We start from the raw sequence: 55,455 nt of genomic DNA, 5'->3' as shown, positions 1-55,455 counted from the left end.
GTCGTCGATCGTCAGCTTGCCCTCGACCCGGGCACCGGGGAGGACCTCGTGCAACCGATTGATGGCGCGCAGGAACGTCGACTTGCCGCAGCCCGACGGGCCGATGATGGCGGTGACCGTCTTCGGATCGACTATGAGGTTGATGTCGTCGATCGCTTTGAACGCCCCGTAGTAGGCGGTGACACCGGACGCTTCGACGCGCTTGGCCATATCTGTCAGTCCCCTGCCGGATCAACGGCGAATGCGGTTGCGCCCGGCTATGAGCTTGGCGGCAATGGTGAGGATGAGCACTAGCGCCACCAGAGTGAGCGCCGCCGTCCAGGCTCGCGCCGGTGAGAATCGGGATGCGTCGCTCGCTTGCTGGAACACGAAAAGGGACAGCGACGACTGGTTGTTGTTGAATGGGTTGATATTTACGGCGGCGGTGCCGCCTGCTACTAAAAGTACCGGCGCGGTCTCCCCCGCCGCACGCGCGATGGCCAACATGATCCCGGTGACGATGCCGGGCAGGGCGGTCGGAATGACCACCTTCAGGATGGTCTTCCATTTGGGTACGCCCAGCGCATAGGCGCCCTCGCGCAGCGGTGCCGGCACCAACCGCAGCATTTCCTCGGTCGATCGCACAATTGTCGGCAGCATCAACACGCTCAACGCCAGTGCCGCGGCGAAACCCGAGAAGGCGGGCTGGCCGTTGTTGTACCAGGGCGACACGATCAGCACCCAGAACGACAGGATGAACAGGCCGGCGACGATCGACGGGATGCCGGTCATCACGTCGACGAAGAACCGGATCGTCAGGGCCAGTCGGCCGCGGCCGTACTCGACGATGTAGATAGCGGCCAGCACACCGAGCGGGATCGTGAGGAACGCCGCCAGGGCGACCTGCTGCAGCGTGCCGATGATCGCGTGCACGGCGCCGCCGTCGGGGTCGCGGGCGCCGGTGTTGTTCAACGACGTGGTGAAGAAGTTGAGGTCGAAGCGCTCGGTGCCCTTGGAGATCAAGGTCCAGATCACCGAGACGAGCGGGAGCAGCGCGAGTACGAACGCCAACTGGATCAGCGTGCTCCAGATGCGGTTGCGGGCGGCCCGGCGACCTTCGACGCGATTGACGGCGACGAACACGCCCGCCAGGTAGAGGATCAGGCCGATGACGATCGTGAGGACCCAGCCGCCGATCCCGGCGCCGTAACAGAGCGCGGCCGAGACCCCGAACGCGATGACGGCGATGACGGCAAACACCACCAGCGGCGTACGCCGGCCGCGAAGTGCTTGGTTCTGGCCTGTCGGGGCCTGTGCGGGAGCGGTCATGCCGCGGACTCCGTGAAATCGCGCCGGCGGTAGATGACCGCGCGGGCCGCGATGTTGACGACGAGCGTGATGGCGAACAGCACGAGACCCGACGCGATCAGTGCGCCGCGGCCGACCTCGCCGGCCTCGCCGAATCCGTTGGCGATGTTGGCCGCGATCGAGTTGCCGCCGTTCTTGATGATGTTGAGCGTGACCTCGTTGATGAAGCCGAGGGTCAGCGCGAGCGCGATGGTCTCGCCGAGCGCGCGGCCGAGGCCGAGCATCACCGCGGCGATGACACCGGGCCGGCCGTAGGGCAGCACCGCGGTGCGGAGCATCTCCCACCTGGTCGCGCCCAGCGACAGCGCCGCCTCCTCGTTGGCGGTGGGTGTCTGGATGAAGACCTCGCGGGAGAGCGCGGTGACGATCGGCAGCACCATGATGGCGAGCACGAGGCCGCCCAGCAGGAACGAGCGACCGAACGGGCCGATGCCGTCGAAGAATGGCAGCCACCCGAAGTATTTGTTGAGCCAGACCGAGAACGTCCGCACCGGCTCGATGAAGACGGTGAAGCCCCACAGTCCGAACACAACACTCGGCACGGCCGCCAGCAGGTCGATGAGGAAACCGAACGTGGTCGCGATCCGCCGGTGCGCGTAGTGCGAGAGGTAGAGCGCGATCCCGAGGGCGATCGGCACGGCGACGACGAGCGCGATGACCGAGGTGACCAGCGTGCCCCAGGCGAGCGCGGCGATGCCGAACTCGGGCGGGGTCTGGTTGGGGAACCAGTCGGTCTCGGTGATGAAGTTGGCGGTGTCGGCTTGCAGGGCGGGGATCGCTTTCGCGATCAGGAAGACGGTGATCGCAACGATGATCACCAGGACCATCAGGCCCGCGAGCAAGGTAAGGGTGCCGAACGCGCGTTCGGCACCGAAACCCTTGCGGCGTGGCAGCCATCCACTGACCTGACCACCGTCGGGCGTCAGGTCAGGCTTGACCATCTGCTCGCTCCGCTGCTGGTCGGATCAGGCGATGTTGTTGACGGAGGTCTGGACCCGGCTCTGGACGTTGCCCGGCAGCGGCGCGTAGCCCAGTCCATTGAGGATGCCCTGGCCCTCGGAGCTCGCGGTGTAGCCGAGGAAGCCCTTGATCAGCGCGGTCTTGCCGGACGGGCCGCCCTTGCTGCACACGATCTCGTAGGTGACCAGCACGATCGGGTAGGCACCCGGCGCCGCCGTGGCGTAGTTGATGTTCAGCGTGACGTCGTTGCCGGCGCCGGTGATCTGGGCGCCCTCGATCGTCTTGCTGGCCGCCTCGGGCGTCAACTCCTGGAACTGACCGGCGCCGTTCTTGATCTTTGCCATGTTGAGCCCGGCGTTCTCGGCGAACGACAACTCCATGTAGCCGATCGAACCGTCGGTCGACTTCACCGACTGCGCGACACCGTCGGAACCCTTGGAACCCGTGCCGCCCGGTGCCTTCCACGCCTGGCCCTGGCCGAAGGTCCAGTCAGCGCCGGCGGCGGCCGTCAGATAGCCGGTGAAGTTGCCGGTCGTGCCCGACTCGTCGGAGCGGTGCACGCTCTGGATGGTGGTCGACGGCAGCGACGCACCGGGGTTGTCGGCCTTGATCGCGTCGTCGTCCCATTGCGTGATGCCACCGGCGAAGATCTTGGCAAGCGTGCCGGGCGAGAGCTGAAGATTATCGACACCCGAGAGGTTGTACGCGACCGCGATCGGACCGACGACCATCGGCAGGTTGACCGCGGGGTTGCCACCACAGCGGGCGTTGGCCTGCGGCTGCTGCGCCGAGGTGAGCGCCGTGTCCGAGCCCGCGAAGTCGGCGGTGCCCGAGATGAACGCCTGCACGCCGGCGCCCGACCCCGTCGGCTCGTAGTTGATCGTCGACCCCGAGCACTGCTGCTGGTAGTTCTTACGCCACTCGTCCATGGCGTTCTTCTGCGCGGAGGAGCCCTGCGCGTTGAGCGTGCCGGTGGCGCAGTTGATCGCCGCCGCGGGCGGGCCCGCCACGGTCGCGGCGGTGTCGTTGCTGTCGGTTCCGCACGCGCTCAGCGTGAGCGCGGCCGTCAGTGCGAGACAGGCGATCGAGCCGTTCCGCTGGAGCTTCACCTGACGAGATCCCTTCGAGTCGCTTCCTGAGGGGACGTGAAGCCGCCTCCCCGGGCGCCAGGACGAAGTCCAGCCACCAGCACGAGTTAAAACCACAACGTCCGGCTTCGTGACTGTTCAGGCGAAATAGGCGGTAGACCACAAAACGGGCGATACTCTGGACTGCACCGCGGCGTGGGTCTCCGGCGTCCCGGAGACCCACGGTCTGGATCAGCGAACGAACGTGATCTCGCGGGACGCGCTGTCGCTCTGCGGGTAGAAGTCGACCCGAGCGGTCGCGAACGCGACGCCCGGCTTGAACGGCTTCGGGCCCGGAACCACCGAGGCCTTCACCTTGTTGGTGCCGTCGGCCTCGCAACGAATGTTGTAGAGGTAGGTCACGCCGCTGGTCACCTGCCCGCCCACGCGCTGGCTGACGGTGACCTGCGAGTCGAACGACCGCTGCGGCACGCAGTTGACCTGGATGGTCACCACGCCGGCGGCACCGTTGGCCTTGATCTGCGCGGTCTTGTTGATTTTGGCGATGCCACGGGCCGGCGACTCCGACTGCAGTTGCACGGCGGCGCCGGCCGGCACCGCGATCGCGAGGGCCCCGCCCACGGCGATCGCCCCGGCGACCAGCAGACGTGCTCTCTTGTGTTTGGTCACTCTTCTTCCTCCCCTGTGATGGATGGTGCTACCTCTTCACTGCGGACGGTCTGACCAGCCAGTCCGATGAGCAGGCCGGCCAGCAGCGGCAGTGCCGCCGGCTGCCACAGGAAGTCAAAGGCGCTGTGCACGGCGAAGCCGACCAGCGCGGCGGTGCTCCCGGCCCACGTCAGGCTCGAGCCGCCGCGTGCGCGGAGGACGATCGCCCCGGCGGCGGCGATCAGCACGCCGAGCAGCGCGGTGCCGACCAGGCCAAGTTCGACGGTCAGCTGTAGGTATTCGTTGTGCACGAAGCGCGCGATGACCGCGTCACCGGCGTCGTCGAGCCAGACGAAACGCGCCAGCCCGGGTCCGGTGCCCACCCAGGGATGCGCGGCCACCAGGTCGAGCGCGGCAGAGGTCGCGTGGCTCCGGCCCCACGAAGCGAGGGTGCCTCGGTTGGCGACGACCGCGCTCCAGTGCGCGTGCGCCAGCGCCGTCACCGTCACCAGCGCGGCAAGGACGGCGACGAGCGCACCGCGGTGGCGGACCAGCGCGATGAGCGCACCGACCACCAGTCCTGCGGCCGCGACCCACGGCCTGGGCTCGGCATCGACAGCCGTCGTCGGCAGGAGCGCACCGACCGCGACGGCGGCACCGAGCAACGGCCCGGCGAAGAACCGGCGGAGCAGCCCGCAGAGCACGGCCAGGCCGGCGGCGAACGCGATCAGGCCGGCCCGGCTCTGCGTCGCGCCGAGGCCGGTGACGAGCACGAACGCGGTCAGCGCGCGGGGTGTCGAGGCTGGCCGGGCCGCGAGCGAGGCGAGCGCCAGCAGGGCCAGCCCGCCCAACACCGCGGCCGCGGCGTTGGGGTAGGTCAGCGTCGACGACGCTCGCCACAGCCGGCCTTCGACAGCGACCGCCCAGATCGGCACCCGGAACGCCGCGCCGATCCACCCGGTCACGGCGACCAGCGCGCCCACACCGGTGAGCCACCGCACCAGCGTCTCGCGCTCCCCGGCGTCGGCCCGCACCGTCAGCGCGGCCGCGCTGACGAAGACGGCCAGGGTGCCGACCGTGCCGAGCACCGTCGGCCAGTGACCACCCGCGGTCAACCCTCGCGCGACCGTCCACACCGCGAGCCCGGCGGCGGCCGCCGCCAATGGCACGAGCTGGCGGTCGATCCGGCTCCCAGTGGTCGCGGCGATCACCACGGCAACGGCGACCAGGCCGCAAACGACCAGCCGGCCACCGAGGTAGAACCCGCCCTGGGCGAGCACGCCGGCCGCCACCGCCGCGAGCAACACGGCTGACGACGCCGACAGGCCAGTGACTCGCTCGTCCAGAGTGGACGGCTGTGCATCGATCATCGCGGTTTCCCCCCGGCCCGCCGGCGCGCTCATCAGATCGAGCGGCTTTACACACGTCAGACGTGGGAGAGCTTGATCGGGTTGCACTGCCGCAGGGATAACCGTGGGTATGACGAGCTTCCGACCGAGACGGGTAATTCATCGTCGCTTGGTATATGAGGCACCCGCACCATGGCACCGGAACGCTAGGTCGACGTCCTCGTCGGCGGCGCGATGAGCGCGCGTCGTCTCGCCCCCGCGGCACGAACGTGAGCCGGTCGACGAGGCGGCTGCGGCCGCGTCGTCGACCGGCTCACGGACTACTTCTTGCCGGCGGCCGAGGCGGCGAGGTCGACCTGGCGGATCGCCTCGGCGACGCCGCCGTTCCAGGGCGTGCCGTGGCCGGGCAGCACCCAGGTCGCGTTGATCTTTTCGAGCCGGCGGAGCGAAGCGATCGCCTCCTGCGGCTCGTCGGTGAACGGGGCCGGCTGCGGGCCGCCCTTGCCGGTCAGCACGTGGCGGGTGGTCAGGCCGTCGCCCACGAAGACCGCGTCGGCGATCGGCGAGTAGACGGCGATGCTGCCCGGCGAGTGGCCCGGGAGGCCGATGATCTCCGGCGCGCCGGGGAGGTCGAGCACCTGGCCCTCGTGGATCTCGACCACGTCGGTGAGGTAGGTGGTGCGCATGCCGCCGTGCGTGGTCGCGTACCAGAGGAATTGGCTCAGCGCGCCGATCTTGACCTTGCCCCAGCTCGGCTTGGTCTTCTCCTCGCCGCGGGCGCGGGCGGCGTCGGCGGCGTGGACGTAGATCGGGACGCCCTGCTCGCGCCGGAGTCGCTCGGCGAAGCCGATGTGGTCGGTGTCGCCGTGGGTGAGGATCACGCCACGGATGTCGCCCAGCGACTTGCCCATGCCGGCGAGTTCCGTGGTGAGCTCGCCCCAGTGACCGGCCAGCCCAGCATCGACGAGGGTCACGCCCTCGTCGGTGTCGATCAGGTAGACCGCCACGATGTCGTTGCCGATGCGGTGCAGGTGCGGTCCGAGCTTCATGATGTTGCCCTCTCCACGGGAAAGCCGTCGTCGTCTACGATGGCTACGGTACATAGCCATCATGGCTATTGGCAATAGCTATCGTGACGTGAGCCGCGTCTCGATGGATGGAGGATGGGATGCCGACGCCCGATCGGACCTCGCTCGCACAGATCGTCGAGGCCGCCCGCGAGATTCTGGAGTCGGCCGGCATGGCCGGGCTGACGATGCAGGCGGTCGCCGACCGGGTCGGTGTGCGGGCGCCGTCGCTCTACAAGCGGGTGCGCAGCCGCGGCGACCTGATCGGGCTGGTCGCCGAGGCCACCGTTGCCGACCTGGCTGCGCGGCTCGAGGCGATCTTGACCGGCACCGATCCCCGCAAGGACCTGACCGAGCTGGCCCGGGCGTTCCGCGCGTTCGCGCACGCGCATCCGGTCGGCTACCGGTTGATCTTCGACTGGGGTCCCGACACGGCCAAGCCCGATCAGGCCTCGTTCGCGCTCGCCGCCGCTCCCCTGCTGCGGATCGCCGCCGACCTCGCCGGGCCGGAACACGCGCTGGAGGCCGCCCGCACGATCACCGCCTGGGCCAACGGGTTCCTCAGCATGGAGTTGGCCGGTGCCTTCAACCTCGGCGGCGACCTCGACGTGGCCTTCGAATACGGCGTAGCCCGGCTCGCCGACGCCTTCATCGGCACCAGGCCGGCGGCGATCGGTTGACCGTCAGGCGCTCGCGCGTACCCCATTGATCGTGGTGTTGCCCTGCTGTGCCGGGAAACCGATGGTCTTCAGGAACGTGGCCGGGAAGTTGAGGTCCGGCGCGGTCAAGCGGTCGAGTTCGGCCAGGTGTTCCGGCGCCAGGTCGACGTCGAGCGAGGCCAGGTTGGCCTCGAGCTGGCGCAGGCTGCGGGCGCCGAGGATCGTGGCGCTGACCAGCGGCTGCTGGCGGACCCAGGCCAGCGCCGCGGCCGCCCGGGTCGTGCCGAGGCTGTCGGCGATCCGGCCGAGCGCGTCGAGCACCTGGAAGGTGCGCTCGTGGAGGTGGCGGCCGACGAACATCCCGCGGCCGGCGCCATCGGGGCTCTGGTTGTCGCGGGTGTATTTCCCGGTCAGCATGCCGTTGGCCAGCGGGCTCCAGGGCATGACGCCGAGGCCGAGCTCGCGGGCGACACCGAAGAGCTCACCCTCGGACGTACGCTCCAGCAGGTTGTATTCGACCTGGATCGCGGCGACCGGGCTCCAGCCGCGCCATTGCGCGAGGGTGGCCATCCGGGCCACGGCCCACGCGGGCGTGTCGGACAGGCCGATGTAGCGCACCTTGCCTTCACGGACCAGATCGTCCAATGTGGAGATTGTTTCCTCGAGCGGCGTGTGCGGGTCCCAGTTGTGCTGCCAGTAGAGGTCGAGATAGTCGGTGCCGAGGCGACCCAGCGACTCTTCGACGCGCCGGCGGATCGCCTTGCGGCCGGTGCCGCCGTTGTTGGGGTCGGCCGGGTCCATGCTCAGCGCGAACTTGGTGGAGATGACCAACCGGTCGCGCAGGCCCGGGCGCTTGCCGAGGTAGTTGCCGAGCACTTCCTCGGCGCGGCCGCCCATGTAGGCGTTGGCGGTGTCGACCAGGTTGCCGCCCGCGTCCAGGTAGCGCGACAGGATCTCGTTGGACGTGTCGTCATCGGCGCCCCAGGACGCGTCGCCGAAGGTCATCGTGCCCAGGGCCAGGGGGCTGACCCGCAGGCCGGTGCGGCCGAGCGTACGAAAATCGGTCAGGTTCATGGTTCTCACGCTAAGCAGGCCCGGCGGCGAATGCAACCATCTAGTTGGTTTCATTCGGTGACCTGCGCCTCAGCATGGAAACCAAACGGTTGAATTGTTAGCCTCGGTCCATGTCCTACGACTCGGCCGCCACCCGGGCCCGCCTGCTCGAGGCGGCCTACCGGGAGTTCTCGGAACGCGGCCTGGCCGGCGCCCGGGTCGACCGCATCGCGGCCGCCGCGCGGGCCAACAAGCAGGCGATCTACGCCTACTACGGCTCGAAGGAGAACCTCTTCGACGCGGTGCTGACCGAGCGGCTCAGCGTGCTGTCGGACACGGTCCCCTTCGACCCCGATGACCTGCCCGGGTATGCCGGTGCGATGTTCGACGCCCTCAACGCCACCCCCGAGTTGCTGCGCCTGACCAACTGGCGGGCCCTGGAGCGCAACGACACCGGGCCCGGCTGGGTCGAGTCCCACCTGTCCAAGGCCCAGGAGTTGCGGGCCGCGACCGGCCTGCCCGACGACGCCACCGCGATCGATGTGCTGGAGATCGTGATCGCCATCGCCAGCACCTGGGTCAGCGTGCCCGCGGAACTGCGCGCGGTCGGCGGCGAAGACACCGACAAGCGCCAGCAGGCCCACCGCGCCGTCGTGGTCGCGGCGGTCACCGCGATCCGGGACGCCGTGCTCTGATGGCGGCGCTGGCCATCTCCACGGTGGCCGCGTTCCTGCTGGCGTTGCTGTCGGCCGTGGCCGGGTTCGGCGGCGGTGCGCTGCTGCTGCCGGTGTTCACCGCCATCTTCGGCCTGCGGGTGGCGGTGCCGGTGCTCACCCTCACCCAGATCGCCAGCAACGGCGGCCGGGTCTGGTTCAACCGCGAGCACCTGCGCTGGCACCTCATCGCCCGGTTCAGCGTCGGCGCCGTCCCGTTGGCGATCGTCGGCGGGCTGCTGCTCGCCCACGCCCCGCTGGAGCCGCTCAAACGGTTGCTCGGGGTCTTCCTGATCGCCGTCGTGCTCTGGCGGCACCTGCGCCGGCAGCCCAAACCTCCGTCGGACAACGCGTTCATCGCCGTGGGCGCCGCCTCCGGGCTCGGCTCGGCCCTGCTGGGCTCGGTCGGCCCGCTGACCGCACCCTTCTTCCTGGCCAAGGGCCTCACCCGCGCGGTGTTCATCGGCACCGAGGCGGCGTGCGCGCTGCTCATGCACGCGGCGAAGATCGGCGCGTACGGCACGGCGAACCTGCTCACCGGCCGGGTGCTGCTGTTGGGCGCGGCGCTGACCCCGGCAACGCTGGCCGGCGCGTGGGCGGGCAAGAAGGTGGTCGCCCGGATCAGCGACCGGGTCTTCGTCATCCTCGTCGAGGCCGGCCTGATCGCCGCCGCCCTGCTGTTCCTGACCGGGATCGCCTGATCCGGTTATTTCCCGACGACGGCCCGGTCGGGTTGCTGGGCCCGGATCGTCGCGGCGCCGCGCGGTGGCAGCATCTCGACGGTCTGCACCATCCAGAAGACGATGAAGATGGCGGCCACGAAGATCTCGAGCCAGAAGAGGCTCATCTGGTCGGTCAGCCACAGCACCGCCAGGACGGGCGTGACGACCAGCATCGCCAGCGCGATGACGTTGTAGCGGTGTCGCTTCGCGTTGGCGGTCACGTTCTGGAGGGCTGCCGATGCCGACGACGGCCGCTTTCCCTGGGTGGGCGGCTCGTCGCGGAATCGGCGCGCGTTGACGAGCACGACGCCGAGGATGCAGGCGAACAGGCCGAGGGCGGCCAGATAGTGCGCGTTGTCGATGAGCGCGGTGAGGCTGGTCAGCATTGCGATCAGGCCGGCCACCCAGAGGAGCACCGCCGCGCCGAAGCCCCACCAGAAGGGCTTGTCGGTCGACCCGTCCCGGGCCGCGAAGAACAGCGTGGCGACGAGCGCCAAGGCTCCCACGACCAGCAGGGCGGCGATGCCGTTCTCGACGCTCGCCCGAGCGGCGTCGGCCAGCGGCCAGACCGCGTCGCAGTCTGGGTTCGCGGTCTGTTCGTTGAGGACCGCGACGTCGGCCTGACGGCAGACGACCAGCGCCCGGCGATAGTCTTCGCTGCGCGCCGTGGGAACGACCGCGACCACGGCCGCGAACACGCCGCCGAGGTTGAGCAGGATCTCCTCGCTCCGTCGGGTCCCTTTGAGAGCGATCATGCAAGCGCCCAGACCGATGAGCGCGCCGACGAAGATGGTCTGCGCCGCGGTGTAGTAGTAGGCGCTCACCGAGCCGAGCAGGTGCCAGTGTTGACGCGCCGTCTGCCAGAACACCGCGACCGCCAGGCCGACCAGCAGAGCGACCATCGCGGTGCGCAGATAGGTGTAGGACTTGACCAGGCGATCGTCCTCACTGGACACTTCGACCCCTCACGCTAAGCCCCGCAACTCCAGACCATAAGAGACGCTGGACCGGCCGTACACCGCATGAAGTGGCGGATCTTGGTCACATGAAGTTGCGGGTGTGCAGTGCGGACAGCTCCGCCGCCTCGTCGGCCGGGAAGCCGAGCCGCTCGAGGCGCTGCCGGCGGCCGTCGTCCATCGCCGCCTGGAGTCGTTGCACGGCGCGGTAACCGCGGGCGACCCGGCCGCGGTCCACTCCCCTGCCGCGAGCACGACGAGGGCGTCGAAGACGTCGGCGTTGAGGCCGGCGGTGTCGACCAGGGCGTCGTGGCGGCGTTCGACCGCGGCCCGCAGCCGACCGCGCAGCGTCGGGTCCAGCGCCGCCTGGTGCTCGAGGTGGGCGACCCCGAAGGCGACGTGGCGGGCCTCGTCGACCCGGGCCAACCGGGTGACCTGGCGGGTGACCGGGTCCGGCGCGTGCTCGTCGAGAAAGCCGAGCAGCGCCAGGAAGCTGCCCTCGCCGAGGACCGAGAGCAGGAACGACGCCAACGAGAAGTCGGTCTCGGCGAGCAGGCTGGTCAGCGATGCCCGCCCACCCGCCGACGAAGTGCCCAGCTCGGTGCCGGACAGCAACGCCCGCCGGGTGAAGACCTCGATGTGCCGGGCCTCGTCGGCCGCCTGCACGGCGAGCAACTGCTGCACCTCGCGGAAGTGCGGGTGGATCCGGGCCAGCAGCCTGGCCGGGATGACCAGGGCGGCCTGCTCGTTCTCGACGAGATAGGTCATCACCTGCACGACCGCCGCGTCGATGTCAGCGGGCAGGTCGGTGCCGGCCGACCAGTCGACCGCGACGGCCGGGTCCCACTGTGCCGCCGCGGCGTGCGCGTAGAGCCGGGGCGCGAGGTCGGCCCAGACCACGTCGCGGTCGGCGATGTCGAACCAGGGCGGTGTCGGCCCGCCGGCCTCGACCAGCGCGCCACGGGCCGCCAGTCCCCAATGAGCCGGCGGCCGCCGGACGATGCCGTCTGGGCGCGGCCCGCCGGCCCGTTGCGCGCCGATCCACCGCAGGCCGGCGGCTTGGCCGAGCGAGACCACGCAGCCGTCGGACTCGACGGCGAACCCGTGACCCCGGCTCCGGCACCAGCCGCGCAGGTGCACGGCCAGCGCCGGATCGTGCCCGGTGACCCGCAGTCGCCCACCGGGCGGCAGGGCCCGCAGGGCGCGTTCGAGCAGGATGTGGGCGCCCGCTTCGAAGCCGAGCCGGTCGAGGTCGAGCCCCGCGTCGGTCATGGCGTGTAGTCGGCCGCGGTCACCTGGCCCTTGGCGTCGTAGAAGCCCTCCTGGTCGACGGCGTCGGCCAGCTGGGCGTAGCCGCTGGTCCGGCCCGGCTCCCAGACCTTCAGCCCTTCGAGGTCGAGCAGCGGGCGGACAGCCTCGTCGGCGTAGGACATGGACAGCAGCAGTGCGACGAACCGGTCCGCGAGCGCGGCGGGTGCCGTGTCGACGAGCGTCATGTTGCAGTGGTCGAACGGTGCCGTCTGGGCCACGATCCGGGTGCTGCCCGGCGGGAGGGTGCCCTCTCGCGAGAACACGAGGTGGTTGGCGTCGATCATGCACGCCGCGTCGACCTCGCCGGCCGCCAGCGCCCGGGCCGCCTCCCGCTCGCCACCGACATGGTCGCCGTGCAACCCGACGCCGATGTCGAACCGGCGGACGGTCAGGTCGGCTGCCCCGGCCGCCCGCAGGTGGGCCAGCGGGATCAGGGTGGCCTGCGGCGAGTCGACCGCCCCCACGGCGACCGTGCGGCCGCGCAGGTCGGTCGCCGAGTGCACATCCGAGTCGGAGCGCACCACGACCACCGACGTCAGGTCGCGGTCGGTGTCGCGCATGACGGCGGCCCGCACCGCTCGGCCTTCCGCGGCGGCCAGGCGCTCGGCGCGCACCCACGCCAGCGGTGAGTTCCACGCCGCGTGGATGCGGCCGGCGACCAGGTCTTCGACCTGCCGCTCGTAGTTGGAGTAGAGCAGGTAGTCGAAGGGCAGCCCGCGGTCGCGCAGCCAGCGCCGGAAGCCCTCCCAGATGGTGACGACCTTCGGGTCGTAGGCGACGGCACCCATCAGCAGCGTCACCGTGGGCCTCCGAACAGCGGCAGGCCGAGCGTGGCCCGGCCGACGAAGTCGCGCAGCGCGGGCGTCGTCGGTGCCATCACCCGGGCGGCGAGCGTGTCGCGGAAGCGCCGTTCGACACCGAGTTCCTTGCGGAAGGCGGCACCGCCACACAGGCGCATCACGCCATCGGCGACCTCGGAGGAGACCTCCGACGCGACGGCCTTGACCTGGAGCACCCGCAACGTGGCGTCGGCGCGACCGCTGGCCAGCGCTCCGAGGGTGTCGGCGAGAAAGGCCCGGGCTTCATCCCCACGGGTACGCAGCCGCGCGTATTCGGCGCGCGCCACCGGCTGCTCCGCGAGCGTCTGGTCGAGGTGCTCCAGGCGCGTGTTGGTCAGGTGCGTCGCCGCCTCGTCGAGCAGCGCGGTGGTCAGCCCCACGGAGAACGCCGCGTTCCCGGTCAGGAAGGCGGGCAGCGCCGTGCCGAGCGCGATGTCGAGGCCGGCTCCGTCGTCGCCGAGCATGGCCTCGCGCGGCACCTCGACGCCCTCGGCAACCACCGGCCTGGACGCGTTGCCGCGCAGGCCGACCCCGTCGAACTGCCCGGCCACCCGCAGCCCGTCGGCATCCGCCGGGACGAGCCACAGCGTCATCGGGCCGTCGGCGGCCAGCGGCCGGCTCGACCACACGTAGCTGTCGGCCTCGCCGGCCGACGTGATCCAACTCTTGCGGGCGTCGAGGCGGACGACGGCACCGTCGCCGGTCGCCGTGCTCACCGGCGCCCAGAAGTGGCTACGCGAGCCGGCCTCGGAGAACGCCAGACTGCTGACATGCTCACCGCGAGCGATGGCCTCGCGCACCTCGCGCGGGCCGTGCGCCTCGAGCACACAGGTCGCGGCGTAGTGCATCAACACGACCATCGCGGTCGAGCCGCAGGCCGCGGCGATCTGCTCGATGACCTCGGCCGCGTCGCCGAGCGTGCCACCACCGCCGCCTACCTCGGTCGCCGACAGCAGGCCGAGGATGCCCGCCGCCCCGAGCGCGTCGAGGGCGGCACGCGGGTAGGTGCCCGCGCGGTCCACTTCGGCCGCCGCCGGCGCGATGGTGCCCGCGATGACAGCTTCCAACGCGGCGCGATAGTCGGTGCTCGTCTCAGTGCTCAACCGGACCCTCCTGCGACTCGGACTTGCGCCCGACACAGTCTTCCAGGTCACACAACGAATGCTCAGCAAGCTAACCGGGTTTTCCCAACTGCGCGACGCATCGTTGAGCGCCGCGCCCGCCGCCCCGGGCGCGGGTATGCGCACGAGGAGGAACGTCGCCCATGTCCGGTGAAAGCAAGGCTCGTGCCGCTGCGGCCCGGAAGGCCATGGAGACCGCGCGGAAGCGCGACCGCCGGCGGAAGCATCTGTTCACCGGCGGGATCGTCGGGTTCGTTGTGCTCGTTGTGGTCGGTGTGGTTCTTGCGCTCACGTTGCACAAGTCGGACTCGGCCGCCGCCGCGGCCGCGATTCCGGCCTCGCCCGCGACCACCGCTCAAGGTCGCACCGACCCGCCGCCGTGGGCGGTGCCAGCGGATACCGCCGCGCAGGTGAAGGCCGCCGGGCTGCCGATGTTGGGCACCGAGGGCACCACCGAGCACATCCACGCGCACGTCGACGTCGTCGTCAACGGCCAGCCGGTCGTCGTGCCCGCGGGCATCGGCATCGACGAGGCGACCGGCGAGCTGAGCCCGTTGCACACCCACGACACGTCCGGCGTGATCCACGTCGAGTCGCCGGTCCAGGCCGACTTCAGCCTCGGCCAGGTCTTCACCGAGTGGCAGGTGTCGCTCTCGGGCGACCACATCGGTGGCCTCAAGGCGGGCAACGGCGAGGAGCTTCACGCCTACGTGAACGGCAAGCCCTACCAGGGTGACCCGGCCGCGATCCTGCTGCACGCGCACGACGAGATCGCACTCGTCTACGGCACCGCGGCGCAGCAGGCCAACCCGCCCGCGAGCTTCACGTTCCCCGCGGGCCTCTGAGAAGCAGCTCAGTGCTCGTCGTAGTGGCCCTCGTGGGCAGCGTGTCGGTGATCCTCGTGGAGATAGTCGACGTGCCCGTCGTGGGCCACTGAGGCGTGCCCGCACCCGTCGCCGTGGATGTGGGTGTGTGTTTCCGCCTCGACGTGGTCGCTGACGGAGCATTCGTCGTAGTGGTCGCCGTGTTTGCTGTGCGCGTGGCCGTCGTGCAGATAGTCGGTGTGCCCGTCGTGCGCTAGTCCGATGTGGCCGCAGCTCTCGCTGTGCTGGTGCTGGTGCGGCTCGGAGTCGGCGTGCGCCGCGGCGGAGCACTCGTCATAGTGGCCGTCGTGCGCGTGGTGGCGATGCCCGTCGTGCAGATAGTCGATGTGGCCGACGTGTTCGAAGGCCTCGTGGCCGCAGTCGATGCCGTGGATGTGCTCATGGGCTTTGACGTGCGTGTGGTGCTCGGTGTCGATCGACATGGCTCCACCCCCCAATGAGCCAATTATCCCACCCGAACGGGACCGATCCGGCGGTTCCGCATCTTGACCGCGCACCCGAAGTTGAAAACCGTTACCGCCTGGCCTTTCCTGACGCGCCACAGCGCGCCTCTCGCGCACACACCTGGAAACGATTACCGTGTCCGGCGTGACCGCCCCCACGGAGCCGCAGCGGCGGCTGTTCGGCGACCGGGTCGGGTCGGTGGAGATCCTCGCCGCCCTGCTGATCGTGCTCGTCGTGTTCCGCAACCCCGTGTCGTCGGCGATCTCCAGCCCGCGCCTGCAGACCTGGACGACGGTGTTCGTCTCGGTCATGGTGCAGGCGGTGCCGTTCCTGGTCTTCGGCGTCGTCCTCTCCGCGGTGATCGCCGTGTTCGTGCCCCGCTCGTTCTGGGCCCGCGCCCTCCCCCGCCACCCGGCGCTGGCCGTGCCGGTCGCGTCGGTCGCGGGCGTCGTGCTGCCCGGCTGCGAGTGCGGTTCGGTGCCGATCGCCGGGTCGCTGATCCGGCGCGGTGTCACACCCGCCGCCGCCCTCGCATTTCTGCTCGCCGCTCCGGCGATCAACCCGATCGTGCTGACGGCGACCGCGGTCGCGTTCCCCAACAACCCCGAGATGGTCGTCGGCCGGGGCGTCGCCAGCCTCATCGTCGCCATGATCATGGGCTGGCTCTGGCTGCGGCTCGGCAAGGCCGAATGGATCAAGCTGCCGCACCGCGACGACGAGGGTCTCCCGAAGATGGTCGCCTTCTGGACGGCGGTCCGTCACGACGTCATCCACGCCGGCGGCTTCCTGGCCCTGGGCGCGATGGCCGCGGCCACGATCAACGTCCTCGTGCCGGAGCGCTGGCTGCTCACCCTGGCCGGCAATCCGGTGGTGTCGGTGCTCGCCCTCGCGATGCTGGCCGTGCTGCTGTCCATCTGCTCGGAGGCCGACGCGTTCGTCGCGGCGTCGCTGTCGCAGTTCTCGCTGACCGCCCGGTTGGCGTTCCTCGTGGTCGGGCCCATGGTCGACCTCAAACTGATCTCGATGCAGACCGGCGTGTTCGGTCGGCGGTTCGCGACGCGCTTCTCCCCGGCCACGTTCGCGGTCGGGGTGCTCGTCGCGGTCGGAGTGGGAGCGGTGCTGCTGTGAACCGGCAAGCGCAAGGAGTGGTGCTGCTGCTGCTCGGCGGCGCGGTGCTCAAGGCGAGCCTGACCGACATCTACCTGCGCTACGTCAAGGAGGGACTCCAGCCGTTCCTGATCGGCGCCGGCGCGCTGCTGGTCGTGACGGCCGTGATGACGCTGGTGCACGACCTGCGGTCACAGTCCAAAGAAGACAATCACGACGGCCACCACCACGCGCACGGCCCGGCGGTCGGCTGGCTGCTCGTGCTCCCGGTGATCGGCCTGCTGCTGGTCGCACCACCCGCGCTCGGCGCGTTCGCGGCCGGCCAGGCCGGCACCGCGGTGCCCTCCAAGGCCGCCTCCGAATATCCGCCGCTGCCGCCCGGCGACCCCGCCACCATCAGCATTCTGGAGTACGTGTCCCGCGCGGTCTACGACAACGGCGCGTCCATCGGCGGCCGCACGGTGCGGATGTCGGGCTTCGTCATCCGCGGCCAGGCCGGCGAGCTCCTCCTCGCCCGGATGATCATGTCCTGCTGTGCCGCCGACGGCCGGCCGATCAAGCTCGGCATGACTGGCAACGCACCACACGACCTGGCCGCCGACACCTGGATCGAGGTCACCGGCCGCTTTACCGACAAGGCCGGCGCCGACCCCGTCAACGGCGAGCGGATCCCCTACGTCGACGTGCAGACCTGGAACCAGATCGACCCACCGCGCAACCAATACCAGTGAGGCTCACGACAGCGTCCGCAGGTCGATCACGTGCCAGGCCAACCGGTCGTCGAACCCGCTCGACCACCACAGGTATCCGCCGCGGCAGAGCACGCTGACCGCGTCGGACGCGACCCGCACGGCACCACCGCGGGCAATGTCGTAGATGGACAGTGGCCGGCCGCGCTGGGCCCGCGTCGCGGGCGTGAGGTCGGTCAGGAACTCGAACCGGTCGAGCACGGCGACGTCCGAGACCGGGAAGCCGGCATCGGCCCGGGCGATCTCGCGGCGCTGCGTGCCGTCGATCCGCATGAGGTCGATGCGGCCGTTGCCCTGGTCGTCGTCCATCACGATGGCCCGGCACCAGGTGGCACCGCACTCCGGGAACTCGGTCTGACCGGCGACGAACTGCTGGGTCACGTTGCGCACGCGATCCATCAGGCGCACCCGGCCGCCGCCGATCACGTCGCTGCTGTCGAGCAGCCAGGGCCAGGCGACCGGCGACCAGAGCCCGGGCACCGAGGTCGTCCTGGCGCCGGTGCCGTCGAGCGAGACCGATCTGACCTCGGTCGACTCGCCGGCGACCGCGGTCCAGTGCAGGCGACCATCGGCGATGCTCAACTCGTAGGCCGAATCGGTCTGCCGCACGTCGCCGGCGTCCGCGGCGATCCGCCGGCCGGCACCCGTGCCGTCGGCCGCCATGACCCACATCGACGTCGTCAGCGTGCCGCGCGCGTCGGCCACCGACTCGGCCCATGCCAGCCGACCCTCGCCGGCGACGAAGCCGTGGAACTGCGGAGCGGCTTCGGCCGGTAGCCGCCGCAGCTCCCGGACGTTGCCGGACCCCCGCACGACGACCAGCCGGACCGAGCCGCCGTCGGTGCTGAGCGCCGACCCGACCGACGTGCCCGCGTCGAGGAAGAAGGCGGGCGTGTAGGTCGTCCCGTCGGGCAGGGTGCCGGACACCGAGCCGCGGGTCGCCCGCGCCCACACGGACTCCAGCGTCGGCGTCGCAGACCGCGAGTCGCTGGCCGGCGAGAGCGTCAGCAACCACGTGCCGGCGACCAGGGCGGCGAACAGCCCGGTCCAGCGGACCCGCTCAACGACCACGCGTCGACTCCCAACCCGTCGCCAATCATGCGGACATGACAATACCGCAATCATAATGAAAATCACTTCCAACTCGCTTGTGTACGCCAGCGCAACGCCATTAGCGTCCCCCGGTAGTGAAATTCATTGTCAATACGGATACGAAAGGTGGCGACTCCGGTGCGTCATTACCGCGCAGGTCTTGTTGGTGCCGCCCTGCTGTCGATAGGTCTGCTGGCATCGGCGTGCGGCAACAGTGCTGACGGCGCCGCCCCCGAGCCGGCCGGAACGACCGCCGAAGACGTCTCGGTGGTCGCGTCGACCAACGTCTACGGCGACATCGTCCGGCAGATCGCCGGCGACAAGGTGACGATCACGTCGATCATCAGTGACCCGGCCGCCGACCCACACTCCTACGAGGCCAACACCCGCACCCAACTCGAGTTGTCCCAGGCCGACCTGGTGATCGAGAACGGCGGCGGCTACGACGACTTCGTCGACACCATGCTCAAGGCGGCCAACAGCGACGCGAAGGTGCTCAACGCCGTCGACCTGTCGGGTAAGAAGGCCACCGGCGGCGCCGAGCTCAACGAACACGTCTGGTACGACCTGCCCTCGATGAGCACGCTGGCGGACCAGATCGTCGGCGCCCTGTCGACCGCGGATCCCGGCGACGCCACGACGTTCACCGCCAACGCGGCGACGTTCAAGCAGAAGCTCCAGGACCTTGAGAAGACCGCGACCGAGGTCAAGTCGGCCCACTCCGGCGCCGGCGTCGCGATCACCGAGCCGGTGCCGCTCTACCTGCTCGCCGCGTGCGGGCTGGTCAACAAGACGCCCGGCGAGTTCAGCGAGGCGATCGAGGAAGGCACCGACGTGCCGGCCAGCGTGCTCAACGAGACCCTCGGCCTGTTCACCGGCAAGCAGGTCAAGCTGCTCGCCTACAACGAGCAGACGGCCGGGCCGGAGACCGAGAAGGTGCTCCAGGCGGCCAAGGACAACCAGGTCGGCGTGGTGCCGGTGACCGAGACGCTGCCCGCCGGCAAGGACTACGTGGCGTGGATGAGCGGAAACCTCGCCGCGATCAAGACCGCCCTCGGCTGATGCCGGAACCCGTGCTGGAGTTCGCCGACGCCGGCCTGTCGTTCGGACCGCGGGCCTTGTGGTCAGGTCTGTCGCTGCGCGTCGAGCCCGGCGAGTTCATCGCCGTCCTCGGCGCCAACGGTTCCGGCAAGACCAGCATGGTCCGCACCATCCTGGGCCTGCAACGCCTGCGGTCGGGCACCGTGCGGGTGTCCGGCCGCCCGGCGCGTCGCGGTGCCGACGCCATCGGCTACGTGCCGCAGCAGCGGCGGGTCGAGCCGCTCACCCCGCTGCGCGCCCGCGACATGGTCGGCCAGGGCCTCGACGGACACCGTTGGGGCCTTGGCCGGCCCGCCGACCGGGCCGCCCGGGTCGCCGCGGCCCTGGCTGCGGTCGGCGCGAGCGAGTTCGCGGACCGACCGATCGGCCTGCTCTCCGGCGGCGAGCAGCAGCGGGTGCGGATCGCGCAGTCCCTGGTCGCCGGCCCGCGCCTGCTGCTGTGTGACGAGCCGCTGCTCTCGCTCGACCTGCGCAGTCAACGCACGATCACCGCCCTGGTCGACCGGCAACGCCGGGAGAAGGGCACGGCGGTGGTGTTCGTGACCCACGAGATCAACCCGGTGCTCCCCTACGTCGACCGGGTGCTCTACCTGGCCCGGGGCAAATTCCGGGTCGGCACCGTCGAGGAGGTCTTCACCTCGGAGACATTGTCCGATCTCTACGGCGTGCCGATCGAGGTCGTCAACCTGCGCGGGCGAATCCTGGTCGCCGGTGTCCCGGAGGCCGAGCATGACTGACCACGGGATCTGGGGCCAGGTCTTCAACTTCAGCGACTACGGCGCCCTACTGGCACTCGTGCACAACTCGCTCATCGCCGGTGCCGTGCTGGGCGTCGTCGGGGGGCTGATCAGCACCTTCGTGATGATGCGCGACATGCCGTTCGCGGTGCACAGCATCAGCGAACTCTCGTTCGCGGGTGCGTCCGGCGCGCTGCTGATCGGTGCCAACGTGGTCGTCGGATCGCTGACCGGCTCGATCCTGGCGGCCCTGGTGATCGGCCTGCTGGGCAGCCGGGCCCGCGACCGCAACTCGATCATCGGCGTGCTGATGCCCTTCGGGCTCGGCCTGGGCGTGCTCTTCCTGGCGCTCTACAAGGGACGCTCGGCGAACCAGTTCGGGCTGCTGACCGGTCAGATCGTCGCCGTGGACACGCCGCAATTGTCCTGGCTGCTGGGCACGTCGGCGGTGGTGCTCGTCGGGCTGCTGGTCATCTGGCGGCCGCTCGCCTTCGCCAGCACCGATCCGGAACTCGCGGCCGCGCGTGGCGTACCCGTGGCGGCTTTGTCATCGGTGTTCATGGTCCTGTTGGGCCTCACCGTCGCGATGTCGGTGCAGATCGTCGGCGCCCTGCTGGTGCTCAGCGTCGTGTGCACGCCCGCCGCGGCGGCGATGCGAATAACCGCCTCCCCGAGGCTGGTCACCCTGCTCAGCGTCGGTTTCGCGGTGAGCTCGGTCGTCGGCGGCATCCTGCTGGCCCTCGGCAGCAGCATTCCGATCAGTCCCTACGTCACCACGATCTCGTTCCTGATCTACGTCGGCTGCCGGATTGCCGGTGCCCGGCGTTGACCGGAAACGCTTTGTCCACAATGTCGATAAACGTCTGACCAGCGCAATCATTGATGCGCACGCGTGAATGTCACGAGAGCGTCACGACCAGTTAGGTGGTAGTGACAGCCATCGTTTCGAAAGCGAAGGATGCGATCAACGTGCCTGCGTCGCAGGCCGTTCTCCCTCCGGAGGAACGATAGTGACCAACCCCCAGAACTGGCCACGGCGCGTCTTCGTCGGCTTGCTCGCGACCGCGGTGGCGACCGGCCTCACGACGTTGGCAGTTGGCCTACCCGCAGCCAACGCCGAGCCCGGCCCTACCAGCCCAGCACTGAAGGAAAGCCCGACAGACACCCTGGGCTCGCACGACCTCGACCTGCTGACCCAAGCCAAGGCCCGGGGCGAGAAGTCGGTAATGCTGATCATCGCCACCGACAAGGGCGAGTCGGCCGATGTGGCCGGCGCCCTCAAGAAGCTCGGCGGCACCGTGGCCAAGCGAGTCGACCAGGTCGGCTACCTGCGCGCCAGCGTGCCAACCGGTTCCGTGCTGAAGGCGGCCAAGCTGCCCGGCGTCTCCGCGGTCGACCTCAACGAGGTCATCCCGATGCCCGAGCCCGAGCCGACCGCGGCCCGCGCCAACATCGCCGCACAGGCGGCGACCGTCGGCGCGCCCGGTGCGGACACCCCCGCCGACAACCCCTACATGCCGACCGGCGAGACCGGCTCCGTCGCCTTCAAGCAGGCGCACCCCACGTGGGACGGCCGAGGCGTCACGATCGGCATCATGGACGCGGGCGTCGACCTCGACACCCCCGCGCTGCAGACCACCTCGACCGGCGAGCGGAAGATCACCGACTGGTTCACCGCCACCGACCCGGTGTTCGAAGGTGACGGCACGTGGCGCCCCATGGTGACCAACGTCGCCGGGCCGCAGTTCACCTACCAGGGTCTCCAGTGGACGGCGCCGCGCGCGGGTGCCTTCAAGATCAACCGGTTCGCCGAGACGATCACCAAGGGCAGCGCGCCCGGCGGCGATGTCAACCGCGACGGTGACACCACCGACCTCTTCGGCATCCTTTACGACCCGGCAAGCCACGACATCTGGGTCGACGTCAACCAGGACCGCAACTTCAGCAACGACGGCGGCCCGATGCGTCCCTACGGCGAGGACCACCAGGTCGGGCACTTCGGCACCGACAACCCGGCCACGGCCGTACGCGAGCAGATGCCGTTCGTCGTCGAATACCGCGAGGACGTCGACGGCACGCCCATCGGGGCACCGGCCGCCACCGACTTCGTCAACATCGGCATCATCGAAGACGCGCACGGTTCGCACGTCGCCGGCATCACCGCCGCGAACAACATGTTCGGCAACGACAACCTCGACGGCCAGGCTCCCGGCGCCAAGATCGTGTCTGCTCGCGCCTGCACCTGGGGCGGCGGCTGCACGGCAGCGGCCCTGAGCGACGGCATGATCGAGCTGGTCGTCAACCGGCACGTCGACGTCGTCAACATGTCGATCGGCGGCCTGCCGGCCCTCAACGACGGCAACAACGCCCGCGCCCAGCTCTACGACCGGCTGATCAAGGACTTCGGCGTGCAGCTGGTCCTCTCGGCCGGCAACAGCGGCCCTGGCGTCAACACCGTCGGTGACCCCGGCGTCGCCAACGATGTCATCGCCGCTGCGGCCGGCGTCAGCAAGGAGACCTGGCTCGCCAACTACGGCTCCGTGACCCGGGTTCCCTACCAGCTCTTCAACTTCTCGTCGCGGGGTCCCCGCGAGGATGGTGGGTTCAAGCCGACCATCACCGCTCCCGGCTCGGCGATCTCGACCACGCCGTTGTGGCAGCCCGGTGTCTCGGTCGCCGAAGCGGGCTACCAGTTGCCGCCCGGCTACCAGATGATGAACGGCACCTCGATGGCGTCACCGCAGACGGCCGGCGGCGTCGCGCTGCTCCTGTCGGCGGCGAAGGCCACCGGCAAGACGGCGACCCCGGCGGCGCTGCGGCGCGCGATCTCCTCGTCGGCGTCGTTCATCCCCGGCCAGCCGGCCTACGCGCAGGGCAACGGCAAGCTCAACATCCCGGGCGCCTGGGACCTGCTCGCACAGGGGCCGCTGCAGACCCGGACCTACGAGGTGACGGCGCCGGTCTGCACACCGATCTCCGACTTCCTTGCCACCCCTGACAAGGGCTCGGGCATCTACAACCGGTGCGCCGTCGGCCAGGGCGGGCAGCGCGCCGACGACAAGAAGTCCTACACGGTGAAGCTCACCCGGACCTCCGGGCCGGCCGGCGACATCAAGCACGCGGTGAGCTGGGTCGGTGACGACGGGTTCTACCGCAACGCGCCGAAGAACCTGATCCTGCCGCTCAACAAGACGGTGACCTTCACCGTCGAGACTCGCGGTGGTGAGGGCGCGCACAGCGCGATCATGCGGGTCGACGACCCGAAGACGCTGGGTGTCGACTTCGAGTTCCTGAACACCATCGTGATCTCCAACGCGCCGGCGAAGAAGGATTTCTCGTTCTCCGCCACCGGCTCGGTCGACCGGAACAACTTCACGACCTACTTCGTCACCGTTCCCGAGGGTGCGAAGGCGTTGCAGGTCAACCTCTCCGTGCTGACCGCCGGTTCGATGGCACGGTTCATCGCGATCAACCCGGTGGGTGTGCCGGTCGACGACACCGCGAGCGGGGCCTGCTACATCAACTTCTCGGATCCGGTCGCCTGTAAGCCGGACGAGCGGTCCTACGAAGACCCGATGCCGGGGGTGTGGGAGCTGGAAGTCGACTCCCGACGGACCTCGCCGACGCTCGAGAACCCGTTCCATCTGACCGCCCGCATCCAGGGTGTGACGGTGGACCCGGCCCAGGTCGAACTGCCGTCTGTGACGGCCGGCGTGGCCACTCCGGTGACCTGGTCGCTGAAGAACGTGTTCGGCCCGGTCAAGGTGGCGGGGCAGGGCGGTCCGCTGGGCAGCGCGCTGGTGCAGCGGCCGACCATCGCCGACCAGGAGGTGCAGACCTACGAGGTGGAGGTGCCGGCCGGGGCGTCGCGGCTCGATGTCGCGATCGGCAACACCAGCGACCTCGGCGCCGACCTCGACCTCACGGTGCGGCACGACGGCGCCGTTGTCGGGCAGTCCGCCGACGGCGACTCGGAGGAAGCCGTGTCGATCGCCAACCCGGAGGCCGGGGTGTACGAAGTCGAGATTGCCGGATACGCGGTTCCCGCGGGAACCACCGAATACGACTATCGCGACGTCTTCTACTCCCCCACGCTGGGCTCGGTCTCGGCGCCGGCGACGACCATCGACCTGCCCTACGGCGGGTCGGCGTCGATCACCGGTGCGGTGACGGCCCTGTCCACCCCCGCCCCCGGTCGGCAGCTCTTCGGTGAGCTGCGGATCGTCACGGACGAGGGCGCGGTCGTCGGCCGCAGCAACGTGGACATCGGCACCGTGATCCCGTAACACCCGTACGACCCGCGAAGCCCGTCCACGATTGTGGGCGGGCTTCGCTTATGCCGGCGCCGCGCTGGTCACCACGAACGGGGTGCCCTGCTGGCAGGTGGTGACCACGGAGCGGTCGACCCGGCCTGTGACGGTGACCCGGGCGCCGGGCCTCAGCACCGACCGGTCACCGCCGATCAGCAGGAACCCGTTGATCAGCAGGCAGCGTGACTCGACCCCGGTGGTGACGGTGCCGGTCAGCGTCGACAGGCCGCGTTTCGCGCCCGCCGGGGCCGGCAGGTCCTCGGGCCACTCGACGTCAGCCGCCATGACCGCTACCGGGCGCAGGTCGAGCAGGTGCCGAAGAGTTCCAGCGTGTGCGCCACGTCGGTGTAGCCGTGCTGGTCGGCGACCTTCTCTGCCCACCGCTCCATGGCCGGCCCTTCGATCTCGACCGTCCGGCCACACATCCGGCACACCAGGTGATGATGGTGCCGCGACCGGGAGCACTGCCGGAAGAGTTGCTCACCGTCGGGCAGCCTGGTCGCGTCGACCTCGCCGGCGTCGACCAGGAGTTGCAGCGTGCGGTAGACGGTCGTCAGACCCACTTTGGCGCCCCGCTCCCGGAGCAGCCCGTGCAGTTGCTGCGCGGTGAGAAAGTCGTTGACCTCATTGAGCAGCGCGATGACCTCGGTGCGCTGCCGCGTCGTGCGACTGGCCACCGGCCTCGACCCGTTCACCAGGACTTTCCTCCGGTCGTCAATGTGCGGCGGCCCTATCATCATATGCGCAGATGGTTATCATTCCGAATTGGCCCTGACCTGGGCCGGGCAGTGTTCAGTGGCAGTTTGCCCACTGTCCACCGGACACTCGCAGAATCCTTGCGTACTCATGCGTTGCGCATGCCCTCCTCATTCAGGAGCGTCCGACCATGACCATCTCTCGTCGACAGGTGTTGAGCGGCGGTGCCGCCGCCGGTGTAGGGCTGAGCGTCGCGGGGGTGCTGCCCACCCTCGCCGAGCCGGCCGCGGCGTCGTCGTCGCACGGTTCCCACGGCTCGCCCGACGGCGGCCGCCCGTTCCCGCCGTTGCAGGACGACCCCGACGGCATCCTGGCGCTGCCCGCCGGCTTCTCCTACCGGATCGTCACCCGCGAGGGCGTCACCGAGCTGACCGACGGCCAGGGCAAGACGCCGGCCTTCCACGACGGAACCGGCGTCGTCGAGGCGAGCCGCGACCGGCTCACGATCATCCAGAACCACGAGCTGACCCCACACATGGCGACGTATGGCGTGCCGCACATCGCCGGCACCGTCTACGACGCGGGTGCGGTCAACGCGAGCGGTTGCACCGTGCTCACCACCGACCGCAACGGCAAGCGGATCGCCGAGTGGGTCGGCATCTCCGGCACGGTGCGCAACTGCGCCGGCGGCGTCACACCCTGGGGCACCTGGCTGACCTGCGAGGAGACGTTCATCAACGCCGGCGCCACCTGGTCGGCGGCCGGCCAGACCGGTGTCTACCAGCAGGACCACGGCTACGTGTTCGAGGTGCTCCAGAGCGACTCGAAGCACCAACTGCCCAAACCGATCAAAGCCTTCGGCCGCTTCGAGCACGAGGCGCTCGCCGTCGAGCCCAACCTCAAGCACGTCTACCTGTCCGAGGACGCCAGCGGGCCCAACGGCCTGTTCTACCGTTGGACCGCGCCCCGCAACGTGCACCTCGGATCGGGGCTGGCCAACCGGCTCAGCGACACCGCCGGCACACTCGAGGCGATGCAGATCCGGCTCGACGACGGCAGCATCCTCCCCGACGTCGCCTACCTCACCTCGGCGCAGCTCGGCCGGCCGTTCAAGGTGACCTGGACGCCGGTCGCCGACCGCGACGCCCGGACCACCCCGACCCGCAGCCAGTTCGCCGACGGCACGGTCACCCGGGGCAAGAAGTTCGAGGGTGTCTGGAGCAACGGCAAGGGCTGCTACATCGTCAACAGCTTCGCCTTCGGCGCCAACGACCTGCCGGCCGACGCGACCAAGCACGACGGCATGGTGTGGTTCTACGACTACTCCGACCAGACCATCACGCTGGTCACCTACTTCCCGCACAACCCGGGCGCGGCGGAGACCGAGGGCCCGTTCCCGCGCTTCGCGGATCTGACCTTCGACGGCCCCGACAACGTGACCGTGACGCCGTGGGGCACGCTCGTGCTGGCCGAAGACGGCCTGCGGGCCTCCCACGTGCTCAGCTCGGTGCCGGGCGGCCCGACCTACGCGATCGCCCGCAACATGCTCAGCAACGGCACGTCCAACGGTTCGCCGACCTACTCGGAGTTCACCGGGCCGACGTTCTCGCCCGACGGCCGGGTGCTGTTCGTCAACATCCAGCTTCCCGGGATCACGCTGGCCATCACCGGCCCCTGGGAGCACTACCTCGGCTGACGGCTACGGTTGCCGGCATGGGATCGGACCCGCGGTCGTCGTCGTGGTGGCGACGGCCGCTGGTTCGGCGCCTGCCCGGGCTGGTCGCCGCGCTGGCCGCCGGCGCCGCACTCCTCGCGACCACGCCCAACCAGGCCCGCACACCGAAGCCGCCCCCACCGCCCGTCGACGCGGTGTGGCCCAACGCCCGCCGCGCGGACCTTCCGGGTGCGTTGAAGGACGGCGTCCCCTACAACCCCGACTATTTCGTCGACGACCACGTGTCGGCCGGCACGGCGCTCGACAAGGCTGGCCGGGCGGTTCGCCTGGTGCTCCGGGCCGCCGATGGCACAGTCCGGATCCTGCGCCAACTCCCGGTGGGGACAGCTCCCCAGTTCGCCGGCTTCACCTCCGTCTCAGGCCAGTTGGTGTGGGCCGAGTCGGTCACCGGCGCGGACAAGTCGGTGCGCACCAGCCTGTGGCGGGCCGACCTGGCGGGTGGCGCGCCGCGGAAGATCACCGACGACACCGGCTGGGCGGTGTTCCCCGGTTCGGATCACGACATCGTCGCCGACTCCGGCCGGCTCTACTGGATCGCTCGGGCATCCGGCGGCGACCCGGCGACAGAAGTGCGGTCGGTGCCCGTCGACGGCGGGCCGGTGCTGGTCCGCACCGAGCCCGGCGAGTGGGCCCTGTCCGGTTGGCCCTGGCTGGTCAGCCCCAGCCACGACGGCCGGGCCCAGCTCCGCCGCATCGACACCGGCGACACGGTCGACGTGGACGCCGGCGGTGACGAACTGGACCAGTGCGGGCCCGCCTGGTGCCGGGTGTATGTGCTGTCCGGCGACGCCCCGGCCCGCACCGAGCTGATCCGGCCCGACGGATCGGACCGGAAGCGGGTGGCCGACGACGGCGCCACCGCCGCGATCGTCGAGGTGGCACCGCTGGACCGCTTCGAGATCCTCGCCGCGGACTCCACCACCATCGGGGCCGCGATCGGCGGGCAGCGGCTGCTCGTCTACGACCTCCGCGCGGGCCGCACCGTGCTGGTCACCGAGGCCGCCGCCAGCGTGTCCTACCGGGCCGGCGTCCTGTGGTGGTCCACCAACGCCCTCGGGCGCATCACCTGGCACACCCTCGACCTGCGCTCTGTCTGACCCTCACCCGGTCAGGAATCGAGAAGCGGTCCGCGCCCGGCCGCAACTAGGCTGAGCAGCATGGATGTCAGCATTCACGCGACCGCGCTACCGCACATCGACCCGGAGGCCTCGCTGGCCTTCTATCGCGACGCGCTCGGGTTCGAGGTCCGCAACGACGTCGGCCAGGGCACGATGCGCTGGATCACGGTGGGCCCCGCCGGCCAGCCCGACACGTCGATCCTGCTGGCGCCGCCGGCCGTCGACCCCGGCGTCACCGACGAGGAGCGCCGGGTGATCAGCCAGATGATGGCGAAGGGCACCTACGGCTGGATCCTGCTGGCCAGCAAGGAGCTCGACGACACCTTCGGGCGGGTGCGAGACAGCGGCGCCGAGGTCATCCAGGAGCCGACCGACCAGCCCTACGGGATCCGCGACTGCGCGTTCCGCGACCCGGCCGGCAACCTCGTCCGCATCCAGGAACGGCGCTGAGTGCGGCCATGTGCACCGACGCCTACCGCGCGGCGCTGATCCAGGCGTTCCTGTCCAGGGAATCGCCGGCGCCCGCACCGGAGAGCCCCCGCCAAGCCGCCGAGGCCGCCCGTGAAGGCGACGCCAAGACCAGGCCGCGCGAGGCCGTCTCCAGCTGACCTGTCACGTTCTCGCCCCGGGATCCGACAGGGATACGAGGCCGGCGATGAGCGCGCCGGCCCGTACCCGAGGGAGCCTTTGATGAAATTGGTTGTGTTCGGCGCTAACGGGGCGACCGGCCGGCTCCTGGTCCGCGAGGCGCTCGCCGCCGGGCATCTGGTCGTGGCAGCGACGCGGCATCCGCGCGACTTCCCGTTGGCCGGCGGCCGGCTCGTCGTCGAGGGGATCGACGTCCTGGACAAAGACGCGGTCACCTGGGCGGTCGAGGGCGCCGACGTGGTGCTGTCGACCCTGGGCGTGCCGTTCACCCGAAAGCCGATCACGGTCTACAGCGCCGGCATCGCCAACATCGCGGGCGCGATGTCGCGGCACGGGATCAAACGGTTGATCGCGGTCAGCTCCAGTGCCACCGAGCCGAGCCACCACGCGGAAGGCGGATTCCTGCTCAATCGGGTGATACAGCCGCTGGTGACGGCGACGATCGGCCGCACGACCTACGCCGACATGCGCCGGATGGAACGGTTTCTGCGCGACAGCGACCTGGACTGGACGGTGCTGCGCCCGTCGGGCCTCTTCGACGCCGCGTCGGTGAGTCCTTACGAGTTGCGCGAAGACCGGGCCGACGGCATCTTCACCAGCCGGATCGACCTCGCCGCGAGCATGCTCGCCCAGGCCACGAGCACCGAGTGGATCCGCAGGAACGTCGCGGTCACCACCTCCGTTGGCGCCCCGACGCTCGTCCAGATGCTCCGCCGGGAGGCGTTCGGGCGTGACTGACGCGCAGTGGTTCGCCGAGCAGTTCGAGGCCAACCGGCCACATCTGCGGGCGGTGGCCTACCGGATGCTCGGCTCGTTGACCGAGGCAGACGACGCCCTCCAGGACGCGTGGATCCGCACCACCCGCGCCGACAGCCGCACGATCACCAACATCGGCGGCTGGCTGACCACGCTGGTCGGGCGGGTGTGCATCGACATGCTCCGGGCCCGGCAGTCGCGCCGGGAGAGCCTGGTCGGCAGTTGGCTGCCCGAGCCGGTGGTCAGCACGTACGCCACCTTCGAACCCGAACAGTCGACCCTGCTGGCCGACGCGGTCGGGCTCGCGCTGCTGGTCGTCCTGGAGAGCCTGGCACCGCCGGAGCGGCTGGCGTTCGTGCTGCACGACCTGTTCGGCGTGCCGTTCGACGAGATCGGCCCGATCGTCGACCGCACGCCGGAGGCCGCTCGCCAGCTCGCGAGCCGGGCCAGACGCCGGGTCCGCGGCGCGGGCACCCAACCCAACGCCGACCTGCCCACGCAACGACGGGTGGTCGGTGCGTTCCTGGCGGCGTCGCGGTCCGGCGACTTCGACGAGCTCATCAAGCTGCTCGACCCCGACGTGGTCTTCCGGGCCGACACGGGCACGCGTACGTGGCTCGCACCGGCCCGGCTCACCGGCGCGGCCGAGGTGGCACACCACACCTCGACCCACGGCCCGAAGTTCGCCACGCACTGCGAGCCGGCAGTGGTCAACGGCGCGGCCGGCATCATCGCGCGCACCGGCGCGGGCCTGGTGGCGGTGGTCGGCTTCACGGTGATCGACGAGCGGATCGCGGAGATCGACCTGCTCCTGGACGCGGACAAACTCGCCGGCTTGACGGTCTCAGGCCGCGGTTAGGCGCTCCAGTTCCTGGGCGGTCAACCGCAACGTCGCCGCGGCGAGGTTGTCGAGGAGGTGGTCCGGGTCGCCGGTTCCGGGAATGGCCAGGACGTGCTGCCCCTGGTGGAGGGTCCACGCCAGGCGCACCTGGGCCGGTGTCACCCCACGCGCCGCCGCGATCGTCCGGACCGCCTGGTCGTCGGCGACACCGCCAGCATCCCGGCCGGCGCCGGCGATGGCGAAGAACGGCACGAACGCAATGCCCTGCTCGCCGCAGGTGGACAGCAGCGCCTCGGACCGCCGCAGGTGCAGGCCGTATTGATTCTGGACGCACACCACGGGCGCGATGGCCTGGGCCTGCGGGAGGTGCGCCGGGCGGACGTTCGACAGCCCGAGGTGCCGGATCAGGCCGGCGTCCCGCAGTTCGGCCAGCGCGCCGAAGTGCTCCGCCACCGAGTCGAGGCCATGCTGGCGCAGGTTGACCAGGTCGAGGTGGTCACGACCGAGTTGGCGCAGGTTCTCCTCGACCTGACCCCGGAGCTGGTCCGGCCGGGCCAACGGCAACCACTCTCCGGACGGGTCCCGACCAGGTCCCACCTTGGTCGCGATCACCAGGTCGTCGGGATATGGCGCCAGCGCGCGGTTGATCAGCTCGTTGGCCGAGCGCAGCGCCGAGAAGTAGAACGCCGCCGTGTCGATGTGGTTGACGCCAAGCTCGACCGCGCGCCGCAACACGCCTACCGCCCGATCACGATCGCTGGGCGTCCCTTCGGCATTCCCGGTCAGCCGCATCGCGCCGAAGCCGATCCGGTTGACCGGCCGGTCCCCGAGCGTCCACGTACCCGAAAGATCCGCGGTGATCCCCGATGTCATCACCGGACGAACCCTACCCACGGCGAACGGTTCGGCGACCTCGTGACGGGTAACGGAGTAGTGGAGTGAAGGGAGTTCTGTGGTGGCTAGATTTGTGACGATCGGCTACGGCGACCAGGCCGGCTATGACCGCACCGACGCGTCCGTGCGTGACGCGGCACACGCGCACGACGCACGCATGCGCGAGCAGGGCGTCGAGATGGGCATCGCGGGCACGCCGGTGCAAGTGCGCAACCATGACGGGGCGAAGGTGACCACCGACGACGGTGCGTTCATGAAGGCGGCGCTTCCGGTCGCGGGATTCTCCATCATCGAGGCCGCGACGCTGGCCGACGCCGTCGAGATCGCGTCGCGTACCCCGTGCGCGGTCGCACAGGGTGTCGTGGAGGTGTGGCCGCTGCAGGAGTAGTCCTTCGGCCGATCCCTTGTGTACGACTTCGGTGACATTGTCTGCACCGTGGTTATCACGGGGGCAGCACCAACGCACGTCGTCGATGTGGTGGAGTCGGTTCCACCAACGGAACGCAAGGCTCGGCACTGGGCTCTGCTCTGGCACGAGTGGACACTGGTCGTGGTCGGCTCGCTCGCGCTGGCGACGGTGATGACCTGGCCGACGTTGCGCCATCCCACCCGCACGATCCCGTCCGACACCGGCGACCCGACCATGCAGGCCTGGCAGATGGCCTGGTCGGGCCACGCCTTGCGGACCGACCCACTGAGCCTGTGGCAGGCCAACGCGTTCCATCCCGAACCCAACAGCTTCGCATTCACCGACACCCTTCTGGGGTACGCGCCGGCCGGCCTGATCGGCACCGGCCCGGTCGCCGCGCTCGTGCGCTACAACATCGTCTTCGTGCTGGTCTGCGCGCTGGCGTTCGTCGGGGCCTACGCCCTGGTCCGCCAACTCGGCGCCGGCCGCCTCGCCGGCACGGTGGCCGGGATCGCGTTCGCGTGCGCGCCCTGGCGGCTGGCTCAGGCCGGGCACCTCCAGGTGCTCTCGACCGGCGGCATCGCGCTGTCGCTGGCCATGCTGGCCCGGGGGCACGGCTGGTCGCTGCGGCACGGCTACCGGCCCGAGCGGGCCCGCCCCGGCTGGGCGCTCGCCGGATGGTGCGCCGCAGCCTGGCAACTGTCTCTGGGCTTCGGGATCGGCGTCCCGTTCGGCTACGCGCTGGGCCTGGTCGTCGTCGTGGCCGCCGCCACCTGGCTCCGGCGCCGGCCGCCGCTCCCCCGCCGGTTGTTGCTCGCCGACGGCGCCGGGCTCGCGGTGTTCCTCGCCGTCGCCGCGTTCATGGCCCGCCCCTACCTCGCGGTCGCCGAGCAGTTCCCCTACGTCCGGCGCAGTTGGGAAAACCTCCAGTGGGCCTCGCCGCCGCTGCGCGGCTTCTTCACCTCGCCGGGCACCTCGATCGTGTGGGGCGAAATGCACGCCGGCGCCCGCGCGGCGCTGGGCCACCGGGGCGAGACGTCGCTGCTGCCCGGATTCACGTTGTACGCCCTCGCCGCGCTCGGCCTCGTCATCTCGGTGTGGACACTGCGCCAGCGGCTGCTGCTGGCCGCCGGCGTCGTGGCCAGCATCGTGCTCGGGATGGGCACCCAAGGCCCGTGGGGAGGTCGCCCCACTTACGGGCTGCTCTACGTGCTGCCCGGTTTCGACGGCATCCGTACCCCTGGCAGGTTGGTCATTTGGACCACCTTGCTGCTCGCGGTGCTGGCGGCCGGCACGGTCACCGCGCTGGCCCAACGCGTCCGCGCCCGGCCGGTGGGACTGGCGCTGGCCCTGCTGCCGCTGCTCCTGGTGGCCGAGGGCTTGAACCGCATGCCGCACCCGGACGTCCCCGCGGCCCCGGCGGCCCTGGCCACCGCGCCGGCGCCGCTGCTGGTGCTGCCCAGCGGCGCGACGATCGACGGCATCCCGATGATGTGGGCGACCGACCGCTTCCCGCCGATGGTCAACGGCGCGGCCGCCTTCACACCGCAACGGCAGGCCAGCATCCGCGACGCGGCCAGCCACTTCCCCGACGCGGACAGCGTCGCGCTGTTGCGGGCGACCGGGGTGCGCAGCGTCGTCGTGGTCCGCGCCGCGGTCAAGGGCACGCCATATGAGGCGACGCTGGAGGGCCGCACCGACGGGCTTTCGGTGCGCCGCGTCGACACCCCCGAGGCAGTGGTCTACCTGCTGGACCCGGCATGATCGCCGGCTAGCCGACCTCGCCTACCGCTTCCATGATGATGTCGACGACCGTGTCCGGGGCCGTGACCATCGGGACGTGGTCGACGGGGGCCGTGCGCACGCGGGCACCCATCCGCTTCGCCATGAACTGCTGGGTCTCCGCGGGGATCATGCGGTCGTCCTCGGCCACCAGGAACCAGCTCGGCCGGTCCTTCCAGGCCGGACGCATGAGCTGCACCCCGATGGACTCCGCGGCGATCGGGCGTTGCGTCGCGGCCAGCACCGCCTGCTCCGCCGGCGTCGCGTGCTGTGCGAAGGCGGTGGCGAAGGCGTCTTCCGGCAACCAGATCAGGCCGTGGCTGTCGGGGCCGATCTCGGGTGCCTGCGGGTGTGGTTCGGCCCGGTAGAAGACGTCGGCCACCGTCTCGCCCTCGTCCGGGGCCAGGGCGGCCACATACACCAGCGCCGCGACGTTCTTGTCTTCCGTCGACGAGATGACCGCGCCGGAGTAGGCGTGGCCGACCAGCACGACCGGGCCGTCGACGTGTTCGAGCGTGCGGTCGAGCGCGGCCACGTCTTCCGGCAGCGAGGTCAACGGCAGCGGGGCCGCGACGGCCATCACGCCGTTGACGCGCAGGCCGTCGATCACCTTGGTCCAGCTCGAGCCGTCGGCCCAAGCGCCGTGCACCAGAACTACGTTGGCGGACACCGTTGCTCCCTCACCTGTGTTCGACGTCGAAACCGAGCTCCCCGAGCACCTTCACCGCACCACTGCGGCCGCCCTCGAAGTCCGGCGACGCGAGTCGTTGGCCGGTGGCGAACTCGTAGGCCGTACCCAGAATCGCCTTCGGCGGATATTGATTTTTGTTCCAGACCAGGGAGTACGTGGTCGTCGGCGCGAAACCGTGCGTGGCGAAGAAGCTCTCCGCTCCGAGGCGGTCGTATTCCTTCATCGCCCGCACGACGTGGTCCTTCTTCACCTGGTCCCAATTCGGGTGCGTCATCGCGATCCCACCTTCGATGTGGTCTGGGTCCGGTCGAGGAAGTCGTGCACGAGCTCGGCGACCTCGTCCCCACTGGACTCCAGCAGGAAATGCCCGCCGTCGATGAGACGAATGTCGGCGTCCGGCGAGTCATCCTGGAAAGCGCGGGCGCCATCGGGGCCGAAGATCGGGTCGTTGCGGCCCCAGGCGGCGAGCACGGGCACCTGCGATTCGCGGAGATACTCGTGCAGCGGCGGGTAGAACCGCAGGTTCGTCGCGTAGTCGCGGAACAGCGCGAGTTGCACCTCGTCGTTGCCGGGCCGGCTGATCAGCGCGTAGTCGTGGTTCCACGTGTCCGGGCTGACCAGAGTGGGATCGGGTACGCCCGTGAGGTATTGCCATTTGGTCCCTTCCAGCGTGAGCGCCTGCCGGATGTTGGCCTCGGTCTCCGGCGTCTGCTCGTGCTGGTAGGCCCGCACGGTCTTCCAGAACTCGTCGACGAATCCGGCGTCGTAGCCGTTGCCGTTCTGGGTGACGATCGCGGTGATGGCGTTCGGGTCGTCGAGTGCGAGCCGCCACCCGATCGGCGCACCATAGTCATGCACATAGATGGCATACCGGGAAATGCCCAACTGCCCGAGCAGGTCAGCAGTGTGCTCGGTAAGCGCGGCGAACGTGTAGTCGAACTCCTCGACAGTCGGCGCGTCGGAGAACCCGAACCCGATGTGGTCGGGCGCGACGACGTGATAGCGATCGGCGAGCGCCGGAATCAGGTCGCGAAACATGAACGAGCTAGACGGAAACCCGTGCAGCAATACGATCGCGGGTGCGTCGACCGGCCCGGCTTCCCGGTAGAACATCTGCCGACCGCGAACCGTGGCATAGCGGTGATGGGTGGCGTTCATCGGTCTTCCTCCTCGCGGTCGACGGGCCTCATGCGAAAAGCCTGCGCGCGAGCGCTTGTCGCCCGCATCCGCCACTGGCCAGTGCGCCACGCCAGCCAGCCGCTCCATAACGCGACGAACAGGGGTCGGTAACGATCCGGACAGCGCGTCAGCAACCGCCCAGAACAGCCTTAAAGTCGGCTCATGAGCCGGCTTCGGGGACGGATCAGGGTGTTGGCGGTTGGCGTGTTGGTCGCCGTGACCGCGGCGGGTTGTCTGTCGATGCCTGACCCGCCGACCTTGCTGAACCCACAGGGACCGCTCGTCGAACTCTCCCGCAGCGCGCTGCCGGTTCCGCCGGATGCCAAGGGCGAGTGGCCGCTGTTCGTGCCGCAGTTGGGCCTCATCGGCGCGGGCGACCGGGTCGCCCGGATCGGCCGCGACGGCAAGCCGCTATGGATCGCGATTTTGCCGGCGGCCTTCGCGCTGACGAACCCGGGCCCGGGCGGGCATTCGGCCTTCATCAGTGCGGGCGGCCGCGCCCTGATCGTGCTCGGTGGCGGTCGCGAGCCCTCGGCCGTGCTGGTCCTCGGCCTCCACGACGGCGCGGAGTGGTGGCGGGCCGCGCTGCCCGATCCTCCGCGCGGCGGGCACGTGCACGTCAGCAGCCAAGAGCCGATCGGGACCGGCGAGGCCTTGTTCGTGTCCACGTGCGGACCCGGCGGATGTGACGTGCTGAGCCTGAACGAGTGGCAAGGGACCAAACAGGGATCCTGGCGGGTTCCTGGCGTCACGTGGATGCTCGGCGTGACCGACCCCGGCACCGGCACGGACTTCGCCGCTTCCCGTGACGGGCCCAACCCCTTCGTGGTTTACGGGGGTCCCGGCGCGCGGCTGGTGTTCGCCCTGACGGCCGATCCACCGGTGACGGCCGACGTCGTCGCCGACTGGACTGTCCAGATCGGATCCAAGCCGAACGCGCCGATCGCGTACGTGATGCGCACCGAGCATCGCACCGTAGCCGTCACCGCGCCGGTTGACGCCTCCTGCGCGGCGGTCGCCTACGGGCTGGCCATGTCGTCGAGCGATACGCTCCTGGAGGACCGGCCGCCGAGGAAGGGCCTTAACCAGGCCGAGCAGTTGGTGGTGTGGAGCCAGCCGTTCGTCTGGGACGATCCCCGAGCCGACCGCGACGCGCACGGCTGCCGGCACGACTCAGACCTACCGCCGCTGCTCGGGCGCGATCCTGTGCTCCCCGACAAGGCCGGCGCGATGGTCATCGACGAATACACCGGCCGCGTCGCATACCGGCTGTCGCCGGGCGAACATCCCGTCGGCGGCGGCACCACCTGGGATGGCCGCGGCTACCGGACAGGTGATGGCGCGGACGCCCGCGCGCTCGGCCTGCCGGGGCCGACGCATATCCGACCGTGGGCGCTGGACCAGTCCGTCGTCGCCACCGCCGACGGAATCTCGCTGCACGACTCACGGAGCGGTCGCACCCTGTGGCATGTGCCCGAGGCCCGCCGCGCGATGGTCATCGACGGCGACCGTCTCGTCCTGTTGACGACCACGGAACTGATCGTCGTCGGCCCGGAGAAGGCCGGGCCGAGCCGCGATCCCAGACTCGCAGGTGGCGCACAGGCGGTTCCCATTCTTTGACGGGGTAGGGGTTCCAGACTGTCGAGCGGCAAATGCCACGAAACGCAGCTGGGAGCCGCGATGACTCACGCCCAAGTGGTGACGGACCGTGCCGAGCCGGCGGTTGCGCCGCGACCGGAGCGGCCGCAGTGGCTGCGATTCTGGCAGTCGCCGCAGGGGCAGCCGGCCTGGGCACGGCCGGCCCTGCTCGCGATCGCGGCCCTGGCTGCCGTCCTCTACTCCTGGCACCTCACCACCAGCGGCTACGCGACCTACTACTCCGTGGCCGTCAAGAGCATGTCGGTGAGCTGGAAGGCGTTCCTCTACGGCGCGCTCGACCCCGGCGCCACGATCACGATCGACAAGCTGGCCGGGTCGTTCGTACCCCAGGCGTTGTCGGCTCGGATCTTCGGTTATCACCAGTGGTCACTGACGCTGCCGCAGGTGATCGAGGGCGTCGTCGCGGTCCTCGTCATGTATCGCGTCGTACGGCGCTGGCTCGGGCCCGCCGCCGGGCTGATCGCCGCCGGGCTGTTCACGCTCACGCCGATCACCGCGTCCATGTTCGGGCATCCGATGGAAGACGGGATGCTGACGATGTGCCTGGTTCTCGCGGCCGACGCCTTCCAGCGCGCGGTGCTCACCGCCCGGCTGCGGTCGCTGCTGTGGGCCGGGTTCTGGGTCGGCGTCGGCTTCCAGGCCAAGATGCTCCAGGCGTGGATCGTGCTGCCGGCGCTGGCCATCACCTACCTGCTGCTCGCACCCACCGGTTGGCGACGCCGGCTCGGGCACCTCGCGATCGCCGGCGCGGTCATGGTGGCAGTGTCGCTGTCCTGGGTGCTGCTCTACACCGTCACGCCGGCCGCCGATCGGCCCTTTGTGGACGGCAGTTCCACCAACAACGCGTTCTCGATGGTGTTCGGCTACAACGGTTTGAGCCGATTCGGGGTCGACGTGCCGGGCGCGGTGCAGTCGATGTTCACCGGCGGTGGCGGGACCGAATGGACCAAACTTCTCAGCCAGGGGTACGCCACCCAGGTCGGCTGGCTCTACCCACTCGCGTTGCTGGCACTCGGTTACGGACTGGTCCGCGACCGGCGCGACCCGGGATTCGTCCTATGGGGACTGTGGCTGGCCACGTTCGCCGCGGTCTTCAGCCGGATCTCGATTCCGCACACTGCCTACATGGCTTCGCTGGCACCGCCGGTCGCGGCGCTGTCGGCCGCGGGCATCGTGCTGTTCTGGCGAGGCTACCGGGACGGGACCGCGCGGTGGGCGCTCCCGGTCGCGATCGTTGCCGAGGTGGCGTGGACCGTCTACCTGGCCCGGCAACAGCCGGCCTTCCTATCCTGGCTCGTCTGGGTCGTGGTCGGAGTCGGCGTCCTGGCCTTGGCGGTGCTGCTGTTGGCACGGCGGCTACGCAACCGATTGCTCGTGGCCGGGTTGGTCGCCGGGGTGGTCGCGATGGTGGCGGTGCCCTCGGCGTGGGCGGGGTCGGTGTTGGACAGTCGCTACGCGGGCAGCGCCTTCGACGCGTCAGCCGGGCCCGGCGGTCGCAGCGGTCCGGGTGGCTTCACCCGCGCCGGCAACGATCAGGCGGGGCGCGGCACCTTCCCACCCGCCGACGGTTCGCGGCAGCAGGGCGCCTTTCCCCCTGGACCAGGACCGGCCGGCGCGGGCGGCTTCCCCGGCGGCCCGAGCGGCCCGGGCGGCCCGGGCGGAGGTGCCGGAGCGCCGGGCGCCGCGGCCGGCCCGGGTGGCGGCAGCGACACCCTGACCGCGGCGCAGCAGACCCTCGTCGACTACCTGGAAGCCCACCGCGACGGCGCGAGGTTCGTCGCGGCCACCGATTCGTGGACGTCGGCCGGCTCCTACATCATGGCGACCGGGCTGCCGTTTATGCCGATGGGCGGGTTCAGCGGCTCCGTGCCCCAACCAACCCTCGCCGAGGTCCAGTCGCTGGTGGCGACCGGCGAGCTGCACTACTTCCTCCTCGGCGGGCAGCGCATGGGCCGCGGCGGCGGCGACTCGACGATCACCGTCTGGGTGCAGTCGACCTGCACCACGGTGCCGGTCACCGACACCCAGTCCGTCTACCGCTGCGACCCGTCCTGAGAACGCACGAAATGGGTACGCGGGCGCTCGAGCAGCGTGCCGTCGACGAACGTGTCGACCAACTCGTTGTAGAAGGCGACCAGGTCGGCGATGGGCTGAAGCTGCCTGGTCGGGAACGTGTAGGACCACGCGATGTCGGTGCCGCCCATCGCCCAGTAGTCGCTGGTCACGCCCTTGTAGGGGCAGGCGGTCCGGGTCTGCGTCCGGGTCAGGTTGGCGAACACCACATCGCCGCGGTCGATGTAGTAGCGGGTCGGCAGCCCGGTCTCGAACACCAGCACCGGCGTGGTGGTGTCGGCGAGCACGACCCCGTCGAGCTCGACCCGGACGTGGCGGTGTGACCGAAGAGCGTCGACGCGGACGTATGGGTTGCGTGGGTGGACGAAGATCCGCTCCTCCTCCTCGTGCCAGGCGTCCAACGCGTCCCAGTCGAAGCGGGCATAGCCGGCGAGCGCCTCGTCCGTGAAGATCCGCACGCTGGCCGGTCGCTCCGCCAGGCCGGCCCGCAGCCCATGCCGCCGCGCGGTCCCCCGGCGCAGGTGCTGCTCGTGCTGTTCGTCGACGAGGAACTCGGCCGCGATGTCGCCGACCGGGATGTAGTACTGGGGGTAGTTCGGCCACTCCCACACGTACAACGCGGCAGTGGTGTCAAAGATCTTTTGGCCCCCGAGCGTGCCGCGGACCCGGCGCGGTGCCGGCTCGACACGGCCCGTCTCGGCGGCCATCTGCGGAAAGTCGCCCATCCGACCAGCCTAGGGCGCCGGGCGCGTTCACGACCGCGTGATAGGGATTGTCCGTGGCCAACGCTCTCGTGCTCGGCGCCGGTGGCATCACCGGGATCGCCTGGCAGCTCGGACTCCTGATCGGACTGCGGGACGGCGGCGTCGACCTCACCGACGCCGACCTGATCGTCGGCACTTCGGCCGGGTCGGTCACCGGCACGCTGATCGCCGCCGGCATCGACCCGGTCGACGGCGCGAAGCTGGAGGCCCGGATGGGCGCCGACGACCCGCCGATCCACCCCGACTGGGCGCGCGGTGCCGAGGTCTTCGCGCTCCTGAGTGACGAGACCCGCGATCCAGCCCAGATTCGGGTACGCGTCGGCGAGCTCGCCCTGGCCGCCGACGTCGGCGCGGAAGAGCCCTATGTCGCCTCGTTGAGCCGCCGGCTGCCACCCGGCGACTGGCCGGCCCGCCGCCTGATCGTGACGGCCGTCTCGGCGGAGTCCGGCGAACCGGTCGCGTGGGACCGCGAGTCGAATGTCCCGTTGCACCGCGCCGTGGCCGCGAGCTGCGCGGTGCCGTGCATCTTCCCGGCGGTGACCATCGACGGCGTGCGCTATGTGGACGGCGGCGTGCGCTCGGGCACCAACGCCGACCTGGCCGAGGGCGCCGAGCGGGTCGTCGTGCTCGCACCGCTGGCGCCGGTCCGGATGCGCGGCGCCCCGGCGGCCGAACTCGACGCGCTCCGTCAGGGGTCGGCCGTCTCGCTGCTCGCACCCGACGCGGCGGTGCTGGCCGCGCTGGGCCCCAACGTGCTCGACGCCACCCGCTGGGAGCCGGCGATCGAGGCCGCGATAGAGCAGGGCCGCCGGCTGGCCGGCGAGGTCGCGGCGGTCTGGCTGCGCTAGGCGTGGTTGCCCCGAAGACGATGCTGCTGGTCCACAGCCCGCTGCTCACCCCGGCGACGTGGGAGGCCCTGCTGCCTCACCTCGAAGCGGCGGGCTGGCGGGTGGTGCTGCTCGACCTTCGCCCGTCGATCGAGGCGCCGTCGTTCCACGCCGCGGTCTGCGCGGCGGCGGCCGCCACCGGCACCGCCCACGTGGTCGTCGGACACAGCCGCGCCGGCCCATACCTACCTGGCATCGTCGAGGCGGTCGGCGGCGACGTCGTCTTCCTGGACGCCCGCCTGCCGCACCCGGGCACGAGTTGGCTGGGGTCGTTGCCGCCGGAGCGGGCTCGGTGGTTGCGGGAGGTGGCGGTCTCGGGACGGCTGCCGCGGTGGGACACCTGGTTCCCAGCCGACGACCTGCTGCTGACCGACCCGGCGCGGCGCCGGGCACTGCGCGACCTGCCCGAACTGCCGTGGAGCGTCGTCTCGGAGGTGCTGCCCGCGCCAGGTCGTCGGTGGGACGCGGCCGGCCACACCTACGTGCAGCTCAGCGCCGCCTACCAGGCCACGGCCGACGAGGCCGCACAACGCGGCTGGCGGGTGCACCGCCTGGACGCCGACCACCTGGCGATGGTCACGCGGCCCGCGGCGGTCGCCCAGCTGCTAACCGGTTCGCCTGCCGGCGGCTCGTGACGACGATCAGGTCGACGTGCGGTCCGTGTTCACGGATCAGGCGCCGCACCCGCGGGCGCATCGTGCGCCGGTAACCGACGACATAGCGGATGAAGTTCCAGGTGATCCGGTCGTAGACGCCGCCCGCATGTTGACCGCCACCGTGCCGCAGCCGGCGTTGGATGATGCCCCACAGGCAGGCGGCGGCGGACAGGTCGAGGAAGATGACGGTGTCGGCGGCGGCCAGCCGGACCGGCAGCGTGCTGGCGTAGTTGCCTTCGATGATCCAGCGGGGCGCGACGACCAGCTCGCGCTGTCGAGCCGCGAACTCGTCCTGCGGCATCGGCCGCCACCCCTCGTCGTAGTAGATCGCGTCCAGGTGCGTCAGCGGCGCGTCGAGGATCGCGGCCAGCCGCCGGGCGACGGTGGATTTGCCGCTTCCACCGCAGCCGACGATCGCGACCCTGTCCACCGGCTTTCCCCCTGGTCATCCGTCAGGCGGCGGCGTCGTTTGAGCGCAGGGTAGCCTAAGCAAATTGGGCGACGGGAAGGTGCGGCATGACGACACCTGTGCGGCAAGGTCGAGCGCAGCACGTGCTCGCGGTGGTGTCGACCGAACAGGTCACCCCCCATCTCGTACGCGTGGTTCTCACCGGTGACTCGCTGTCCGGGTTCGCTGACAACGGGCACACCGACGCCTACGTGAAGCTGCTGTTCGCCGACCCGGCCCTGGGTCTCGAACCGCCCTACGACCTCGCCGCCCTGCCGCCACATCAGCGGCCGGTGACGCGCACCTACACGGTCCGGTGGTGCGACCGGGCCACCAAGCGGCTGGCGATCGACTTCGTGACGCACGGCGACACCGGGATAGCCGCCGTCTGGGCGATGCAGGCCTCCCCCGGCGACCAACTCGTCCTGTCCGGCCCCGGCGGCGGCTACGCGCCCGACCCCACCACCGCGTGGCACCTGTTCGCCGGCGATCTGTCCGCGCTCCCCGCGATCACCGCCGCGCTGGAGTCGCTGCCCGGCAACGCGTGTGGAGCCGCCTACATCGAGATCGGCGGCGACGCCGACATCGTCGACCTGAAATGCCCCGAACAGGTCACGGTCAACTGGCTGGTCAACCCCGACCCCGACGACGCGGGGTTCCTCGCGCGCGCGATCGACGGCGGGCCGTGGCCGGAGCCCGTGCAGGTCTTCGCACACGGCGAACGCGAGTCCGTCAAGGCGATCCGCCGCCTGCTGCGTGACCGCGACATCCCGCGCGACGCGATCTCGATCTCCGGTTATTGGGCCCGCGGCCGCACCGAAGACGTCTTCCAGGCGGAGAAGCGCGAACCGATTGGCAAGATCGACTAGGGTCGGTCGACCACGCGGAAGCGCTGCGTCACCACGAGCGTCTCGTCGTCGATCTCGGGCACGCCCCCGAGGAACGCCGCCACGAACTCGCTGCGGAAGAACTCCTCGTGGGCGGCACGCCAATGGGCGGCGTCGCGGTAGCCGCGACCCTCCGCATGCGCGTAGTCGTCGGTGACGGCCCTGATCGGCTCTGTCTCGACGCTGGTCAACTCGATGACGGCCACCGGCCGCCCGGCGGAGTCGACGAGGCAGAACCGGTCGCCGGCCGCGGGCAGCCCTTCTTCGTGGAACGCGGGCAAACCGGTCATCGCCGTCTTGGTGCCGGCGAGGATCGCGCTGACACCGGAGTCACGCTCCGGCCCCGGCGCGGCGAGTTCGAGAACCGGAAGGTCGTCGACGTTCACGGGGTGAGCAACTTCCACTGCCCTTCGGAGACGACCTCGACCTCGCCGTCGGTCACCTTGATGGCCGTGTCGTCGTCGATCGCGTAGCCCGGCACCCCGATGGCGGCCACCCACTTCTCCGCTTCCTCCATCGTGTTCATTCCCAGGTGCGGGAAGATGGAGAAGTCGACGATCCCCAGTGTGCTGTCGTCGCCGGCGTGTGCCGGCCACTCAACGAATTCCTTGCCGACCCGCGGGGTCAGCACCATGCTCCCGGCGCTCAACCCCACCCAGACCGTCTCGGGCAGCGACGGCAGCAGTTCCGCCAGGCCGCACTCGCGCATCCAGTGGCACAGATAAGTCGCGTCACCGCCGCCGACGAGCAACACGTCTGCCTCGCGCACCCAGGGCACCCAGCGTTCGGCACCGATGCTGGGCAGTGCGGTCAACTCCAGCACTCCCACCGACTTCCAGCCGAGCCCGACCATCGGCAGGTGCGACGTCCCCGAGATGAACCGCCACGGCCCATCCGGAGTGATCATGGGATTCCCGTAGGCCGCGGTCGGAATGCAGAGCGCACGGGACTCGGCGATCGGCTTGCCCAACAACTCGACCAGTGCGTTCTGGATGCTCGCGTTCTTGACCCCGGCGGAGGTGAGAAGAAGCTTCACGATGCGTGACGTTAGCACCACTGTCACAAATCGGCGCGCCGCCTGGTCTCGACTGGTGACACATTCGAGACCACCCGGGAGGGGCCTGTGCCAGCCAGCCGACTGGAGGCGTTCAGCGATGGGGTGCTCGCCATCATCATCACGGTGATGGTGCTGGAGTTGAAGGTGCCGACGGGCCACCACCTGGCCGACCTCGTCGACACGACCGGGGTCAGCCTGCTCACCTACTGCCTCAGCTTCGTCTACCTGGGCATCTACTGGAACAACCACCACCACATGTTTCACCTCGTACGCAAGGTGAGCGGTGGAGTGCTCTGGGCCAACCTGGGGTTGCTGTTCACCCTCTCGCTGTTCCCGTTCACCACGGCCTGGCTCGACGAGTCGCGGTTCGCGCAGACCCCGGTGGTCGTCTACGGCCTGAGCCTGGTCGGCGCCGCCGTCGCCTACTTCGTGTTGCAAGCGGTGATCATCCGCCAGCAGGGCCCGGAGTCGCCGCTGCTCCGGGCCATCGGCAACGACGCCAAGGGCAAGATCTCGGCCGGCCTCTACCTCGCCGGGATCCTCAGCGCCCTGCTGCTCGGGCAGGCCGGCGTGATCGTCGCCCTGATGTGCTTCGTCGCCGGCGCGGTGCTCTGGATCGTCCCGGACCGCCGCATCGACCGGGTGGTCAAGGAAGCCGAGAACGCCTAGCGCAGTCGCGGATCGACCCGGCGGGCGTGGTCGTTTAGTGGCCGTGGCAGTCGATGATCATGGGTGCGGCACCACCGGGGTGCCGTGGGTGTGGAACGTGTCGATGGTCTTCAGGCCCCACGCCTGGCCCTTGGCCCGCTCTTCCCGGGTCCAACTGATGGTCTTCCAGTCGGGCGCGAGGATCAACCGCGCACCGGCGTTGCACAGCTCGATGCGGTTGCCGCCGGGCTCCCATACGTACAGGAAGAAGGTCTGCTGGATCGCGTGTTTGTGTGGCCCGGTCTCGATGTGCACACCAGCGTCGAGGCAGACGTCGGCGGCGCGCAGGATCTCTTCGCGCGTGTCGGTGGCGAACGCGATGTGGTGCAGGCGGCCGCGGCTGCCGGTCCAGTCTTCGGTGTAGACCAGGTCGTAGGTCTTGTTGCCGAGCGAATACCAGATCGCCTGCGGGGTGCCGTCGTCTTTGACGATCTGCTCGGTGCAGCGGGCGCCGAGGGTGTCGCTGAGGAACGCGGCGGTGGCCGGCACGTCGGCGGTCAGGTAGTTGACGTGGTCGAGCCGGCGCAGGTTGGCACCGCGACCCGGATAGGCGGCCGCCTGGTTCTTCAGGGCCGGGCGGTCGCTGTTGTCGGCGCGATACCACTCGACGTTCCAGTAGACGCCGAGTTCGTGCCCGTCGGGGTCGGTGACGAGGTGCACCTCACCCAGGCCGCGCGCGTCGGTGACCGTGCGACGGGGGCCCGTCGATGCCATCAACCGGTCGAGGGCCTCAGGGCTCGCGGCTCGCAGATAGGTGCGGCCGATGCCGGCTGTTTCGCGCTGGATCAGCCGGAGAGTCCACGACTGGTAGTCGTCCCAGGTGTGCAGGTAGACCGACGTCGCGTCACGATGCACCTCGCGCAGGCCCATCTGGTTGACGAAGAAATCACGCGATTCATCGAGCAGGGGTGTGAAGAGCTCGACCGGGCCGACGTGTGCGATGTCGCGGCGGCGGTCGGGGTCGTGAGTCATCCGGTGGCCTTTCCGGTGCGGGGCCAGACGAGGCCGTCGGACAGCTTGCGGGCGGTGCGGATGACGCTGCTCGCGTTGACGCGCGTGCCGTCGACGTCAACGGCCACCTCGAAGGTGCCGGTCGGGTGTTCGATGCGCACCAGCGGGCCGGGTGGCGCTAAGTCGGCGGCCACCGTGCCCTCGATGCGCACAGCGGCGGCGACCGAGACCGCGCCCAGCACACCGATCGCCGCGTGCACCCGGTGCGGGATGAAGGTCCGGGTGGTGATGGCGCCGCCATGCCGGGGCGGTGCGAAGATCGTGATCTTCGGGACGGTGGTGTCGGTGACGTCGCCAAGGCCCATCGCAGGGCCGGCCGCGCGGCGAATTTCCTCCACAGTGGATCGGATTGCGGATGCTTCCAATGTGGCCGGTAATTCGGTGCCGTCGAGGTCGAGATCCTTGGCGCGGATGAGAACAACCGGCATGCCCGCGTCGACGCAGGTGACTTCGATGCCGGCGAACCGGTCGATCAGGCGGCCGGTCGGGAAGAGCGGCCGGTCGCTGCCGGGAAACTCGATCTCGATCGGGGCGGCCGGGAACGGGGTGCCCGCCATGACCGTGTCGCCGGCGTAACGCACCCGGCCGGCGGGCGTGCTGATGCGCGCTCGCGCGTACCCGATGGTGGGGTTCATGATCCGGATCCGCACCTCGGTGGTCTCGCTCGACACCGCGACGAGGCCGCGCTCGATGGCGAAGGGCCCGACGCCGGCGAGCAGGTTGCCGCAGGTCTGCGCGGCGGTGACGATCGCCCGGTCGGGCACCACCTGGAGGAACAGGTAGTCGACGTCGGCGCCGTCGTCGGTCGACCGGCTGACCACGGCGACCTTGCTGGTCAGCGGGTGGCCGCCGCCGATGCCGTCGATCTGCCGCTCGTCGGGCGAACCCATGATCCGCAGCAGCAGGTCGGCCCGCGCGTCAGGGTCGGCGGGCAGGTCGGCGCCGAGAAAGTAGGCGCCCTTGGAACTGCCCCCGCGCAGCTGCATGCAGCGGACGCCGTCGCTGTCAGCGCTCATGGGGCAGCTTCCTCCCTGACGGTCCGAAATTAGCGGCCCGAATGATCACAGTCAATCTCGATGGACCGCTGACCCACGGGGCGGCGGCTCGGCGCCGAGCCGGTTAGAATGCGGGCGTGATCTCCGCGGCCGTCTTCGCTCGCTGGATCACTCCGCCGCTGCCGCTCTACGGCGACGACCACAAGCGCGGCGACTTCGCTCCCTGACGCGCGGACCTTTCCTGCGTCCGCACGTCCCTTCGACATCCGGGAGCGATGTCCTATGTCTACAGTTACGCCCACTGCCGAAACCACGCCGCCGCCCGGCGTCCGCGCAGTGTTGCGCGCGCCGCGGGTGCCCACCCTGCTGGCCGCCAGCCAGGTCGGCCGCCTTCCCCTGGCCGCCGGGCCGCTGGCCCTGCTGCTGTTCGCCCGCGAGTCGGTCAGCCTCGTGCTCGCCGGGCTGGTCGTCGCCGTCTACACCGCCGGGATGGCGATCAGCGCCCCGTTGCTCGCCCGCGCCGTCGACCGCTGGCGGCAGCCGCCGGTCCTCTACGGCTCGACCTCACTGTCCGCCATCGGCTTCCTCGCCGTCGCGGCCGGCGGCGGCGACCTCGCCGTGACCATCGTCGGTGCGGCGCTCGCCGGGCTCGGCACCCCGCCGCTGGAGGCCTGCCTGCGGGCGCTCTGGCCGGCGCTGGTGCCACCGCCGGCGGTCCCGGCCGCCTACACGCTCGACATCGCGCTGCAAGAAGTGATCTTCGTGGTCGGCCCCCTGGTCACGCTGGCCGCCGTCGCGATCGCCGGTCCGCCGGCCGGGCTCGTCGCGGCAGCCGCCTGCCAGGTCGCCGGCGCGACCGTGTTCGCCCTGTCGCGACCGGTCCGGGTCTGGCGTGGCACGCCCGCGCCCCGGCACTGGGCCGGCCCGCTGCGGGTGCCCCGCTTCGTCGTGCTGATCCTCGGCGTGAGCTGCCTCGGCGCGGCGGTCGGCAGCATCCCGGTGGCCGTCACCGGCTACGCCGAGGCCGCCGGAGACCGCGGGCTCAGCGGCTGGCTGCTGGCCGCGCAGGCGGTCGGCGCACTGACCGGCGGGCTGCTCTACACCCGCGCCAAGACGGGCGGCCCGGCCCGGCTGCCCATGCTCGCGGTGGCCTTCCTGGTCGGCTACCTGCCGCTGCTGATCATGCCGGGCCTCGGCGTGATGGCCGTGCTGATCGCGCTCAGCGGCGTCGCCCTGCCACCGGTGCTGACCGCGGTCTTCCTGACCACCGACCGGCTCGCCCCGCCGGGCACGGTCGTGGAGGCGTTCGCCTGGATCGTCACCGCGTTCACCGTCGGCAGCGCCACCGGTGCGGCGCTGACGGGTCAGCTCGCGGCGACCGACCTGCGCGCCGGGTTCGCCCTCGCGCCGGTCGCGAGCGTGCTGGGCATCGTCGCGATGACGATCGTCTACCGCGGCGAGGCGAAGGTGCCAGCCAGCGCCGGGCGGCCGTAGACCGCCGTCACGAGGCGGGTGCCGGCTTGCGCCGGCCATCCCGATAGCCAGCAGTAGACCGGCGTCACGAGGCAGTCGCCAGCCAGCGCCAGCCACCCCGACAGCCCCCAATTGACCAGCATCACGAGGCAGACGCCGGCCAGCGCCAGCCACCCCGACAGCCCCCAATTGACCAGCATCACGAGGCAGACGCCGGCCAGCGCCAGCCACCCCGACAGCCGCCAATTGACCAGCATCACGAGGCAGACGCCGGCCAGCGCCAGCCACCCCGACAGCCGCCAATTGACCGGCATCACGGGGCGGGTGCCGGCTTGCGCCGGCCACCCGGACAGCCCGCCGGAGGCGGGCGTTACGAGGCGAAGGTGTCGGCCAGCGCCGGCCATGCCGACGCCCGGCAGTAGACCGGGATCACGTCGATCGGCGTCTCCCGCTCGATCGCCACGCCGCCGGCGGACGGCTCACCCGTCCACACGTCGACCCAGTCGCCGGCCGGCAGGTAGACCGGCCACGAGGTCGCGGCGGGTGACGTGACCGGGCTGACCAGCAGGTCGTCGCCGAGCATCCACTGCCGCGGCTGCGACCACACAGCGGGGTCGGCCGGGTGGTCGAAGAACAGCGGGCGCATCAGCGGCCGGTCGGTGCCGATCGTCACGGCCGCCTGCCGCGCCAGGTAGTCGACCAGGCGCTCGCGCAGCTTCGCGAAGCCGCGGAAGACCGGGACGACCCGCGCATCGCCGGTGGTCTCCGCGACGTGCCAGGGCGTGCGGTCGCGCAGCGGGAGCTGGTGGTGGTTGAACTCGGAGTGGTACTGCATGATCGGCATGAAGGTGGCCGCGGCCGCCGCGCGCAGATAGAGCTCCGCGTCCGGGACCGGGCCCGAGAAGCCGGCCAGGTCCCAGCCCCAGTAGACGATGCCGCACGACGCCGCGGTCAGGCCCGCCGTCACCGAGTTGCGGAACGCCTCCCAGGTCGAGTCCTCGTCGCCGGCCCAGAACACGCCGTGCGCCTGCGAACCGGTGAAACCGCTGCGGGAGAACGTGACCGGCGCCTTGCCGTGCGCGCGCAGCAGGTCGCCGAACGCCCGCGCGTAGTGCACCGGATAGCGGTTGTTGCCCTCGTCACCGCGCGAACCGTCGCCGTAGCGCAGGTCGTGACCCCACGCGTGTTCGCCGCCGTCGGTCTTGAAACCGTCGACATCCCAATCGCGTACGAGGTAAGCCCGCTTCGCCGTCCACCAGTCCCGCGTCTGCGCCGTGGACAGGTCGGGCAGCAACGACTTCGGGAACCACCACCCCCGGTTGAGGTAGGGCGTGCCGTCGGCCTCGAGCACCGCATGCCCGCCGGCCACGAGAGCGGAACCCTCGGCCAGCACCTGCGAGTGCAACCCGGGCTCGGACTCCGCGGTCTTCAGCAGCGGGATCTGCCAGAGCAGCACCTTGATGTCGCGGTCGTGCAGTTCCGCGACCATGCCCTTCGGGTCGGGCCAGGCGCCGTCGGCGGGATAGCTGAAGTCGGCGTCCTTGAACGGCGTGCCATCGGCGTGCGGTGCGTAGGTGGCATCGCGGGGAATCATGATGCCTTCCTCGTCGCTCCACGCCTCGATGACGACCGCGCCGACCGGGATGTCGAGGTCGCGGTGCCGGTTCATCCGGTCGAGCACTATCTGCTGGGTGTTCCACTCGTTTCCGGACGCCCACAGCCGGAACACCCAGGCGGGCAGTTCCTCGGCGCGGCCCGCCTCGTCGAGGAAGGCGCCGAGGACCTGCGCCGGCGTGCCGGCGTAGACGCCGAGGTCGACCTGCTCGCGGCGGGTGCCGCCGAGGGCCACCTCGACCACGAGCCGGTCGGCGCCGATGTCATACCAGGTGCGCCGGCTGGTTCGCACGTGGAAACCCCAGCCCGTGCCGTCGGCGCCGACGACGTGGGCGAACGGCATCGGCAGGTAGGTGCGGCCGTGCGCGCCCTGTGCCTTGTATTGCTCGAAGACGACCGCGTCGAGTCGCCGCCCGGCCTGGTCGAGGTGGTCGAACCGCTCACCGAAGCCGACTACGTGGTCGCCGGGGCGCAGCGCGAGCGCGAACCGGGCGCGGTGCACGCCGTCGGCGGTGACCAGCCACTCGACGGAACCGTCGACGGCGCGGCCGCCGGTCAGGACGGCGTCCAGGTCGGCGGGAAGCGATGCCGTCCAGGTGGCCGGCGAGACGGAGAACCAGGCTGTCGTCGAGGCGACGCCGTCGGACGTGGTCGCGTGGAACCGGTAGCGAGTCGGCGCGGTCACCGGCGGCGACTCGACCGCCCAGCCGCCCGCGCCACCCAGCGACGCCGCCTGCGCCCCGGCGAGATGGCCCTCACCACCGGCGAGCGCGGCCGCGTCGGCGGCGCTGCCCTGCCGCGGCGCGAGAGCGAGCCGCTCGTCCTGCCACTCGCAGGTGACCGCCGTGACGGCCGGATCGGCCTGGACGCCCAGCAGCACCCGCTGCCCGGTCAACGGCAGCACCGGCACGCGCTGGTCGAGCGACGTGGCGTAGGGATGCTCGATCCCATATGGACGGTGCACGATCACCGCAGCAGCCCCAGTTCGTCGGCGAGGATGAGATACATGCCGTGCGACCACAGCAACGGCGTGGCCACCGGGCCCCACTTGTCGAGCCACTCCTGGCGCGAATCCGGGTGCAGCAGGTGGTCGGGCACCTGCTCGGGAAACTCGCCGTCGGCGGTGGCGTGGTCGGCGATCCAGGTCAGGTGGCGCCAGGCGCCGGCCCGGTCGCCGGCCTGGGCCAGGTTCCAGCCGAGCAGCGCCGAGAGCAGCAGCCACTGGCCACCGCCGTAGAACACGTCGGCGGTGAAGCGGTGCACTCCCCCGTCGACGTCGAGGTCGGCGGAAACCTTCGCGAGCGTCGCCGTGGCGATTGGGTCGCCCGCGTCGACCAGCCCGAACGGGACCACGCACGCGGGCAGCGAGCCGTCGACGGCATCAGACCCGAGCCATTTCGTGAGGTGCCCGCCGCGTACCCCTTCGGTCAGGGCCAATTGACGGGCGGCGTCGGCGGTCTCCGCGGCGGCGTGGTTGTCGAGGGCAAAAGCCACCGCCCGCAGTCCACCATGGATCGCGCCCAGGGTGGATACGTGCCGGTGCTCGTCGTGCTCCTCCCACCAGTCGAAGCAGGGCAGGTCCCAGAAGGCGGTGAGGAAGTCGACGGCGACGTCGATGCCGGGCCGCCACCGGGCCAGGTCGAGCCCGTGCCGTTCGGCGTGGGTGACGACCGACCAGAGCCAGATGCCGTACCCGTCGGTCTGGAAGTCCCACCACGGGTCCGAGCCGTTCTGGCCGTCGAAGGTGAATCGGGTAGGCAGCATGCGTTCGATCGGGACCGCCGCGCCGGCCGACCGCAGCGCGCGCAGGTCGTCGACCTGGCCGCGGCGGTCGGCCAGCACGCGGCTGACCCAGTCGTGGAAGCGGTTCGCCGAGGTGACGTCGCCGAATCGGGAGACGCCTTCGGCGGTGAAGCCACCGTCGCGCAGCCAGGCATAACCGCGGTATGCCGAGAAGGTCGGCGAGGCCGGGTAGGCGCCGCCGGCGTGCTGGTGCGTGGTGATGACGGCATGGCTACGCGCGGCCAGGGCGCCAAACTGAGAGACGGTGGGCATCGTGAGTCCTAGGAGAGAAGTGCGTCGACGGCCTTCTGGGCGTCGGCCAGTGCGGCGGCGACGGTTTTGCGGCCGGCGGCCGCCGCGGTCAGTTCCTTGGTGACGGCGTCCTGCATCTCCTGCTGGCGCTCGATGACCGGCGGTAGCACGGTGGCGTCGAGGGAGTCGAAGACGGCCTGCCGGTTGGCGGGCTTGCCGGCGCTGAGGTAGGGCGTGACCTTGCTGTTGTCGGCGACGGGCGGCAGTTCCCAGCTCGTGTCGAGCCGGGTCTTGACCATCTCGTCGGAGGAGGTGAGGAAGGTGACCCACTTCTGGGCCGCCTCCTGGTTCTTGCTCGCGGCGGAGACGACGGCGCCGTTGGTGAACATGGCCGACGCCTTCTTCGCGTCACCGGGCTCGACCACGATGTCCCAGTCAAACTTCGCGTCGGCGTTGGCGGCGAACAGCCAGATGCCGGTGTGCCACATCGCCAGCTTGCCGTCCTTGAACAGCTTGGAGTCGAAGTCGGGGGTGCCGGCACCCTGCGCCTCGGTCGGCATCGTCTTGCCGGCCTTGTCGACCAGGAACTGGGCGGCCTTGCGGCCGGCGTCGGAGTTGAACGTCGAGGTCTTCTTGTCGGCAGCGAAGAACTCGCCGCCGGCCTGTGCGAGGGTCTTGTAGAACTCGAAGAACGAGATCGGCTGGTAGTCGCCCCAGACGCCCTTGCCCTTGTTGGTCAGCTTCTTGGCGGCGGCCTGCTCGTCGGCCCAGGTCCAGTCGGCGGTCGGCGGTGCGACACCGGCGGCCTTGAAGAGGTCTTTGTTGTAGAAGAGCACGACGTTGGAGAACGACTCCGGGAGACCGTATTGCTTGCCGTCGGCCCGGAACGCGTCGAGCAGCGACTGCTTGTAGGGCGCCGGGTCGACGTTCTTCAGCTCGGCCAGCGAGCCGTTGGCCGTGTAGGTGACGAAGTTCTCGTAGTTGAGTTCGAAGGCGTCCCCCGCCGTACCCCCGGCGACCGCCGTTTGCAGTTTGGTGAAGTAGTCGTCGTAAGGCACGGTCTCGAGCTGGACGGTGATGTCGGGGTTGGCCGACTCGAAGGCCGCCTTGATCGCGGCGAGGTCCTTCTCGTGACCGCCGTTGGCGGAGAAGTTCATGTAGCGGACGGTCGTCTTGCCGCCGGTCGGCTCCTCCGACTTGGTGGCGGATCCCTGCGAACAAGCGGCGAGCGCCAGCACCAGCCCGGCGATCAAGGGCGCGGCGCCGCGTCTGACGAAGCTCCTCATGACGTTCCTTTCGGGAGGGGGGATCAATTGCTACTTGATGCCGGTGTGTGCGATCCCGGCGATGATGTGGCGCTGTGCGAGCAGATAGACGATGGCGATCGGCAGCACGGAGAAGACCGAGCCGGCCATCACCACGTCCCAGTCGGTGGTGAACTGGCCCTGGAGGGTGGCCAGGCCCAGCGGCAGGGTCATGAACTCCGGCGACCGGATCACCACCAGCGGCCACAGGAACGAGTTCCAGCTGCCCATGAAGGCGAAGACGGCGACGGTGGCCAGCGCGGGCCGGATCAGCGGCAGCACGATGGTGGTGAAGATGCGCAGATGGCCGGCCCCGTCGATGGTGGCGGCCTCGTCGAGGTCGCGCGGCACCGACTCGACTGCCTGGCGCAGCAGGAAGACGCCGAACGCCGACGCGATCGACGGCGCGAGCAGCGACATGTAGGTGTCCTGGAGGTTGAGCGTCTTCATCTCGATGAACAGCGGCACGACCAGCACCTGCATCGGCACCATGAGCGTGGCGAGGTAGAGCGAGAAGACGATGCCCTTGCCGCGGAACGCCAGCCGGGCGAAGCCGTAGGCGGCCATCGACCCGGTGACCAGTTGGAACAATGTGGACGCCGCCGCGATCCAGAGCGAGTTGACCGCGATCCGCCACATCGGCAACGCGTCGAGGAGCTGCCGATAGGCGGCCAGCGTCGGGTTGTGCACGAACAAGGTCGGGCCGCCGGCGAGGCTGCCGTTGGGTGTGATCGAGGTGATCACGGTCCACAGGAACGGCACGAGCATGAGGAACGCGCCTGCGGCGACAAGCACGAAACGCACCACGGTACGGCTACGCATAGTGCACCCACCGGCGTTGGCCGCGCACCTGGAGCGCGGTGATGACGAGGATGACGGCGAACAGGATCCAGGACAGCGCGCTCGCCTCGCCGGCCCGGCCGTAGCGGAAGGTCAGGTCGTAGATCTGGCCGACGACGACCTGACTGGCGCCCTGCGGTCCGCCGGCGGTCATCACGTAGACCTGGTCGAAGACCTGGAACCCGTTGATCAGCGAGATGACGACGACGAAGAACGTCGACGGGGACAGCAGCGGCAGGGTGACCCGCCAGAACCGCTGCCAGGCGCCGGCGCCGTCGGTGCGGGCGGCCTCGAGGATGTCCTGCGGGATCGCCTGGAGGCCGGCGAGCATGATGACCATGACGAAGCCGAGGTCCTTCCAGGCCGAGGCGAGGATGACCGCGGGCAGGGCCCAGGTCGGGTCGGTCCACCATCCCGGCTGTGGTGCGCCGAGCGCGCCGAGCAGCGAGTTGACGAGCCCGCTGGTCGGGTTGAGCAGCCACTTCCAGACCAGCGCGACGACCACCCAACTGGTCACCACGGGCAGGAAGTAGGCGGCGCGGAAGAACGCCCGCCCGGGCAGCCGCTGGTTGAGGGCGAGCGCGAGGCCGAGGCCACCGGCGAAGACCAGCGGGAGATAGCCGGCGCAGTAGATCACCGTATGCAGGAAGACTTCGCGGGTCGTCGGGTCGCTGAGCAGGTGGGTGTAGTTGTCGAGGCCCACCCACTTCATCGGCGAGATGAGGTTCCAGCGGTGCAGGCTGACCCAGAGCGACGACACCATCGGCACGACGGTGAAGATCAGCAACGGGATCGCGCTGGGTGCCAGGAAGAACAGCACCCAACCGAGTTTCTTCATCGGGTCACCTCCGGCCCGGTCTGCAGCCGGGCCCGGACGAGTTCGCCCTGTGCGCCGGTAGCGGCCGCGTCGAACGGTGAGGCCAGCACGAGGCAGGCGGCGCCGACCGCCCACTGGTCTTCCGTCCACGACTCGACCAGGCAGCGGATGTTGCGCCGGGCCGGCATCAGCCGCCGCCGGAACGATTCCTCGAAGCCGGCTTCCCAGAACTCCCAGTCCTGGACGCCCTCGCCCATCAACACCACCATTTCCGGGTCGACCGTGTGCACCACGCCGGCGAGGGTGCGGCCGAGCAGGCGGCCGGCGTCGGCGTAGACGGCTTTTGCTTTGGGGTTTCCTTTGCGGGCTTCCTGAGCCAGGTCGGTGATGGTCCCGCGCGGCCCGATGGCACCGGCCTGGATGGCGGTGGCGACCAGACCGGGCTCGCCGATGTAGGCCTCCAGGCAGCCGGTGTTGCCGCACCCGCAGAGCGGCCCGTCGGCGGAGACCGGGATGTGCCCGATCTCGCCGGCGCCGCCGTGCGCGCCGCGGCTGACCGAGCCCTGGTTGACCATGCCGCACCCGATGCCGAGCCCGATGGTGACCACCATGAACGAACGATGCTCGCGCCCGTTGCCGTGCACGATCTGCGCGGCGGCCAGCGTGTTGACGTCGTTGTCGACCAGCACCGGCACGCCGAGCGCGTCGCGCAGCCGCCGGCCGACCGGGACCCGGTTCCAGCCCAGGGTCGGTGCGTCGACCATGCCGGAGGCCTGCGCGTCGACCGCGCCGGGCAGCCCGACGCCGACACCGAGCAGGTGCCCGTCGTGTGCGCCGACGACGTCTTTGAGGATGCCGGAGAGCGCTTCGAGCGCCGCCGGCTGCGAGGGGTCGAACGGCACGGACCGCGCGGCGCGGACGGTGCCGTCGAGGTCGACGGACACGATCGCGACGTGGTCGGCGGTCACCTTGGCGCCGATCGCGCCGCCGGCCGCGCGCACCAGGCCGAGCAGCGTCGCGGGCCGGCCGCCGTTGCTTGGCACCGACCGCAGTTCGGTGATCAGCTCGCGTTGCAGCAGTTCCTTGGTGGTCTGCGTGACGGTGGCGGGGCTGATCCCGAGTGCCCGGGCGATGTCGGCCCGGGACGACGCACCCCGGGTGCCGAGCAGGCCGAGCACGGCGGCGCGCACGAGATCGCCCCGTGGTGAGACCTGCCCGCTCC

Annotated in this window: 58 protein-coding genes (2 of these 58 cut by a window edge); 25 read left to right on the top strand and 33 right to left on the bottom strand. The window is 70.3% G+C overall.

What is annotated here, in order from left to right; translation table 11 throughout:
• The 7 genes from pstB to DFJ67_RS27090 all read right to left on the bottom strand — a co-directional run.
• Positions 1-210: the 5' portion of a phosphate ABC transporter ATP-binding protein PstB gene (gene pstB / locus DFJ67_RS27120; protein WP_116070614.1), read on the bottom strand. It extends 567 nt beyond the left edge of the window; 210 of the gene's 777 nt are visible here — the first part of the coding sequence; it begins with the start codon at positions 208-210; its stop codon lies beyond the left edge, outside the window.
• 21 nt (positions 211-231) lie between these two features.
• Positions 232-1,308, bottom strand: a complete 1,077-nt coding sequence (gene pstA / locus DFJ67_RS27115) for a phosphate ABC transporter permease PstA (protein WP_116070613.1) — start codon at positions 1,306-1,308, stop codon at positions 232-234.
• Entirely contained in the window at positions 1,305-2,288 is a 984-nt protein-coding gene (gene pstC / locus DFJ67_RS27110) for a phosphate ABC transporter permease subunit PstC (protein ID WP_116070612.1), read from the bottom strand. The genes pstA and pstC overlap by 4 nt, the downstream gene beginning before the upstream one ends.
• A 24-nt stretch (positions 2,289-2,312) precedes the next feature.
• Positions 2,313-3,416 carry a phosphate ABC transporter substrate-binding protein PstS gene (gene pstS / locus DFJ67_RS27105; RefSeq protein ID WP_116070611.1) on the bottom strand — a complete coding sequence of 368 codons (1,104 nt, stop codon included), beginning with the start codon at positions 3,414-3,416 and terminating at the stop codon, positions 2,313-2,315.
• Between the two features lie 210 nt (positions 3,417-3,626).
• On the bottom strand, positions 3,627-4,064 hold the full coding sequence (locus tag DFJ67_RS27100) for a hypothetical protein (protein ID WP_116070610.1): 438 nt from the start codon (positions 4,062-4,064) through the stop codon (positions 3,627-3,629).
• Positions 4,061-5,413, bottom strand: a complete 1,353-nt coding sequence (locus DFJ67_RS27095) for an O-antigen ligase family protein (RefSeq protein WP_170215995.1) — start codon at positions 5,411-5,413, stop codon at positions 4,061-4,063. The genes DFJ67_RS27100 and DFJ67_RS27095 overlap by 4 nt, the downstream gene beginning before the upstream one ends.
• 299 nt (positions 5,414-5,712) lie before the next feature.
• Positions 5,713-6,441, bottom strand: coding sequence for an MBL fold metallo-hydrolase (locus DFJ67_RS27090; RefSeq protein ID WP_116070608.1), 729 nt, complete (start codon positions 6,439-6,441; stop codon positions 5,713-5,715).
• Positions 6,442-6,560: 119 nt separating this feature from the next.
• Between DFJ67_RS27090 and DFJ67_RS27085 the strand changes: the two genes are divergently transcribed.
• Positions 6,561-7,139 (top strand): TetR/AcrR family transcriptional regulator, encoded by a 579-nt coding sequence (locus DFJ67_RS27085; RefSeq protein WP_116070607.1) that lies wholly within the window; start codon positions 6,561-6,563, stop codon positions 7,137-7,139.
• A gap of 3 nt (positions 7,140-7,142) precedes the next feature.
• Here DFJ67_RS27085 and DFJ67_RS27080 read toward each other — a convergent pair whose 3' ends face one another.
• Positions 7,143-8,192 (bottom strand): aldo/keto reductase, encoded by a 1,050-nt coding sequence (locus DFJ67_RS27080; protein WP_116070606.1) that lies wholly within the window; start codon positions 8,190-8,192, stop codon positions 7,143-7,145.
• Between the two features lie 110 nt (positions 8,193-8,302).
• Here DFJ67_RS27080 and DFJ67_RS27075 point away from each other — a divergent pair, with 110 nt between their 5' ends.
• Both DFJ67_RS27075 and DFJ67_RS27070 read left to right on the top strand, forming a co-directional pair.
• Positions 8,303-8,866: a TetR/AcrR family transcriptional regulator gene (locus DFJ67_RS27075; RefSeq protein ID WP_116070605.1), complete on the top strand. Its 564-nt coding sequence runs from the start codon at positions 8,303-8,305 to the stop codon at positions 8,864-8,866.
• Positions 8,866-9,585, top strand: coding sequence for a sulfite exporter TauE/SafE family protein (locus DFJ67_RS27070; protein WP_116070604.1), 720 nt, complete (start codon positions 8,866-8,868; stop codon positions 9,583-9,585). The genes DFJ67_RS27075 and DFJ67_RS27070 overlap by 1 nt, the downstream gene beginning before the upstream one ends.
• A 5-nt stretch (positions 9,586-9,590) precedes the next feature.
• On the opposite strand, the gene DFJ67_RS42890 is transcribed toward DFJ67_RS27070, so the two are convergent.
• Genes DFJ67_RS42890 through DFJ67_RS27050 form a run of 4 tightly spaced genes read right to left on the bottom strand, consistent with a single transcriptional unit; the run spans position 9,591 to position 13,815 of the window.
• Positions 9,591-10,562 (bottom strand): hypothetical protein, encoded by a 972-nt coding sequence (locus DFJ67_RS42890; RefSeq protein ID WP_170215994.1) that lies wholly within the window; start codon positions 10,560-10,562, stop codon positions 9,591-9,593.
• Positions 10,563-10,571: 9 nt separating this feature from the next.
• On the bottom strand, positions 10,572-11,834 hold the full coding sequence (locus DFJ67_RS27060) for a ferritin-like domain-containing protein (RefSeq protein ID WP_203783101.1): 1,263 nt from the start codon (positions 11,832-11,834) through the stop codon (positions 10,572-10,574).
• Positions 11,831-12,673 (bottom strand): phosphate/phosphite/phosphonate ABC transporter substrate-binding protein, encoded by an 843-nt coding sequence (locus DFJ67_RS27055; RefSeq protein WP_239096980.1) that lies wholly within the window; start codon positions 12,671-12,673, stop codon positions 11,831-11,833. The genes DFJ67_RS27060 and DFJ67_RS27055 overlap by 4 nt, the downstream gene beginning before the upstream one ends.
• Positions 12,670-13,815 (bottom strand): acyl-CoA dehydrogenase family protein, encoded by a 1,146-nt coding sequence (locus DFJ67_RS27050; protein ID WP_116070603.1) that lies wholly within the window; start codon positions 13,813-13,815, stop codon positions 12,670-12,672. Before DFJ67_RS27050 ends, DFJ67_RS27055 begins: the two co-directional genes overlap by 4 nt.
• 161 nt (positions 13,816-13,976) lie before the next feature.
• Between DFJ67_RS27050 and DFJ67_RS27045 the strand changes: the two genes are divergently transcribed.
• The gene (locus DFJ67_RS27045) at positions 13,977-14,678 is read left to right on the top strand and encodes a hypothetical protein (RefSeq protein ID WP_203783099.1); all 702 of its coding nucleotides are present in this window, start codon (positions 13,977-13,979) and stop codon (positions 14,676-14,678) included.
• 8 nt (positions 14,679-14,686) lie between these two features.
• On the opposite strand, the gene DFJ67_RS27040 is transcribed toward DFJ67_RS27045, so the two are convergent.
• A complete protein-coding gene (locus DFJ67_RS27040; protein WP_116070602.1) occupies positions 14,687-15,139 on the bottom strand; it encodes a hypothetical protein in 453 nt (150 codons plus the stop codon).
• Between the two features lie 166 nt (positions 15,140-15,305).
• Here DFJ67_RS27040 and DFJ67_RS27035 point away from each other — a divergent pair, with 166 nt between their 5' ends.
• Together DFJ67_RS27035 and DFJ67_RS27030 are read left to right on the top strand one after the other, a co-directional pair.
• Positions 15,306-16,289: a permease gene (locus DFJ67_RS27035; protein ID WP_239096979.1), complete on the top strand. Its 984-nt coding sequence runs from the start codon at positions 15,306-15,308 to the stop codon at positions 16,287-16,289.
• Complete coding sequence (locus tag DFJ67_RS27030) at positions 16,286-16,999, top strand: TIGR03943 family putative permease subunit (RefSeq protein WP_116070600.1); 714 nt, start codon at positions 16,286-16,288, stop codon at positions 16,997-16,999. The genes DFJ67_RS27035 and DFJ67_RS27030 overlap by 4 nt, the downstream gene beginning before the upstream one ends.
• 3 nt (positions 17,000-17,002) lie before the next feature.
• Here the strand turns inward: DFJ67_RS27030 and DFJ67_RS27025 are convergent, their stop codons facing one another.
• Positions 17,003-18,088, bottom strand: coding sequence for a hypothetical protein (locus DFJ67_RS27025; RefSeq protein WP_116070599.1), 1,086 nt, complete (start codon positions 18,086-18,088; stop codon positions 17,003-17,005).
• A 159-nt stretch (positions 18,089-18,247) separates the two neighbouring features.
• On the opposite strand from DFJ67_RS27025, the gene DFJ67_RS27020 reads away from it, so the two are divergent.
• The 4 genes from DFJ67_RS27020 (at position 18,248) to DFJ67_RS27005 (ending at position 24,233) form a co-directional block, all read left to right on the top strand.
• Positions 18,248-19,171: a metal ABC transporter solute-binding protein, Zn/Mn family gene (locus DFJ67_RS27020; RefSeq protein WP_116070598.1), complete on the top strand. Its 924-nt coding sequence runs from the start codon at positions 18,248-18,250 to the stop codon at positions 19,169-19,171.
• The gene (locus DFJ67_RS27015; protein WP_203783096.1) at positions 19,171-19,947 is read left to right on the top strand and encodes a metal ABC transporter ATP-binding protein; all 777 of its coding nucleotides are present in this window, start codon (positions 19,171-19,173) and stop codon (positions 19,945-19,947) included. The genes DFJ67_RS27020 and DFJ67_RS27015 overlap by 1 nt, the downstream gene beginning before the upstream one ends.
• Complete coding sequence (locus tag DFJ67_RS27010) at positions 19,940-20,776, top strand: metal ABC transporter permease (RefSeq protein WP_116070597.1); 837 nt, start codon at positions 19,940-19,942, stop codon at positions 20,774-20,776. Before DFJ67_RS27015 ends, DFJ67_RS27010 begins: the two co-directional genes overlap by 8 nt.
• Before the next feature lie 181 nt (positions 20,777-20,957).
• Positions 20,958-24,233 carry a S8 family serine peptidase gene (locus DFJ67_RS27005; protein WP_239096978.1) on the top strand — a complete coding sequence of 1,092 codons (3,276 nt, stop codon included), beginning with the start codon at positions 20,958-20,960 and terminating at the stop codon, positions 24,231-24,233.
• A gap of 48 nt (positions 24,234-24,281) precedes the next feature.
• Here the strand turns inward: DFJ67_RS27005 and DFJ67_RS27000 are convergent, their stop codons facing one another.
• Together DFJ67_RS27000 and DFJ67_RS26995 are read right to left on the bottom strand one after the other, a co-directional pair.
• Complete coding sequence (locus DFJ67_RS27000; RefSeq protein ID WP_116070595.1) at positions 24,282-24,542, bottom strand: hypothetical protein; 261 nt, start codon at positions 24,540-24,542, stop codon at positions 24,282-24,284.
• A 5-nt stretch (positions 24,543-24,547) separates the two neighbouring features.
• On the bottom strand, positions 24,548-24,952 hold the full coding sequence (locus DFJ67_RS26995; protein WP_239096977.1) for a Fur family transcriptional regulator: 405 nt from the start codon (positions 24,950-24,952) through the stop codon (positions 24,548-24,550).
• 191 nt (positions 24,953-25,143) lie between these two features.
• Here DFJ67_RS26995 and DFJ67_RS26990 point away from each other — a divergent pair, with 191 nt between their 5' ends.
• From DFJ67_RS26990 to sigJ, 6 genes are all read left to right on the top strand, one after another.
• A complete protein-coding gene (locus tag DFJ67_RS26990) occupies positions 25,144-26,649 on the top strand; it encodes an alkaline phosphatase PhoX (protein WP_116070594.1) in 1,506 nt (501 codons plus the stop codon).
• A 17-nt stretch (positions 26,650-26,666) separates the two neighbouring features.
• The gene (locus DFJ67_RS26985; RefSeq protein WP_116070593.1) at positions 26,667-27,785 is read left to right on the top strand and encodes a TolB-like translocation protein; all 1,119 of its coding nucleotides are present in this window, start codon (positions 26,667-26,669) and stop codon (positions 27,783-27,785) included.
• A gap of 60 nt (positions 27,786-27,845) precedes the next feature.
• Entirely contained in the window at positions 27,846-28,256 is a 411-nt protein-coding gene (locus DFJ67_RS26980; protein WP_116070592.1) for a VOC family protein, read from the top strand.
• A gap of 8 nt (positions 28,257-28,264) precedes the next feature.
• Positions 28,265-28,414: a hypothetical protein gene (locus tag DFJ67_RS42885; protein ID WP_170215993.1), complete on the top strand. Its 150-nt coding sequence runs from the start codon at positions 28,265-28,267 to the stop codon at positions 28,412-28,414.
• Positions 28,415-28,496: 82 nt separating this feature from the next.
• Complete coding sequence (locus DFJ67_RS26975) at positions 28,497-29,192, top strand: NAD(P)-dependent oxidoreductase (RefSeq protein WP_116070591.1); 696 nt, start codon at positions 28,497-28,499, stop codon at positions 29,190-29,192.
• Positions 29,185-30,069 carry an RNA polymerase sigma factor SigJ gene (sigJ, locus tag DFJ67_RS26970; RefSeq protein WP_116070590.1) on the top strand — a complete coding sequence of 295 codons (885 nt, stop codon included), beginning with the start codon at positions 29,185-29,187 and terminating at the stop codon, positions 30,067-30,069. Before DFJ67_RS26975 ends, sigJ begins: the two co-directional genes overlap by 8 nt.
• Here sigJ and DFJ67_RS26965 read toward each other — a convergent pair.
• Positions 30,055-30,924 (bottom strand): aldo/keto reductase, encoded by an 870-nt coding sequence (locus DFJ67_RS26965; RefSeq protein ID WP_170216225.1) that lies wholly within the window; start codon positions 30,922-30,924, stop codon positions 30,055-30,057. The two genes, sigJ and DFJ67_RS26965, sit on opposite strands and share 15 nt — an antisense overlap.
• Positions 30,925-31,006: 82 nt before the next feature.
• Here DFJ67_RS26965 and DFJ67_RS26960 point away from each other — a divergent pair, with 82 nt between their 5' ends.
• Entirely contained in the window at positions 31,007-31,333 is a 327-nt protein-coding gene (locus tag DFJ67_RS26960) for a YciI family protein (RefSeq protein WP_116076679.1), read from the top strand.
• Between the two features lie 87 nt (positions 31,334-31,420).
• A complete protein-coding gene (locus DFJ67_RS26955; protein ID WP_425321077.1) occupies positions 31,421-33,118 on the top strand; it encodes a putative glycosyltransferase family protein in 1,698 nt (565 codons plus the stop codon).
• Positions 33,119-33,125: 7 nt separating this feature from the next.
• Here the strand turns inward: DFJ67_RS26955 and DFJ67_RS26950 are convergent, their stop codons facing one another.
• Genes DFJ67_RS26950 through DFJ67_RS26940 form a run of 3 tightly spaced genes read right to left on the bottom strand, consistent with a single transcriptional unit; the run spans position 33,126 to position 34,985 of the window.
• Entirely contained in the window at positions 33,126-33,806 is a 681-nt protein-coding gene (locus tag DFJ67_RS26950) for an alpha/beta fold hydrolase (RefSeq protein WP_116070588.1), read from the bottom strand.
• Between the two features lie 10 nt (positions 33,807-33,816).
• Positions 33,817-34,101 carry a ScoMcrA-related endonuclease gene (locus DFJ67_RS26945; RefSeq protein WP_116070587.1) on the bottom strand — a complete coding sequence of 95 codons (285 nt, stop codon included), beginning with the start codon at positions 34,099-34,101 and terminating at the stop codon, positions 33,817-33,819.
• Positions 34,098-34,985: an alpha/beta fold hydrolase gene (locus DFJ67_RS26940; RefSeq protein ID WP_116070586.1), complete on the bottom strand. Its 888-nt coding sequence runs from the start codon at positions 34,983-34,985 to the stop codon at positions 34,098-34,100. Before DFJ67_RS26940 ends, DFJ67_RS26945 begins: the two co-directional genes overlap by 4 nt.
• Positions 34,986-35,168: 183 nt before the next feature.
• Between DFJ67_RS26940 and DFJ67_RS26935 the strand changes: the two genes are divergently transcribed.
• Entirely contained in the window at positions 35,169-36,626 is a 1,458-nt protein-coding gene (locus DFJ67_RS26935) for a hypothetical protein (RefSeq protein WP_147315614.1), read from the top strand.
• 60 nt (positions 36,627-36,686) lie between these two features.
• Complete coding sequence (locus DFJ67_RS44415) at positions 36,687-38,720, top strand: ArnT family glycosyltransferase (protein WP_116070584.1); 2,034 nt, start codon at positions 36,687-36,689, stop codon at positions 38,718-38,720.
• Here the strand turns inward: DFJ67_RS44415 and DFJ67_RS26925 are convergent.
• Positions 38,699-39,463, bottom strand: coding sequence for a DUF427 domain-containing protein (locus DFJ67_RS26925; protein ID WP_116070583.1), 765 nt, complete (start codon positions 39,461-39,463; stop codon positions 38,699-38,701). The genes DFJ67_RS44415 and DFJ67_RS26925 overlap by 22 nt on opposite strands.
• Before the next feature lie 53 nt (positions 39,464-39,516).
• Between DFJ67_RS26925 and DFJ67_RS26920 the strand changes: the two genes are divergently transcribed.
• On the top strand, positions 39,517-40,350 hold the full coding sequence (locus tag DFJ67_RS26920) for a patatin-like phospholipase family protein (RefSeq protein WP_239096976.1): 834 nt from the start codon (positions 39,517-39,519) through the stop codon (positions 40,348-40,350).
• Between the two features lie 2 nt (positions 40,351-40,352).
• On the top strand, positions 40,353-41,024 hold the full coding sequence (locus DFJ67_RS26915; protein WP_116070581.1) for an alpha/beta hydrolase: 672 nt from the start codon (positions 40,353-40,355) through the stop codon (positions 41,022-41,024).
• Here the strand turns inward: DFJ67_RS26915 and DFJ67_RS26910 are convergent.
• Positions 40,966-41,475, bottom strand: coding sequence for a P-loop NTPase family protein (locus DFJ67_RS26910; RefSeq protein ID WP_116070580.1), 510 nt, complete (start codon positions 41,473-41,475; stop codon positions 40,966-40,968). The genes DFJ67_RS26915 and DFJ67_RS26910 overlap by 59 nt on opposite strands.
• An 86-nt stretch (positions 41,476-41,561) precedes the next feature.
• Here DFJ67_RS26910 and DFJ67_RS26905 point away from each other — a divergent pair, with 86 nt between their 5' ends.
• A complete protein-coding gene (locus tag DFJ67_RS26905; protein ID WP_116070579.1) occupies positions 41,562-42,362 on the top strand; it encodes a siderophore-interacting protein in 801 nt (266 codons plus the stop codon).
• Here DFJ67_RS26905 and DFJ67_RS26900 read toward each other — a convergent pair.
• Complete coding sequence (locus tag DFJ67_RS26900) at positions 42,359-42,766, bottom strand: ASCH domain-containing protein (RefSeq protein ID WP_116070578.1); 408 nt, start codon at positions 42,764-42,766, stop codon at positions 42,359-42,361. The two genes, DFJ67_RS26905 and DFJ67_RS26900, sit on opposite strands and share 4 nt — an antisense overlap.
• Complete coding sequence (locus DFJ67_RS26895; RefSeq protein ID WP_116070577.1) at positions 42,763-43,416, bottom strand: Type 1 glutamine amidotransferase-like domain-containing protein; 654 nt, start codon at positions 43,414-43,416, stop codon at positions 42,763-42,765. Before DFJ67_RS26895 ends, DFJ67_RS26900 begins: the two co-directional genes overlap by 4 nt.
• Before the next feature lie 87 nt (positions 43,417-43,503).
• Here DFJ67_RS26895 and DFJ67_RS26890 point away from each other — a divergent pair, with 87 nt between their 5' ends.
• Positions 43,504-44,106 (top strand): TMEM175 family protein, encoded by a 603-nt coding sequence (locus DFJ67_RS26890; protein ID WP_116070576.1) that lies wholly within the window; start codon positions 43,504-43,506, stop codon positions 44,104-44,106.
• A 57-nt stretch (positions 44,107-44,163) separates the two neighbouring features.
• Here DFJ67_RS26890 and DFJ67_RS26885 read toward each other — a convergent pair whose 3' ends face one another.
• A complete protein-coding gene (locus tag DFJ67_RS26885) occupies positions 44,164-45,117 on the bottom strand; it encodes a VOC family protein (RefSeq protein ID WP_116070575.1) in 954 nt (317 codons plus the stop codon).
• Positions 45,114-46,172 (bottom strand): PrpF domain-containing protein, encoded by a 1,059-nt coding sequence (locus DFJ67_RS26880; RefSeq protein ID WP_116070574.1) that lies wholly within the window; start codon positions 46,170-46,172, stop codon positions 45,114-45,116. The genes DFJ67_RS26885 and DFJ67_RS26880 overlap by 4 nt, the downstream gene beginning before the upstream one ends.
• A 261-nt stretch (positions 46,173-46,433) precedes the next feature.
• Between DFJ67_RS26880 and DFJ67_RS26875 the strand changes: the two genes are divergently transcribed.
• The gene (locus DFJ67_RS26875; protein WP_147315613.1) at positions 46,434-47,645 is read left to right on the top strand and encodes an MFS transporter; all 1,212 of its coding nucleotides are present in this window, start codon (positions 46,434-46,436) and stop codon (positions 47,643-47,645) included.
• Here the strand turns inward: DFJ67_RS26875 and DFJ67_RS26870 are convergent.
• The 7 genes in view from DFJ67_RS26870 to DFJ67_RS26840 are tightly spaced (at most 56 nt apart) and all read right to left on the bottom strand, a layout consistent with a single transcriptional unit that may run on beyond the window.
• Positions 47,600-47,938: a hypothetical protein gene (locus DFJ67_RS26870; RefSeq protein ID WP_147315612.1), complete on the bottom strand. Its 339-nt coding sequence runs from the start codon at positions 47,936-47,938 to the stop codon at positions 47,600-47,602. The two genes, DFJ67_RS26875 and DFJ67_RS26870, sit on opposite strands and share 46 nt — an antisense overlap.
• 56 nt (positions 47,939-47,994) lie before the next feature.
• Positions 47,995-50,208 (bottom strand): glycoside hydrolase family 31 protein, encoded by a 2,214-nt coding sequence (locus tag DFJ67_RS26865; RefSeq protein WP_116070571.1) that lies wholly within the window; start codon positions 50,206-50,208, stop codon positions 47,995-47,997.
• Positions 50,205-51,293, bottom strand: coding sequence for a glycoside hydrolase family 15 protein (locus DFJ67_RS26860; protein ID WP_116070570.1), 1,089 nt, complete (start codon positions 51,291-51,293; stop codon positions 50,205-50,207). Before DFJ67_RS26860 ends, DFJ67_RS26865 begins: the two co-directional genes overlap by 4 nt.
• A gap of 8 nt (positions 51,294-51,301) precedes the next feature.
• On the bottom strand, positions 51,302-52,558 hold the full coding sequence (locus tag DFJ67_RS26855) for an ABC transporter substrate-binding protein (RefSeq protein ID WP_116070569.1): 1,257 nt from the start codon (positions 52,556-52,558) through the stop codon (positions 51,302-51,304).
• Between the two features lie 30 nt (positions 52,559-52,588).
• Entirely contained in the window at positions 52,589-53,371 is a 783-nt protein-coding gene (locus tag DFJ67_RS26850) for a carbohydrate ABC transporter permease (protein ID WP_203783094.1), read from the bottom strand.
• A gap of 19 nt (positions 53,372-53,390) precedes the next feature.
• On the bottom strand, positions 53,391-54,254 hold the full coding sequence (locus DFJ67_RS26845) for a carbohydrate ABC transporter permease (protein WP_116070567.1): 864 nt from the start codon (positions 54,252-54,254) through the stop codon (positions 53,391-53,393).
• On the bottom strand, positions 54,251-55,455 hold the 3' portion of the coding sequence (locus DFJ67_RS26840) for an ROK family transcriptional regulator (RefSeq protein ID WP_116070566.1). It continues 7 nt past the right edge of the window; only the last 1,205 of its 1,212 coding nucleotides appear in the window; its start codon lies off the right edge, out of view; the stop codon is at positions 54,251-54,253. Before DFJ67_RS26840 ends, DFJ67_RS26845 begins: the two co-directional genes overlap by 4 nt.

Origin of the sequence: Asanoa ferruginea (genome assembly GCF_003387075.1) — a bacterium.
Taxonomy (GTDB): domain Bacteria; phylum Actinomycetota; class Actinomycetes; order Mycobacteriales; family Micromonosporaceae; genus Asanoa; species Asanoa ferruginea.
The sequence above is the reverse complement of the archived record's forward strand: the minus strand, read 5'-3'. Positions and strand labels throughout refer to the sequence as shown.

Bases quoted from the DNA above. Each gene is read 5' to 3' on its own strand.
- pstA (WP_116070613.1), bottom strand. From the start codon at position 1,308: ATGACCGCTCCCGCACAGGCCCCGACAGGCCAGAACCAAGCACTTCGC.
- pstC (WP_116070612.1), bottom strand. From the start codon at position 2,288: ATGGTCAAGCCTGACCTGACGCCCGACGGTGGTCAGGTCAGTGGATGG.
- DFJ67_RS27095 (WP_170215995.1), bottom strand. From the start codon at position 5,413: ATGATCGATGCACAGCCGTCCACTCTGGACGAGCGAGTCACTGGCCTG.
- DFJ67_RS27090 (WP_116070608.1), bottom strand. From the start codon at position 6,441: ATGAAGCTCGGACCGCACCTGCACCGCATCGGCAACGACATCGTGGCG.
- DFJ67_RS27085 (WP_116070607.1), top strand. From the start codon at position 6,561: ATGCCGACGCCCGATCGGACCTCGCTCGCACAGATCGTCGAGGCCGCC.
- DFJ67_RS27080 (WP_116070606.1), bottom strand. From the start codon at position 8,192: ATGAACCTGACCGATTTTCGTACGCTCGGCCGCACCGGCCTGCGGGTC.
- DFJ67_RS27075 (WP_116070605.1), top strand. From the start codon at position 8,303: ATGTCCTACGACTCGGCCGCCACCCGGGCCCGCCTGCTCGAGGCGGCC.
- DFJ67_RS27070 (WP_116070604.1), top strand. From the start codon at position 8,866: ATGGCGGCGCTGGCCATCTCCACGGTGGCCGCGTTCCTGCTGGCGTTG.
- DFJ67_RS27060 (WP_203783101.1), bottom strand. From the start codon at position 11,834: ATGACCGACGCGGGGCTCGACCTCGACCGGCTCGGCTTCGAAGCGGGC.
- DFJ67_RS27045 (WP_203783099.1), top strand. From the start codon at position 13,977: ATGTCCGGTGAAAGCAAGGCTCGTGCCGCTGCGGCCCGGAAGGCCATG.
- DFJ67_RS27040 (WP_116070602.1), bottom strand. From the start codon at position 15,139: ATGTCGATCGACACCGAGCACCACACGCACGTCAAAGCCCATGAGCAC.
- DFJ67_RS27015 (WP_203783096.1), top strand. From the start codon at position 19,171: ATGCCGGAACCCGTGCTGGAGTTCGCCGACGCCGGCCTGTCGTTCGGA.
- DFJ67_RS27010 (WP_116070597.1), top strand. From the start codon at position 19,940: ATGACTGACCACGGGATCTGGGGCCAGGTCTTCAACTTCAGCGACTAC.
- DFJ67_RS27000 (WP_116070595.1), bottom strand. From the start codon at position 24,542: ATGGCGGCTGACGTCGAGTGGCCCGAGGACCTGCCGGCCCCGGCGGGC.
- DFJ67_RS26990 (WP_116070594.1), top strand. From the start codon at position 25,144: ATGACCATCTCTCGTCGACAGGTGTTGAGCGGCGGTGCCGCCGCCGGT.
- DFJ67_RS26985 (WP_116070593.1), top strand. From the start codon at position 26,667: ATGGGATCGGACCCGCGGTCGTCGTCGTGGTGGCGACGGCCGCTGGTT.
- DFJ67_RS26980 (WP_116070592.1), top strand. From the start codon at position 27,846: ATGGATGTCAGCATTCACGCGACCGCGCTACCGCACATCGACCCGGAG.
- DFJ67_RS42885 (WP_170215993.1), top strand. From the start codon at position 28,265: ATGTGCACCGACGCCTACCGCGCGGCGCTGATCCAGGCGTTCCTGTCC.
- DFJ67_RS26975 (WP_116070591.1), top strand. From the start codon at position 28,497: ATGAAATTGGTTGTGTTCGGCGCTAACGGGGCGACCGGCCGGCTCCTG.
- DFJ67_RS26965 (WP_170216225.1), bottom strand. From the start codon at position 30,924: ATGACATCGGGGATCACCGCGGATCTTTCGGGTACGTGGACGCTCGGG.
- DFJ67_RS26945 (WP_116070587.1), bottom strand. From the start codon at position 34,101: ATGACGCACCCGAATTGGGACCAGGTGAAGAAGGACCACGTCGTGCGG.
- DFJ67_RS26940 (WP_116070586.1), bottom strand. From the start codon at position 34,985: ATGAACGCCACCCATCACCGCTATGCCACGGTTCGCGGTCGGCAGATG.
- DFJ67_RS26935 (WP_147315614.1), top strand. From the start codon at position 35,169: ATGAGCCGGCTTCGGGGACGGATCAGGGTGTTGGCGGTTGGCGTGTTG.
- DFJ67_RS44415 (WP_116070584.1), top strand. From the start codon at position 36,687: ATGACTCACGCCCAAGTGGTGACGGACCGTGCCGAGCCGGCGGTTGCG.
- DFJ67_RS26925 (WP_116070583.1), bottom strand. From the start codon at position 39,463: ATGGGCGACTTTCCGCAGATGGCCGCCGAGACGGGCCGTGTCGAGCCG.
- DFJ67_RS26905 (WP_116070579.1), top strand. From the start codon at position 41,562: ATGACGACACCTGTGCGGCAAGGTCGAGCGCAGCACGTGCTCGCGGTG.
- DFJ67_RS26885 (WP_116070575.1), bottom strand. From the start codon at position 45,117: ATGACTCACGACCCCGACCGCCGCCGCGACATCGCACACGTCGGCCCG.
- DFJ67_RS26880 (WP_116070574.1), bottom strand. From the start codon at position 46,172: ATGAGCGCTGACAGCGACGGCGTCCGCTGCATGCAGCTGCGCGGGGGC.
- DFJ67_RS26875 (WP_147315613.1), top strand. From the start codon at position 46,434: ATGTCTACAGTTACGCCCACTGCCGAAACCACGCCGCCGCCCGGCGTC.
- DFJ67_RS26870 (WP_147315612.1), bottom strand. From the start codon at position 47,938: ATGCCGGTCAATTGGCGGCTGTCGGGGTGGCTGGCGCTGGCCGGCGTC.
- DFJ67_RS26860 (WP_116070570.1), bottom strand. From the start codon at position 51,293: ATGCCCACCGTCTCTCAGTTTGGCGCCCTGGCCGCGCGTAGCCATGCC.
- DFJ67_RS26855 (WP_116070569.1), bottom strand. From the start codon at position 52,558: ATGAGGAGCTTCGTCAGACGCGGCGCCGCGCCCTTGATCGCCGGGCTG.
- DFJ67_RS26845 (WP_116070567.1), bottom strand. From the start codon at position 54,254: ATGAAGAAACTCGGTTGGGTGCTGTTCTTCCTGGCACCCAGCGCGATC.